We start from the raw sequence: 56,484 nt of genomic DNA, 5'->3' as shown, positions 1-56,484 counted from the left end.
GGCCGACGCCGCTGGGGAACGACGACTGGCCGCCGAGCAGCGCGGACTGGACGCCGTCGATCAGCGTGACCGGGGAGAACAGCCCGATCCACGGCACGGCGCCGCTGTTGTCCTGGGAGTCGGCGATGGCCTGGAGGGTGGAGACGGCGCCGTAGGAGATGGTCATGACGGCGATGACGGCGGCGATGCCGAAGCCGCGGCGCGGGGTGACGGCGGCGATGACCAGGCCGATCCCGGCGAAGAGCAGGGAGAGCAGGACCACCGCGACCACGCCCTCGCCGAACTTCGCGCTCTGGTGGGCCACGTCCATCTTGGCGAGCAGCGCGCCGACGAACAGCACGAGCAGCGGGCCTCCGGTCAGGACGAACAGGGCCGAGGCGAGCGCCGCGAACTTGGCGAGCACGTAGTCGGCGGTCTCGATGGGCCGCGAGAAGTACAGCGGGACCGTCTTGAAGCGGAGGTCGCGGGAGACGGACTGCGGGGCCTGGGAGGCGACGAACAGGCTGATCACGGCCTGCATGATGATCGCGTACCGGGTGTAGGGGACCGGCAGGTCGTGCGCCTTGGTGGTGACGGCGACCGCGACCATGATGGCGGCGGGCACGCACATCACCGCGAACAGCAGCATCGGCAGCACCTTGGACTTGGCCGACCGGCCGAGGCCGTAGGCGCCGCGCAGGGACTGCGAGTACAGCGAGCGGCGGGCGTAGGAGCGGCCGAGCCGGGGGCCGTCGTAGCCGCGGTAGCCGATGTCGTGGATGCGGGACTGGTCGCCCGAGGGCGCCGGTGCCGTGGGGACGGGCTGGTCAACCGCCATGGCCGACTGCCTCCTTCCGCTGCTCGTCGCGGGTGAACACCTCGGAGATGTGGTGCCGCCGCTGTTCCATCCGGACCAGGCCCAGGCCGAGTCCGGCGACGGTGTCGCGCACCAGGTCGTACGTCTCCTCGCCCTGGGCGGTGAGCAGCAGGATGTGCCCGGCGCCGGGCAGGCCGCCGCCGTCGTCGTGGGTGTCGATCCCTCGCGCGCGCAGTGCCTCGCGCAGGGCGCGGGTGCCGTCGGGGTGGGTGTCGCTGTCGGTGACCTCGACGGCGAGCGTCGTGGTGGACTGGGTGAAGTCGGTGGTGGAGCTGGACCGCAGCAGCTTGCCGCCGTCGACGACCACGACGTGGTCGCAGGTGCGCTCCAGCTCGCCCAGCAGGTGCGAGGTGACCAGGACCGAGATGCCGAAGTCGGTGTGGACGCGGCGGATCAGGCCGAGCATCTCGTCCCGGCCGACCGGGTCGAGGCCGTTGGTCGGCTCGTCCAGGAAGACCAGCCGGGGGTCGTGCACCAGCGCCTGGGCGAGCTTGACCCGCTGCTTCATGCCGGTCGAGTAGCCGCCGATGGGGCGGTAGCGCTCCTCGTACAGCCCGACGTGGCGCAGCGTGTCGGCGGTGCGTTCGCGGGCGGCGGTGGGCGGCAGGCCGGACATGCGCGCCATGTGCACGACGAACTCGGTGGCCGAGACGTCGGGCGGCAGGCAGTCGTGCTCCGGCATGTAGCCGACGCGCTCGCGGATCGCGGCGCCCTCGGTGGCCACGTCGAGGCCGAGCACGGAGGCGCGGCCCTCGGTGGCGGGGGACAGACCCAGCAGGATCTTGATCAGGGTGGACTTGCCGGCGCCGTTGGCACCGACGAGTCCCGTCACACCGGGTCCGATGTCCACGGACAGCCGGTCGAGCGCGGTCACCCGGGGGAACCGCTTGCTCAGGCTCTCGGTCACGATCACAGTCACGTACCCGACCGTAGTGACGCGGAGCACGCGGGTCGTCAGACCACAGAGCCGTCTTGGGGTCCGTCTCGGGTAGTACGGGGCCCTAGGGGTGATGGGCCCTGGGGGGGCAGGGCTCCGAGCCTTCCTATTGACGCCACCTCTAACAACTGCCACATTCGCTGGACGGATACGGGCGGATGCGGGCGGAGGACAAGTGACGCTGAAGGACGCGCGTGAGCGGCGGGTGCGCACCGGCGGGATCGAGCTGTGCGTGGCCGAACTGGGCGATCCGGAGCGCCCCACCGTGGTGCTGGTGCACGGCTATCCGGACAGCAAAGAGGTCTGGTCCGAGGTGGCCGCCCGGCTGGCCGACCGCTTCCACGTGGTGCTCTACGACGTGCGCGGCCACGGCGCCTCGACCGCGCCGAAACCGCTGCGCGGCGGCTTCACCCTGGCCAAGCTGACGGACGACTTCCTCGCGGTGGCCGACGCGGTGAGCCCGGACCGGCCGGTGCACCTGGTCGGGCACGACTGGGGGTCGGTGCAGTCCTGGGAGTTCGTGACGGTCGCCCGCACGCGCGGCCGCATCGCCTCCTTCACCTCCGTCTCGGGCCCCTCGCTGGACCACTTCGGCCACTGGATCGGGGCACGCGTGAAGCGCCCGACCCCGCGCCGGGTGGGCCAGCTCCTGGGCCAGGGCGCCAAGTCCTGGTACGTGTACCTGCTGCACACACCCGTACTCCCGGAACTGGTCTGGCGCGGGCCGCTGGGCAAGCGGTGGCCGAAGCTGCTGGAGCGGGCCGAGAAGATCCCGGCCGGCGACTACCCGACGGCCTCGCTCCCCTCGGACGCGGCCCACGGGGCGTGGCTCTACCGGGACAACGTCCGCCCCCGGCTGCGCCGTCCGCGCCCGGACGCCGTCGCGCACGTGCCGGTGCAGCTCATCACGCCGCAGGGCGACGCGTTCCTGTCCGAGCGGCTCTACGACGACCTGGAGCAGTGGGTACCGAGGCTGACCCGGCGCACGCTCGCGGCCAGGCACTGGGTGCCGCGCACCCGGCCGGACCACATGGCCCGCTGGGTCTCGGAGTTCGTCGGCTCGGTCGAGCGGGGAGAGCCGGAACCCACGGCCGAAGCGCGTCACGCGGGGCGCTTCGGCGGGCAGTTGGCCCTGGTGACGGGCGCGGGCAGCGGGATCGGCCGCGCGACGACGCTCGCTCTTGCCCAGGCAGGGGCCCGGGTGGTGGCCGTCGACCGGGATGCCGGGACCGCCGCCCGCACCGCCGAACTCGCCGTGGAGGCAGGCGCGTCGGACGCCTGGGCGGAGACGGTGGACGTCTCCGACGAGCAGGCCATGGAGAAGCTGGCCGAGCGCGTGCACCGCGAGTACGGGGTGCTGGACCTGCTGGTCAACAACGCGGGCATCGGCCTGTCCGGCTCCTTCCTCACCACGACCCCGGACGACTGGCGCAGGGTGCTGGACGTCAACTTGTGGGGGGTGATCCACGGTTGCCGCCTCTTCGGGGCCCGCATGGCCGAGCGCGGACAGGGCGGCCACATCGTCAACATCGCCTCGGCGGCGGCCTTTCAGCCCTCCCGCGCGCTACCCGCGTACGCCACGTCGAAGGCGGCGGTGCTGATGCTCTCGGAATGCCTGCGCGCCGAACTGGCCTCGCGGGACATCGGAGTCACGGCCGTCTGCCCCGGCATCGTCAACACCGGCATCACCTCGACGGCACGCTTCACGGGGGTGGACGAGACCGAGGCGCGGCGGCGCCGGGAGCGGTCGTCCCGGCTCTACGGGAAGCGCAACTACCCGCCGGAGAAGGTCGCTCGGGCGATCCTGGACGCGGTGGCGGAGAACCGGGCCGTGGCGCCGGTGACTCCCGAGGCACGCGGCGCGTATCTGCTGTCCCGGTTCCTGCCGGGTGCGGTACGCAGACTGGCGCGGATCGAGCCGAAGTTGTGAGGGCCGGCTCGGTGCGGTGAGCCTCATCCCCGCTGAATCGCACCGAAGTTGATCAACCCACGGGAAACGGGCGCCAGTTGTCCACAGAATCGTCAAAATGCCTGTGGATAAACCGCGTTGGCTGTGGATCAAACCTCCGGGAGGAAAATCGGATGCGTGATCCGGGTCTCTCCAGCAGGCTGACGGGGGGCGGAAAACGCGGAGCAGACGGAGAAGAAGGAGATACGAAAAGCATCACATGACAGAAATGGGTACATCAGAAATGATGGATGACAGACGCACCGTGAAGGTGTCCAAGTACCTCTCCAAGCACCTGCGGCACCAGCCCGAGCGCATCGGGCTCACCCTCGACCCGGCGGGCTGGGTCGGGATCGACACGCTGCTCGCCGCAGCTGCCGCCCACGGCTTCCCCGTCACCCGCGCCGAGCTGGACCACGTCGTGGCCGTGAACGACAAGCGGCGCTTCGCCGTCGAGGACGGCCGCATCCGCGCCAGCCAGGGCCACAGCGTCGAGGTCGCGCTCGGCCTGCCCCCGGCCACCCCGCCGCCGTACCTCTACCACGGCACCGTCGCCCCCAGCCTGGACGCGATCCGTGCCGAGGGGCTGCGCCCCATGAACCGGCACGACGTCCATCTCTCGGCCGACCGCGAGACCGCCACCCGGGTCGGCGCCCGCCGCGGCCGGCCCGTGGTCCTCGCCGTGGACGCCGGGGCGATGCACCGCGACGGCCACGTCTTCCACGTCAGCGCCAACGGCGTCTGGCTGACCGGCGCCGTCCCGCCTCGCTACCTGCGCTTGTCCGAACCGCGCTGAGCCCCGGCCCGCCCGGTCAGCCGAGCTGCGCGACGGCCTCGGTGGCGATCTTCTCGAAGACGGCCTGGTCGGCCGCGAAGTCCGAGTCCGGGATCGGCCAGTGGACGACCAGCTCGGTGACACCCAGCGCGGCGTACCGGCCCGCGAAGTCCACGAACGCGTCGACGGACCGCAGCGGACCGCTCCGGTCCGGGGTGAACCCGGTCAGCATGATCTTGTCCAGCTCGGTCACGTCCCGCCCGGTCTCCGCGCAGGCATCCGTGAGCCGGCCGAGCTGCCCCTCGACCGCCCGCACCGACTGCTCGGGCGTGCCGGTCTCGAACAGCTTCGGGTCGCCCGTGGTCACCCACGCCTGCCCGTACCGGGCGGCCAGCCGCAGCCCGCGCGGGCCGGTCGCCGCCACCGCGAACGGCAGCCGCGGCCGCTGCACACAGCCCGGGATGTTGCGCGCCTCGTGCGCCGAGTAGTTCTCGCCCGCGTACGACACCGCGTCCTCGGTCAGCAGCCGGTCCAGCAGCGTCACGAACTCCGCGAACCGGCCGGCCCGCTCACGCGGGGACCACGCCTCCTGCCCGAGCGCGGTCGCGTCGAACCCGGAGCCGCCCGCCCCGATGCCCAGCGTCACCCGGCCGCCGGAGATGTCGTCCAGGGAGATCAGTTCCTTGGCCAGCGTCACCGGGTGGCGGAAGTTCGGCGAGGTCACCAGCGTCCCCAGCCGCAGCCGCTCGGTCACCCCGGCGGCGGCCGTCAGCGTGGGCAGCGCCCCGAACCACGGCCCGTCCCGGAAGGAACGCCAGGACAGGTGGTCGTAGGTGTACGCCGCGTGGAACCCCAGTTCCTCGGCCCGCTGCCATTTCTCCCGTCCCCCCTCGCTCCAGCGGTCGACGGGAAGGATCACGGTACTGAGACGAAGGGCCATGCGGACGAGCCTACGACGCCCGCACAGGCGGCCGGGACACGGTCCGGGCCCGTCCGACGCCGGCCCCGCGCCCCTTCCCCGCCCCGTGGCAACCGGTCCCGCCCGCGGGTGCGCGAGAATGACCGGGTGACCTCAGCGACCAGACAGCCGGGGACCCCGGCCTCCGCCCAGCCGTCGGCCCGGTCCGCACAGGGAGGGGCCCCTCTCCCCGCGCCGCGCCTGATCGCCACCGACCTCGACGGCACCCTGCTGCGCGACGACAACACCGTCTCGCCGCGTACCGTCGCCGCGCTGGCCGCGGCCGAGGAGGCGGGTGTCGAGGTCTTCTTCGTCACCGGCCGGCCCGCCCGCTGGATGGACGTCGTCAGCGAGCACGTGCACGGCCACGGCCTGGCGATCTGCGGCAACGGTGCCGCCGTGGTCGACCTGCACGGCGGACCGGGCGCCCACCGCTTCGTCAAGGTGCGCGAGCTGGCCAGGGAGAACGCCCTGCGGTCCGTGCAGCTGCTGCGCGAGGCCGCCCCCGGCACCCTGTTCGCGGTCGAGCAGACCTACGGCTTCCACCAGGAGCCCGCCTATCCCAAGCTGCACATGGAGATCCCGGACACCCTCCGGCCCGCCGAGGAGCTCCTCGCGCCCGACGGCGTCGCGGCGGCCCAGCCGGTGCTGAAGATCCTCGCCCACCACCCCGAGCTCGACCCGGACGCCTTCCTCACCCTCGCCCGGATCGCGATCGGCGGCCACGCCAACGTCACCCGCTCCAGCCCCCGGGCCCTGCTGGAACTGAGCGGCCCCGGCGTCTCCAAGGCCAGCACCCTGGCCCTGTGCTGCGCCGAGCGCGGCATCTCGCGTCAGGAGGTCATCGCCTTCGGCGACATGCCCAACGACATCGAGATGCTGACCTGGGCAGGCCGCTCCTACGCCATGGGCAACGCCCACCCCGACACCCTGGCCGCGGCCACCGGCCGCACCGACGCCAACAACGAGGACGGCGTGGCCCGGGTGATCGAGGACCTCCTCGCCGGCCGGCTCTGACCGCCCCGCCGGCGGCCGCCGGCTACAGCACCACCAGGGACTCCGCCTCGGCCTCGCGGCGTGCCATCGCGGCCAGCGGGCCCTCCACGGCGACCAGCTCGGCGTAGGGGCCGCGCTGCACCACGCGGCCCGCGTCGAGCACCATCACCTCGTCGACGGCGGCGAGGCCGGCGAGCCGGTGCGTGATCAGCAGCGTGGTGCGGCCCTCGGTCGCGGCCAGCAGGTCCTCGGTGAGCGCGTCCGCCGTGGGCAGGTCCAGGTGCTCGGCGGGCTCGTCCAGGACCAGCACCGGGAAGTCCGCGAGCAGCGCGCGGGCCAGCGCGAGGCGCTGCCGCTGGCCCCCGGACAGCCGGGCCCCGTGCTCGCCGACATGCGTGTCCAGGCCCTCGGGGAGCCCGTCCACCCAGTCCAGCAGCCGGGCGCGCAGCAGCACGTCCCGCAGCTCGTCCTCGGTCGCGTCCTTCCGGGCCAGCAGGAGGTTCTCCCGCACGGAGCTGTCGAAGAGGTGCGCGTCCTGGGCACACAGCCCGACCAGTCGCCGTACCTCGTCGCCGTCCATCGCGCCGGCCGGCACCCCGGCCAGCGTGTAGGTGCCCGAGCCCGGGTCCAGGAAGCGGAGCAGCACCTGGGCGAGGGTGGTCTTGCCGGAGCCCGAGGGGCCGACCACCGCGATCCGGCGGCCCCGGTCCAGGGTGAGGTCCAGGCCGTCGAGCGCGTCGCGGTGCTGGCCCTCGTGGCGGGCGGTCAGGTCCTTCACGACGAGCGGGAAGGGCGACGCGGGCGCCTCGCGGGGGTGCTCGGGCTCGTGGACCGGCACCGGGGCGTCCAGGATCTCGTAGACCCGCTCCGCGCTGCGGGCGACCCGCTGCCGGTGGCGGACGGCCAGCGGGAGGCCGAGCACGGCCTCGAAGGCCGCCAGCGGGGTGAGGACGACCACGGCCACCACGACGCCGTGGATGCGGCCCCCGGCCGCCGCCTGGGCGCCCAGCAGCGCGGCGGCGGTGACGGTGAGTCCGGAGATCAGCGCGGTGAGGCCGTCGCCGAGCGCGGTCGCCCCGGCCGCGCGGGAGGCGATCCGGGTGAGGACGCCGTCGGCGTCGCGGGTGGCCGCCGTGCGCGAGGGCAGCGCCCCGGCGACGGTCAGCTCGGCGGTGCCGGTGAGCAGGTCGGTCACCCGGGTGGACAGCACGCCCCGGGCGGGCGCCAGTCGTCGTTCGGTGCGCCGGGCGACGGCCGCGGTGATCAGCGGGACGCCGACCCCGGCGAGCAGCAGACCCGCGGCGAGCACGAGCCCGGCCTCGGGGAGCAGCCAGGCCGTGAAGCCGACCGAGGCGGCCGAGACGACGACGGCCACCCCGGTGGGCAGCAGCCAGCGCAGCCAGTAGTCCTGGAAGGCGTCCACGTCGGCGACGAGCCGGGAGAGCAGGTCGCCGCGCCGGGTGCCCCGCAGTCCGGCCGGGGCCAGGCGCTCCAGCCGCTTGTAGACGGCGACGCGGGTGTCGGCGAGCATGCGCAGCACGGCGTCGTGCGACACCAGCCGCTCGCTGTAGCGGAAGACGGCCCGGCCGATGCCGAAGAACCGGGTGGCCGTCACGGCCACCAGCAGGTACAGCACCGGGGGCTGCTGCGAGGCCCGGGAGATCAGCCAGCCGGAGGTCGCCATCAGTCCGACGGCGCAGCCGAGGGCAAGGCTGCCGAGCAGCAGTGCGAAGAGCAGGCGGCCGCGCCGGGCGGCGGCCACGGAGCGGACGCGCGCCAGGACGCCCCGTGCGCGGGCCGTCTGGGGTGCGGGCGCGGACTCGCCCCGGTCGTCGTCGGCGTCCTCCGGCTCGGCGAAGAAGGGCTTGCCGGTGCCGCCGTCGGCGGGCTCGGTCAGGGGCGCGTCGAGCGCGGTGGCGGACGGCTCCGGCGCGAGCGCCTCGGCCTTGACGGGCTCGGGCGCCGGGGAGGACTCGGCCGGCTCCAGCCGCACCACCCGGTCGGCGACCTCCAGCAGCGCGGGCCGGTGCACGACGAGCAGTACGGTGCGGCCGACCGCGAGCCGGCGCACCGCCGCGACGACATCCGCCTCGGTCGCGCCGTCCAGTGCGGCGGTGGGCTCGTCCAGGAGCAGCACCGGCCGGTCGGCGAGGAAGGCGCGGGCCAGGGCGAGCCGCTGCCGCTGGCCCGCGGAGAGCCCGGCCCCGTCCTCGCCGAGCACGGTGCATGCGCCCTCGGGGAGCGCGTCAACGAACTCCAGCGCGCCCGCGTCGGCCAGCGCCCGGCGCACGGCGGCGTCGTCCGCGTCGGGACGGGCCAGCCGTACGTTCTCCTCGATGGTCCCCGCGTACAGGTGCGGCCGCTGCGGCACCCAGGCGATCCGGGAGCGCCACTGCTCCAGGTCGAGGTCGGCGAGGTCGGCGCCGCCGACGCGCAGCTGGCCCTCGGTGGGCCGTACGAAGCCGAGCAGCACGCTCAGCAGGGTCGACTTGCCCGCGCCGCTCGGCCCGATCAGCGCCACGGTCTCGCCGGGCTCCACGGAGAAGGACACGTCGGTCACGGCGTCCGCCGAGCGGCCCGGGTAGCGGACCGTCACGGAGTCGAAGGCCACGGAGCCGGAGGGGACCGGCGCGGTGCCGGTGGCCGGGACCGGCGTCTCCAGCACGGCGAAGATCTCCTCCGCGGCCGCGAGCCCCTCCGCCGCCGCGTGGTACTGCGCGCCCACCTGGCGCAGCGGGAGGTACGCCTCGGGGGCCAGGATCAGGATGACCAGGCCGATGTACAGGTCCATGCCGCCGTGCACCAGCCGCATGCCGATCGTGACGGCGACCAGGGCGACGGAGAGCGTGGCCAGCAGCTCCAGCGCGAAGGAGGAGAGGAAGGCGATCCGCAGGGTGCGCATGGTGGCGCGGCGGTACTCACCGGTGATCTTGCGGATGGAATCGGCCTGGGCCTTGGCCCGGCCGAACACCTTCAGCGTGGGCAGGCCGGCGACCACGTCGAGGAAGTGGCCCGACAGCCGGGACAGCAGCGACCACTGCCGGTCCATCCGGGACTGGGTGGCCCAGCCGATGAGCATCATGAAGATCGGGATGAGGGGCAGCGTCCCCACGATGATGGCCGCCGAGACCCAGTCCTCGGTGACGATCCGCGCCAGTACCGCCACCGGGACGACCAGGGCGAGGCCCATCTGCGGGAGGTACCGCGAGAAGTAGTCGTCCAGGGCGTCGACGCCACGGGTGGCCAGGGTCACCAGCGAGCCGGTGCGCTGTCCGCTCAGCCAGCCGGGACCGAGCACGGCGGCCCGCTCCACGAGCCGCTCCCGCAGCTCGGACTTCACGGCCGCGCTGGCCCGGTTCGCCGCCAGCTCGGTGAGCCAGGAGACCAGGGCGCGGCCACAGGCCACCGCGGCCAGCAGCGCCAGCGGAGTGACCAGGTCACCTGCGGACTTACCCTGCTGGAAGGCTCCGACCACCACCTCGGCGATCAGCATCGCCTGAGCGATGACCAGTCCGGCGCCGAGTCCGCCGAGGAGGACGACCGCCACGAGGAAGACGCGCGTGGCACGGGCGTAACGCAGGAGGCGGGGATCGATCGGTTTCACGTGAAACGTGTCCTTCAGTCCCGAGAGTGTGTTTCACGTGAAACATACCCTTGAGGCGCTCAGTGTGCGGCTTCGGCAATGTGCTGGGTACCGATGCGCTTGCGGAACACCCAGTAGGTCCAGCCCTGGTACAGCATGACGAGCGGGGTGGCGATCGCGGCGCACCAGGTCATGATCTTCAAGGTGTACGGGCTCGACGAGGCGTTGGTCACCGTCAGGCTCCACTCCGGGTCGAGCGTGGACGGCATCACGTTCGGGAAGAGCGACAGGAACAGCATCGCCACGGTGGCCGCGATGGTCACCCCGGACAGCGCGAACGCCCAGCCTTCCCGCCCCCGCCAGATGGCCCCCACGGCCCCGGCCAGGGCGGCGGCCGCCACCACGAGAGCGACCAGGCTCGCGTCGTCCCCGCCGTGCAGCTGTGTCCAGACCAGGAAGCCGAAGGCCAGGAGGACGGTCACCGGGGCGGTGCGCAGCGCCAGCCGGCGGGCCCGGGTCCGGATGTCGCCGACGGTCTTGAGCGCCGTGAACACCGTCCCGTGGAAGGTGAACAGGGTGAGGGTCACCGCGCCGCCGAGCAGGGCGTAGGGGTTGAAGAGGTCCCCCAGGCCGCCGACGTACTCGAAGTCCCGGTCGATCTTCACGCCGCGCGCGATGTTCCCGAAGGCCACGCCCCACAGGAACGCCGGGATCAGCGAGGTCCAGAAGATCGCCCACTCCCAGTTGCGCTGCCAGTTCTCCTCGGGCCGCTTGACCCGGTACTCGAAGGCCACGCCCCGGACGATCAGGCAGACCAGGATGACCAGCAGCGGCAGGTAGAAGCCGGAGAACAGGGTGGCGTACCACTCCGGGAAGGCGGCGAAGGTCGCCCCGCCCGCTGTGAGCAGCCACACCTCGTTGCCGTCCCACACCGGCCCGATGGTGTTGATCAGCACCCGCCGCTCGGGCCGGTCACGGGCGAGCAGCCGGGTGAGGACGCCGACCCCGAAGTCGAACCCCTCCAGGAAGAAGTAGCCGGTCCACAGCACGGCTATTAGTACGAACCAGACGTCATGCAGTTCCATGGCTGTTCCCCAGCGCTAGTACGAGAAGGCCATCGGCCGGTCGGCGTCGCGGTGGTCGCCGCCGATCTTCGTGGGCGGGTTGAGGTCGGCCTCGGTCAGCTCCGGCGGTCCGGCCGTGGCGTACTTGGCCAGCAGCCGGACCTCGACGACCGCGAGAACGGCGTACAGCGCGGTGAAGACGGCCATCGAGATGACCACCTCGGCCTGGGAGACGCCGGGGGAGACCGCGTGCCGGGTCTGCAGCACGCCGTAGACGGCCCATGGCTGGCGTCCCGTCTCGGTGAAGATCCAGCCCCAGGAGTTGGCGATCAGCGGGAAGGCCATCGTCCAGGTGGCCACGCGCCAGAACCAGGGGGTCAGCCCCGCGCCCAGCGCCCGCTTCCCGAACGGCACCAGACGCGGCACCTCGTCGTCGCCCGTGCGCAGATGCCGGGGGAGCAGGAACTTCTTCCGGGTCAGCCACAGCCCGACCGTCCCGAAGGTGAAGGAGGCCATGCCGAACCCGATCATCCAGCGGAAGCCCCAGTAGGCGACCGGGATGTTGGGCCGGTAGTCGCCGGGCCCGAACTTCTCCTGCTCGGCCTTGTTGACGTCGTTGATGCCCGGGACGTACGAGGAGAAGTCGTCGTTGGCCAGGAAGGACAGCAGTCCCGGCACCTCGATGGCCACGGTGTTGTGGCCCTTCTCCACGTCGCCGTAGGCGAAGACCGAGAAGGGGGCGGGTTTCTGACCGTCCCACAGGGCCTCGGCGGCGGCCATCTTCATCGGCTGCTGCTTGAACATCACCTTGCCGAGCACATCGCCGCTGACCGCGGTCAGCAGACCGGCGACGACCACCGTGACGAGGCCGAGCCGCAGCGAGGTCCGCATCACCCTGATGTGCCGGCGGCGGGCCAGGTGGTAGGCGGCTATGCCCACCATGAACGCGCCCCCGGTCAGGAAGGCCGCGGAGAGCGTGTGGAACGCCTGGCTGAGCGCGGTGTTCTGGGTCAGCACGGCAAGGAAGTCGGTCAGTTCGGCGCGCCCCCTCTCCTTGTCGATGCGGTAGCCGACGGGGTGCTGCATCCAGGAGTTGGCCGCGAGGATGAAGTACGCCGAGAGGATCGTGCCGAGCGAGACCATCCATATGCAGGCCAGGTGGACGCGCTTCGGCAGCTTGTCCCAGCCGAAGATCCACAGCCCGATGAAGGTCGACTCGAAGAAGAAGGCGATGAGCGCCTCGAACGCCAGCGGGGCGCCGAAGACGTCCCCGACGAAGCGTGAGTAGTCCGACCAGTTCATCCCGAACTGGAACTCCTGCACGATGCCGGTGACCACGCCCATCGCGATGTTGATCAGGAAGAGCTTGCCCCAGAACTTCGTGGCCCTGAGGTAGACCTCCTTCTCCGTGCGCACCCAGGCCGTCTCCAGCCCGGCCGTGAGCGCGGCCAGGGAGATCGTCAGGGGGACGAACAGAAAGTGATAGACGGTGGTGATGCCGAACTGCCAGCGCGCCAGGGTCTCCGGCGCCAGCGCCATTTCCACGTCGTCACCCCTCCTAACTCCGCCGTCCGGACGCGGCGTTCTGGCGGTCAGGCCTCACACGCAGGGAGCAGTCCGAACGGAGCTTGTGAAAGCGTTCACATTCACAAGCCATTATGGCGCACACGTTTTCGCCTGCGGAAGAGGGGGTCCCCCCGGCCCCCGCGGGACATGCCCGCAACGACGAAGGGCCCCGCCGGACGGCGGGACCCATGACGTCGGACGGCGCTCGCTCAGCCCTGCGCGGCCTCCCGGCGGAACGCCTCCGCGGCCTTCAGGAACAGGTCGTTCGCCTCGGTCTCCCCGACCGTCACCCGCACACCCTCACTGGGGAACGGCCGCACCATCACACCGTGGTCCTCGCACGCCGCCGCGAACTCGGCGGTCCGCTCCCCCAGCCGCAGCCACACGAAATTGGCCTGCGTCTCCGGGACCGTCCAGCCCTGCGCGCGCAGCGCGTCGACCACCCGGGCACGCTCGCACACCAGCGACCCCACCCGGCCCAGCAGTTCGTCCTCGGCCTGCAGCGAGGCGATCGCCGCCTCCTGCGCGACATGGCTGACGCCGAACGGCACCGCCGTCTTGCGCAGCGCGGCCGCCACCGGCTCGTGCGCGATGGCGAAACCGACCCGCAGCCCGGCCAGGCCGTACGCCTTGGAGAACGTGCGCAGCACGCAGACGTTCGGCCGGTCCCGGTACAGCTCGACGCCGTCGGGCACCTCGGGGTCGCGGATGAACTCCCGGTACGCCTCGTCCAGCACCACCAGCACGTCGCGCGGCACTCGGTCGAGGAACCGCTCCAGTTCGGCCCGCCGCACCACGGTGCCGGTCGGGTTGTTGGGGTTGCAGACGAAGATGAGCCGGGTCCGCTCGGTGATCGCGTCCGCCATCGCGTCCAGGTCGTGCACATCGCCCGGGGTGAGCGGCACCTGCACCGGCGTCGCGCCGCTGATCCGGGTGATGATCGGGTACGCCTCGAAGGAGCGCCAGGCGTAGATCACCTCGTCGCCCGGCCCGCTGGTCGCCTGCACCAGCTGCTGGGCCACGCCGACCGAGCCGGTGCCCGTGGCCAGGTGGGAGACCGGGACGCCGAAGCGCTCCGCCAGTTCGTCCATCAGACCGCCGCACGCCATGTCGGGGTAGCGGTTGAACTCGGTGACGGCCGCGGCGACCCGCTCCATGACACCGGCCAGCGGGGGATAGGGGTTCTCGTTGGAGGACAGCTTGTAGGCGACCGGCCCGTCGGCCGCGGCGGGCCTGCCCGGCTTGTAGGTGGGGATACCCTCCAGCTCGGCGCGCAGCTTGGGGCTCGTCTCGCTCACCGCAGTCCTCCTCGTGACCACCGGCGGACCGTCGACGCCGCCGGCATCCAATACTCCTCACCTTATGAGGATTCGGGGCGCTTGCGTACCGGCGCGACCCGACTCGCGGTCTCCGCCGTCCCTCGAGGCATCAGGAGCCTCACCGGGTGACCGGCCGACCGGTCCCGCAATAGGGGGCGCATCGCGCATTTGCCCATGCGCCGGTGGCTCGCGCCGTGGCGCGCATCCCTCGTGAAGGTGAGTTGAGACCTCTTCGAAACATCGGGCACTTGGCAGGCCCACACGCGCCGACAAGTCACGTACTGCCATCCAGTCAGCCAACTGACATGCATTCAAAGGCCGTTGAGGGCTTACGACCATGCAGAAACGTGCCTGTCAACGCATGCATATGCGTCCGCACTACCCCACCGAAGGAGCCCTACTATCGGCTCGCCATGACAGCAGCAGGGAAGCACCAGGTGAGCCGCACGGAAACCTCCCGGCGGGGCACCCGGCCGGGCCGGGCGGGCATCAGAGACGTGGCCGCCGCCGCCGGGGTCTCCATCACGACCGTCTCCGACGCCCTCAACGGCAAGGGGCGGCTCCCGGACGCCACCCGCCGCCATGTCCGCGAGGTCGCGGACCGACTGGGTTACCGGCCCTCGGCCGCCGCCCGCACCCTCCGTACCGGCAAGTCCGGCCTGATCGGCCTGACCGTCACCACGTACGGGGATGAACCTTTCACCTTCACCGAGTTCGCCTACTTCGCCGAGATGGCGCGGGCCGCCACCTCCGCCGCGCTCGCCCGCGGCTACGCCCTCGTCATCCTTCCGGCGACCTCCCGCCACGACGTGTGGTCCAACGTGGCGCTGGACGGGACCGTCGTCATCGACCCCTCCGACCAGGACCCGGTCGTCAGCGAGCTGGTCCGGCAGGGCTTACCGGTCGTCTCCGACGGCCGCCCCGCCGGCGCCCTCCCCGTCACCGCCTGGGTCGACAACGACCACGAGGCCGCCGTCCTCGGCATCCTCGACCATCTGGCCGCCGCCGGGGCGCGCCGGATCGGACTCCTCACCGGCACCACGACGGACACGTACACCCATCTGTCCACCACCGCCTACCTCCGCTGGTGCGAGCGGGTCGGCCAGGACCCCGTCTACGAGGCGTACCCCGCGCACGATCCGTGCGCGGGCGCCGTCGCCGCCGACCGGCTGCTCGCCCGCCCCGACCGCCCGGACGCCGTCTACGGCCTCTTCGACCCCAACGGCACCGACCTGCTCGCCGCCGCCCGGCGCTACGGGCTGCGCGTCCCCGACGACCTGCTGCTGGTGTGCTGCAGCGAGTCCACGGTCTACGCCACCACCGAGCCGCCCATCACCACGCTCTCGCTGAAGCCGCGCCGCATCGGCACCGCGGTCGTGCAGCTCCTCATCGACGCCATCGAAGGCGTCGATTCCGACCAGCCGGTCGAGCAGGTGATACCGACGGAGCTGATCGTGCGCACCTCGTCCCAGCGCCGGCCCCCGCGCACCACGGTCAGTCCGCCCCGGATGCCGGAGCGCGGCTGACGGAACCGGCCCGAGGGGGGCGCCCGGCGGAGGCGGACGGTCCGGCGCGGCGCGTCCGGGCCGGCCGTGGCTCGCCGAACCGGGGCGGGCGACCCTCCGGCGGGTGATCGATCACAGCCGTGCAACCGGTCGAAAACCCGCACAACCGGGAGGAAAGCCTCGGTGATCTGGAGCCTCGCTCCGATTCACCACCCCTGGGTCATCACATGGCGCGACGCGCATTCCTATGATGGGCCCACGACACCGCGGGCCGCTGCGACCAGGCAGTCCGAGGCGGTGCAGCTTCGGCGCGATGGTGGAGGGGTCTGATGACTCAGGGGGCCGGTCTGGGACCCGAGACGGAGCGGACGGCGACGTTGCGCGACTTCCGGGTGCCCGCTTACGTCCATGAGACCGGTCCGTACGCAGACGTGCACCCCGGTGACGTCGTCCCCGCGCACGAGGCGGAGCACCCCGAGGGGTACACCCCGACCGAGCGGGACCTGCCGGTCATCCGGCGCGGCGAGGCCCTCCAGCCGCCCGCCGACCCGGCCCCGGCCGCACCGGCGCCGCAGCCCGGCGACGGCCCCGGCCCGCTGTTCGTCGTGGGCGACGTCCACGGCTACATCGAGGAGCTGCTGACCGCCCTGCGGACCAAGGGCCTGATCGACGAGGCCGGCCAGTGGTGCGCGGGCACCGCCCGGCTCTGGTTCCTCGGCGACTTCACCGACCGGGGCCCCGACGGCATCGGCGTCATCGACCTCGTGATGCGGCTGTCCGCCGAGGCCGCCGCGGCCGGCGGTTACTGCAAGGCCCTCATGGGCAACCACGAGCTGCTGCTGCTGGGCGCCAAGCGCTTCGGCGACACCCCGGTCAACTCCGGCGCGGGCACCGCCACCTTCCAGGCCGCCTGGCTGCTCAACGGCGGCCAGAAGACCGACATGGACCGCCTCCAGGACCACCACCTGCAGTGGATGGCCCGGCTCGACGCGGTCGAGGAGGTCGACGGCTATCTGCTGCTCCACTCCGACACCACCGCCTACCTCGACTACGGCGACTCGATCGAGGCCGTCAACGACACCGTCCGCGAGGCGCTGACCCGCAACGACGCGGACGAGGTGTGGGACCTGTTCCGGAAGTTCACCAAGCGCTTCTCCTTCCGCGACGAGGGCGGCGCCGACGCCGTGCGCTCCCTCCTCGATACGTACGGCGGCGACCGTGTCGTTCACGGCCACAGCCCGATTCCCTATCTGCTGGGCCAGGTCGGCTCGGAGGAGGGCGAGGACAGCGGCGGCCCCAACGTCGAGGGACCGCACGTGTACGCGGACGGCCTCGCCATCGCCATGGACGGCGGCGTGACCATGGCCGGAAAGCTACTGGTCCAGCAACTGCCTCTGTAATCCTGACCGTTCTCCGCGCCGCCCGGCACCGGGCCGGACCGGTGCGGAGAAGGCACGGAGCCTCGTCGCAATTTCCCGCAACCCCCTGTCACCGTGCGGTGTGACAGCTCTACCATCGGCTTATCCGTAGCAGGCTCCCCTCCGTTTCTGCCCGACGGCTCGCCGCCATGCGAGCCCCAAGCCCTACGGAGCATCGGGGGATGCACATGAACAGCGTTCCGCAGCACCTGCTGAGCGAGGACCGCCGCGAATTCGAGCGGTTCCTCGATGAGGCGCTGCGCTCCGCACCCGACCACCCGGAACTGTCCGCCGTCGGACAGCGGCTCAACCCGGAACAGCTGCGCACGATGGCCCTCAACGCCACGGCCCTCATCACGGCGGCCGCCGCCACCGAGTACCAGCACTACGTCAAGACCCGCGAGGAACTGCGCCGGCCGGCGGCGGAGACCGAGGCGTCCGGTGACTCGTCCGGTACGGGGGAACCGGGGTCGGGCGCTCTGGGGCTCGCCGCCGCCCTGGGCGAGACCGCCGAGGGCGCCGGTGCGGGAGCCAGCGCGATGATCGCGGTGCTGGCCCCCGTCCTCGCGGGGACGGCCGCGGTGATCTTCCTGCTGGTGGGCTATCTCCTCAAGGTGACCGCTCCCGGCCTGGCGTTCGGCCGGACCATGATCACTGTCGGCTGGGTCTTCGGCGCCGTGACGGCGGTGGCCATCCTCGTCGCCGGTGTGGCGCTGCTGCTCACCGCGCTGCGCAACAGCTCCTCCGCCGAGGCCGCCGCCCAGGAGGAGGCGCGCGAGGCGGTGGCGAGGGCGCGCGAGGAGTGGCGGGAGGCCCTGCTCGAACGCGGCATCCTGCCCTTCCTGCGCGACGCCCTCTCCCAGCCCGGCGCCCCCGCCGCACAGCCCCTGCCGGCCCCCGGCCCGAGCCGGATGCCACGCCTGGGCTACGGCCGCCCCGGCTTCAGCAGCCCGGACGACGGAGCGGCCACCGACCGCCCCCGCTTCAGCAGCCCCGACTACACGAGCCCCGACTTCGGGGGGCCGGAACACCAGCCCGACTAGTTCCGCTCGTCCGCGAGCGGCAGATAGACGCGGTTGCCCGAGGCCGCGAACTCCTGGGACTTCCTGGCCATGCCCTCCTCGATCTCGGCCCGGTCCCCGCCGTGTTCACGCCGGATGTCCTGCGAGATCTTCATACTGCAGAACTTCGGACCGCACATGGAGCAGAAGTGGGCCGTCTTGGCGGGCTCGGCCGGCAGCGTCTCGTCGTGGAACTCCCGTGCCGTGTCCGGGTCCAGGGCGAGGTTGAACTGGTCCTCCCACCGGAACTCGAAGCGGGCGTCCGAGAGCGCGTCGTCCCACTCCTGGGCGCCGGGGTGGCCCTTGGCGAGGTCGGCCGCGTGGGCGGCGATCTTGTAGGTGATGACGCCGGTCTTGACGTCGTCCCGGTTCGGCAGGCCCAGGTGCTCCTTGGGCGTGACGTAACAGAGCATCGCCGTGCCCCACCAGGCGATCATCGCGGCGCCGATGCCCGAGGTGATGTGGTCGTACGCGGGCGCGACGTCGGTGGTCAGCGGGCCGAGCGTGTAGAACGGTGCCTCGTCGCAGATCTCCTGCTGGAGGTCGATGTTCTCCTTGATCTTGTGCATCGGGACGTGCCCGGGGCCCTCGATCATCGTCTGTACGTCGAAGCGCCTGGCGATCCGGTTGAGTTCCCCGAGCGTCCGCAACTCCGCGAACTGAGCCTCGTCGTTGGCGTCCGCGATCGAACCGGGCCGCAGGCCGTCACCGAGCGAGTAGGTGACGTCGTAGGCGGCGAGGATCTCGCAGAGTTCCTCGAAGTTCTCGTACAGGAACGACTCCTTGTGGTGCGCCAGGCACCAGGCGGCCATGATCGAGCCGCCGCGCGAGACGATGCCGGTCTTGCGGTTCGCCGTCAGCGGGACGTACGGCAGCCGCACACCCGCGTGCACCGTCATGTAGTCCACGCCCTGTTCGGCCTGCTCGATCACCGTGTCCTTGTAGATCTCCCAGGTCAGCTCCTCGGCCTTGCCGTCGACCTTCTCCAGCGCCTGGTAGAGCGGCACCGTACCGATGGGGACGGGGGAGTTGCGCAGCACCCACTCGCGGGTGGTGTGGATGTTGCGGCCGGTGGAGAGGTCCATGACCGTGTCGGCGCCCCAGCGGGTGGCCCAGGTCATCTTCTCCACCTCCTCCTCGATCGAGGAGGTGACGGCGGAGTTGCCGATGTTGGCGTTGACCTTCACCAGGAAACGCTTACCGATGATCATCGGCTCGATCTCCGGGTGGTTCACATTGGCGGGCAGCACCGCGCGGCCCGCCGCGATCTCCTCGCGGACCACCTCGGGAGAGACGTTCTCCCGCAGCGCCACGAACTCCATCTCGGGCGTGATCTCGCCCTGGCGGGCGTACGTGAGCTGGGTGACCGCCCGGCCCGCCCGCCCGCGCCGGGGCTGGCGGGGCCGTCCGGGGAAGACGGCGTCCAGGTTGCGCAGTCCACCGCGCGGCGAGGTGTGCTTGATCCCGTCGTCCTCGGGACGGACGGGGCGCCCCGCGTACTCCTCGGTGTCGCCGCGGGCGACGATCCAGTTCTCCCGCAGGGGGGACAGCCCCCTGCGGACATCGGTGCCGGCTTCCGGATCGGTGTACGGGCCGGAGGTGTCGTACAGCGTGACCGACCCTCCGTTGGTGAGATGCACCTGACGGACCGGCACCCGCAGGTCGGGGCGCGAGCCCTCGACATACGCCTTGTGCCAGCCGATGGACTTCCCGGCCTCCTCGCGCGGCGACGTGTCCGTCGCGTTCCGCGTGGAGGCAGGCGTGCGTGCGTCCTTGTCGGTCATGAGACCTACTCCCTACGCCGGCATTACCCGGTAACAGGTTCGGCGGTCGACGCAGCGATTCCCGTCCGCAGATGTTCCCGTCGAACCACGTTCCACGTGAAACATCGCAACGACGGAGGTCAGCGCCCTCTCAGCCCGGTGCTCCGAGCTCCCGCGTGTGCAAAGGTGCCTCCCACGCTAGCGCCCTGTGTGACGGGATGAACAGTGGGCCTCCCGTGTTCTTGCGATGATCGGGCGGTGACCACGACACAGCAGCCTCCCTACCCGCCTCCCGGCCCACCCCACCGGCCCGGCTCCGGACCGGGCCGCGGCGACGGGGGCGAGCACGGCTCCGGGGGCGGACACGGCCATGGGCACGGCCACTCGCACAGTCACAGCCACGGCCCCGCCGCGCCGGTCTCCAAGCATCTGCGCAAGGTGATCGCGGCGATCCTGATCCCGTTCAGCGTGGCCGTCGTCGTGGGCCTGGTGGCCCTCTGGCCCGGCGGGGCTCCGCCGCACCAGCGCACCGGGGTCGGCTTCGATCGCCAGACGCAGCAGGCCACGGTCACCCAGGTGACCTCGGTGAGCTGCAAGGCGGGCGGCGGCCAGGGAGCGCCGGCCGGTGACCCCTCGGGCGCGGGCGCGGCTCCCCAGGACGACAAGGGTCCCTGCAAGAAGGCGACGGTCCGGGTCGACACCGGCAAGGACCGGGGCCGCACCTTCACCGAGCTGGTGCAGCCGGACCAGACACGGCAGTTGGCCCAGGGCGACAAGGTCGTGGTCGCCTACGAGCCCACGGCGCCGAAGGACCTCCAGTACGCGGTCACCGACCTGGACCGGAAGTTCCCCATGGCGCTGCTCGCCGGGATCTTCGCGATCGCCGTCGTGGTGGTGGGCCGGCTGCGCGGGGTGATGGCGCTGGTGGCGTTGGCCGTCAGCTTCCTGGTGCTGACCCTGTTCATCCTGCCCGCGGTGCTGCAGGGCTCGAACCCGCTGCTCGTGGCGGTGGTCGGGTCGAGCGCGATCATGCTCATCGCGCTCTACATGTGCCATGGCCTCTCCGCACGGACCTCCGTCGCGGTGCTCGGCACACTGGTCTCACTGCTGCTGATCGGCGTCCTCGGCTCGCTGTTCATCGGCTGGGCGGCGCTGACCGGCAACACGGACGACAGCACCGGCCTGATCCACGGTCTCTACCCGTCGATCGACATGAGCGGCCTGCTGCTCGCGGGCGTCATCATCGGCTCGCTGGGTGTGCTGGACGACGTGACGGTCACCCAGACCTCGGCCGTGTGGGAGCTGCACGAGGCCAACCCCTCGATGGGCTGGCGCGCGCTGTACCGCGCGGGCATCCGCATCGGCCGCGACCACATCGCCTCCGTCGTCAACACCCTCGTCCTCGCCTACGCGGGCGCCGCGCTGCCCCTGCTGCTGCTGTTCTCCATCGCGCAGAGCGGCGTGGGCACGGTGGCCACCAGCGAGCTGGTGGCGGAGGAGATCGTGCGCACGCTGGTCGGCTCGATCGGTCTGGTCGCCGCGGTGCCGGTCACCACCGCGCTCGCCGCCCTGGTCGTCTCGGCCGACCGCCCCGCACCCGGTACGGCGGCTCCCGCGGGCGACCGGCCCGTCGCGGCCCCGGGCGGCAGGGGACGGCGCCGGAAGCGCTGAGAGGTGCCTTCGGGGTCCTCGGGCCCCGAAGGCTTGCAAGAAGGCTCGCAGCAGGCGTGCGGAAGGCTTGCAGAAGCGTTTCTTCAAAGGTCCGCGGAGCCCCGGTGGGCGCTCGGCGCCGTTTCGCCCCTGCCGGTTCAGCCCGCGCTCTGCTCCTCCGCCAGGATGCGGCCCAGCGCCTCGTCGAGGTGGGTGTCGAAGTCGGCCAGCGCACCCTCCTGCCCGAGCGGCACCAGCTTGTCGGTGCGGTCGAGGAAGGCCACGAGCGGCGGTGTGGAGGAGCGGAAGAGCGCCTGGTCGCCGCCGACCTGAAGCCGGATCAGGACCTCGCCCAGCACCTCGCAGTCGACGGGGGCGATGTGCACATCTCCCTCGCCGCACGGCCGGCCGACTCCGTCGATCATCAACTCCCGGCCGAATACCCAGGTCACCGGGGCGTCGCCGGGCAGATGGAAGGTGAGCCGGATCGCATAGGGATCACTCGTCTCGTAGCGCAACTCCACCGGAATACGGAAGGAAAGCTCCTCCGAGACGAGAAAGCTCATCATGACTTCTGCCTGTACGGACTCGCGCATCGCCTACCCCGTCGTATGACGTCGACTGGCCGGGTTTAATCCCCGACCGGGGTCAAATCTAGCTGAACGTGCATGGCAGATCACAAGGAGTGAGTTTTCAGATGCTGATAGAGAGCGCGAGCGCCCCCATGTGACGCCCCATCTCCAACTGCAACCTCCGTGTGGTGGAGGGAAGTTGATCGGCCTGATGAGCCGGGAGGGAGATCGCCATCGTCGCGGCGGTTGTACCCACAGTGATCGGAACGGCCGAACAGACCGCTCCGAGGGCGTACTCCTGCCGCTCCACCACCGGTTCCATGCGCCGGGTCCTGGCCAGCCGCCGCAACAGGGCGTCGTTGTCACGCACGGTGTACGGCGTGAGGGAGCGCACCGGGTAGCGCGAGAGGTGGTCGCGGCGGGCTTCCTCGTCCAGCTGGGAGAGCAGGCACTTCCCGATGGCGTGGGCGTGTCCCGTCTCGCGGAAGTCGGCCCACTCCGCGACGGCCGGGTTCTCCCGCGAGTCGGCCACGCACATGACCTCGATCTCGCCGTCCCGGTACATCGCGTAGTACACCGGGGCCCCGATCGCGTCGCGCCAGTGCGCGAGGGTGTCGGCCACCGTGCTGCGACGTTTCTGCTGCGCTCCGCTGCTGCTGAGCCGGTCCGCCGCGTCACCGAGGAAGAACCGCCCCTTGTCCCGGCGCAGATAGCCCTCGTGGACCAGGGTGCGCAGCAGGTGGTAGGCGGTGGGAAGCGCGAGGCCCGTCTCGCGGGCGAGTTGCTTGGCGGGAGCGCCGTACTCGTGCCCGGCGACCGTCTCCAGCAGGCGCATCGCGCGCTGGACGGACCCGATGAGGGTCGCGGAGTGCTTGTCGGACGCGGTGACGGCGGGCGGCCGCTGCATGGGAGGTGCGCAGGAACGCACCGGAGCCGGGGGTGCGTGGGTTCCTGCCGGGGCGGTGTCGACCGTGGCCAAGGAGTAACTCCCGAAGCGCGGAGGTGGGGGCGGCCCGTGCGGGGTGGACACGGGTGGGGTGCGTGCCGCCCGTGGGGTTCGGGGCCCCACGGGAGTTCCGGACTCTAACCGTCCACCACCGCGCGCGGACGGCCTGCCGGGGAAACTTCCCTCCCCCGAGGGAACCGGCGCCCCGTGTTACCGCTCCCCGGCTCCCGCGCGCGTCACCAGTCGCCGCGCGAGGAGGAGCCGGCGGTGAACTTCCGGACCACGTAGATGAGTCCGCCGACCAGGGCGACGAAGAGCAGGGCCTTGAAGAGCAGGCCGATCAGGAAGCCGACCACGGTCGCTATCAGACCGCCGAACACGACCAGGGCGATGACCGGCACCGCGACCCACTTCACCCACCACGGCATCCCCGCGAAGATCTCTCGCATCGCCTCGTCCTTTGCGCTAGCAGTTCTCGATGTCCCGCTTCGATGCTAGAGCCGACGATGGGATCTGTGGGGCCCCCGCACCCCTTGCCGGTCCCTGAACCGTCCCCTAGGGAACCCTGAGACGGGACCCTCACGCCTCGGGGGGAGAGAACACCACCAGGACCCGCAGATCCTCGCTGATGTGGTGGAACTTGTGGGCCGCGCCCGCGGGCACGTACACCACGCTGCCGCGCGCGACCTCCGTCGTCTCCAGCCCCACCGTGACCGACGCCCGGCCGCTGACCACGAAGTACACCTCGTCCTGGTCATGGGGCTTCTGCGGGTCGTGGGAACCGGCGTCGAGGGCGTACAGGCCGACCGACATGTTCCGCTCCCGCAGGAACTGGAGGTAGGCCCCCTCGTTGGCGGCGCGCTGCGCCTCCAGTTCGTCCAGCCGGAATGCCTTCATCGCCGTCGTCCGTCCTCGCCGCGCCGCCCGCTCAAGTTCTGGTCTGCAACGATCAGACACATGAAGAATCTCGTAGTCAAGACGATCGCCAACGCGGGCGCCCTCGCGGTCGCCGTGTGGCTCCTCGACAAGATCACCCTCACCGGGAGCAGCACCGGCGGGAAGGTCGGCACACTGATCGTGGTCGCGCTGATCTTCGGACTGGTGAACCTTCTGGTGAAGCCGGTCGTGAAACTGCTGACCTTCCCCCTGTTCATCCTGACCCTCGGCCTGATCACCCTGATCGTCAACGCGCTGATGCTGCTGCTGACGTCCTGGGTGTGCGGAAAGCTCGACCTGAGCTTCCATGTCGAGGGGTTCTGGACGGCCGTGCTCGGCGGTCTGATCATCGCCGTCGTCTCCTGGGCGCTGAACCTCGTCCTGCCCGACGAGGACTGACCAGCCATGGCTTACCGCGTCTGTTTCGTGTGCACCGGCAACATCTGCCGCTCCCCGATGGCCGAGTCGGTCTTCCGGGCACGTGTCGCCGAGGCCGGGCTCGACCACCTGGTGGAGACCGACAGCGCCGGCACCGGCGGCTGGCACGAGGGCGACGGCGCCGACCCGCGCGCCGCCTCGGTCCTCGACGAGCACGGCTACGGCACCGGACACACCGCGCGCCAGTTCCAGCAGTCCTGGTTCGGCCGCCTCGACCTCGTGATCGCCCTCGACACCGGCCACCTCAAGGCCCTGCGCCGCCTCGCCCCCACCGAGGAGGACGCGCGCAAGGTGCGCCTGCTGCGTTCCTACGACCCCGCGGCCGGCGCCGACCTCGATGTGCCGGACCCCTACTACGGGGCCCGCGACGGCTTCGAGGAGTGTCTTGAGATGGTGGAGGCGGCGAGCGCCGGACTGCTCGACTCCGTACGCGAACATCTGGAGGGACGGCCCGAATGAACGACACAGCCGAGCACCCGGACTTCCCCGGCGACGGCACGCGCGCCGTCCGGGCCGGTCTTCCCGAGCCGGTGAAACACGAGCCGACCCTGCCGGGGCCGGTCTTCGCCGCGCACTTCCACCTGCCGGGTGACGTGAGCGGACCGTACTCCTACGGCCGCGACGGCAACCCCACCTGGACGTTGCTGGAACGCGCCATCGGCGAACTGGAGGCGCCCGGCGACGACGGCACCGAGACGCTGGTGTTCGCCTCCGGCATGGCGGCGATCTCCGCGGTGCTGTTCTCCCAGCTGCGGTCCGGCGACACGGTGGTGCTGCCCTCCGACGGCTACCAGGTCCTCCCCCTGGTCCGGGCGCAGCTCGAGGCGTTCGGCATCGAGGTCCGTACCGCGCCCACCGGCGGCGACGCCCAGCTCGACGCGCTCGACGGCGCGCGGCTGCTGTGGATCGAGTCGCCGTCCAACCCCGGGCTGGACGTGTGCGACATCCGGCGGCTGGTGAAGGAGGCCCACGCGCGCGGGGCGCTGGTGGCCGTCGACAACACCCTCGCCACGCCGCTCGGCCAGCGTCCGCTGGAGCTTGGTGCCGACTTCGCGGTGGCCAGCGGCACCAAGCAGCTGACCGGACACGGCGATGTGCTGCTGGGCTACGTCGTCGGCCGCTCCGGCGAGGCGATGGACGCCGTGCGCCGCTGGCGGAAGATCGTCGGGGCCATCCCCGGCCCGATGGAGGCGTGGCTCGCCCACCGCTCGATCGCCACGCTCCCGCTCCGCGTCGACCGGCAGAACGCCACGGCCCTCACGGTGGCCGAGGCGCTGCGCGGACGCCCCGAGGTCTCCGGCCTGCGCTATCCGGGACTGCCCGACGACCCGTCGCACGAGGTCGCGGCGCGGCAGATGCGGCGCTTCGGCTGCGTGGTCTCCTTCACGCTGCCCACGCGCACGCGGGCCGAGCGGTTCCTCCAGGCGCTGCGCCTGGTCGAGGACGCGACGAGCTTCGGCGGGGTGCGCTCCACGGCCGAGCGGCGCGGCCGCTGGGGAGGGGACGCGGTGCCGGAGGGCTTCATCCGCATGTCGGTCGGGGCCGAGGACGCCGAGGACCTGGTGGCGGACGTGCTGCGGGCTCTTGACGAGTCCGCCGAGGCCGGGCGCTAGAAGGGTGCGGACGGTCCGAGCCTCCCCCCTCGTGGCTCGGACCGTCACCGGTTCCGCGCGCTGAGAACCGCGCGCACAAGGCTAGTTGACTCTGGGTCAGTGTCCAATCACGGTAACGACAGAGACCTATCGACTTATTTATAGTTGGGGCCTGCCCGGCGCCGGAGGAGGCAGGGAAAGGGGACCCCGCCATGGACCTGGCGCTGCTGCGGACCTTCGTCACCGTGCACCGGGCAGGCTCCTTCACACGCGCCGCCGCGTTACTGGGCCTGTCCCAGCCCGCCGTCACCTCCCAGATCCGCACGCTGGAGCGCCAGCTCGGCCGCCCCCTGTTCCTGCGGCAGCCCCGTGGGGTGACGCCCACGACCATGGGCGACGAACTGGCCCACAAGGCCGCACCGCATCTCGACGCTCTGGTGGAGATAGCCGAGAGCGACCTGGACGACGAGTCCGCACTGCGCACACTGCATCTGGCCGGCCCCCCGGAGTTCACCGCCGAGCGCGCCCTGCCCGCGCTGACGGAGCTGACCGGTGCCGACGGCCAGTCCCTCGCCCTCCGCACCTCCTTCGGCACGGCCGAGGAGGTCCTGGAGGGGCTGGCCGCGGGCCATCACGAACTGGCCATCAGCACGCTCCGGCCGCGCGGCGCCCTGCTGAGCGCGAGCCCGCTCTGCGACGAGGAGCATGTGCTGGTCGCCGCCCCGCGCTGGGCCGGGCGGATCGGACCGGGGACGGTGCGGCGGACGGGGGCGGCCGCGCTGAAGAGCCTGCCCTTGGTCGAGGTCCACGAGTCGCTGCCCTTTGTCTCGCGGTACTGGGCGTCCGTCTTCGACACCCGCCCGGGTGGCGCGGGCGCGGTCATCGTCCCCGACCTGCGCGCTGTGATGGCCTGTGCCGGGGCGGGCGCGGGGCTGGCGGTGCTGCCCCGGTATCTGTGCGCGTCCGCCCTCGACCGGGGTGAGCTCGTCCTGCTGCACGACCCGGCGGTGCCGCCCTTGCGGACCTACTTCCTGGTGGTTCGTACGGGCTCGCTGGCCCTGCCGCACGTCGCGCGGGCGTACGAGCGGCTCCAGCGGGCGGCCTCGCGGTGGTGCTGACCGGGCTTTCCTCCGGGAATGTCCCTCCCGTCTTCCGGTCGGGGCCGCGAGTCATGTTTCACGTGGAACCACCCGGGCCACATTTCTCCCATGACCGTCCGACCCGTGGTCAAGCGCACCGCACGCGCCGTTCTCCTGGACGGTGACGACCTGATCCTGATCAAGCGCACCAAACCGGGTGTCGACCCGTACTGGGTCACCCCCGGCGGCGGTGTCGAGCCCGAGGACCCGACCGTCGTGGACGCCCTGCACCGCGAGGTGTACGAGGAACTCGGCGCCAAGATCACCGATGTCGTTCCCTGCTTCGTGGACACGGTGGAGCACATCGGTGAGGACGGCGGCGCGACCGGCGTGAAGGTGCAGCACTTCTTCGTCTGCCGGCTGGAGTCCATGGACCCCTCGCTGCGTCACGGCCCCGAGGTGGAGGAGCCGGCCGGGGAGTACGAGATCGTCCGCATCCCATTCACCCGCGTCGGCATCGCGTCCGTCCACCTCGTCCCGCTGTCGCTGCGGCACTACCTGGACGGCAACATCGAGGGCGTCCGCGCCATGCACGCCCCCGACCTCGGCTAGGGCAAGCCCGCGCCGTCAGGAGCCGGTGACCACGAGGTCCTCCACCGGGTCGTGCCGTATGCGCGGCCCGGGCACGCCGAGCGCCCGCAGCGCGGAGACGCCGCTGCGGATCATGCCGGGCGGGCCGGAGAGATACGCGTCGTAGTCCCCCCACGGGCCGCCCGCCCGCACGGCGTCGTGGAGGTCGCGGTCCTCCGGGTCGATGACGGGCCGGACGGATATCCAGGGATGGCGCTGCCGCAGCCGGAGCAGGGTGTCGATGTCGTACAGGTCATGGGCGTCGCGGGCTCCGTAGAAGACCTCGACGGGGCGACGCGTGCCGTGCTCGGCGACCTCCTCCACCATGGCCTTGACCGGGGCTATGCCGGTGCCGCCGCCCAGACAGAGCAGGCCGCTGTCCGTGCCGTGGTCGACCCTCATCGACCCGACCGGCGGTCCGAGGCGCACCACGTCTCCCGGGCAGGCCCGGTGCACGAGGGAGTTGGAGACCCAGCCGGCCGGTACCGCCCGCACATGGAAGGTGAGCAGGCCGTCGGCACGGGGTGCGGAGGCGAAGGAGTAGTGCCGCCAGACCCGTGGCCACCAGGGTGTCTCGACGCTGGCGTACTGCCCGGCCCGGAAGGGATACGGCTGGCCGGGGCGCAGGGTGAGGACCGCGATGTCGGACGTCCTCAGGTCATGGGTGACGACCTCGGCGTGCCACCAGGCCGGGGCATCGCGCCCGTCCGCCTCGGCGGCGTCGGTCATCACCTGTGAGATGGTCGCGTAGACCCGGCCCCAGGCCGCCTCGGCCTGGGGGTTCCAGGTGTGGGTGGCGTAGGTGCTCAGGGCGCCGATCAGGCAGGCGCCCACGGCGGGGTAGTGCTCGGGCCGGGTGCCGTACTTGCGGTGTCCCCGGCCGAGGTTCCGCAGGTGGTCGACGAGCACGGGCGTGTTGTCGATGTGGTCCGCCGCCAGGAGCAGCGCCCGCAGCAGCCGGTCCCGCTGGGTGTCCATGGCGGGCGGGAACAGCGGCCGCAGCTCCGGGTGGCGCACGAAGAGCAGGGCGTAGAAGTAGGAGGTCACCTTGTCGGCCACGGGGGCGATCTCCGCCATGGTGCGGCGGATGAGCAGCGCGTCCCAGGACGGCTGAGCGCGGGGCGGCGTGGCGGGCTCCCTCCCGGTTCCCGGTGCGGGCCGCGGGGAGCCGTGGTCCGGCATACCGTCGTCTCCCGATGGGGTGGCCGGAGCTTCCATGTGTGCCCTCGCTCGCACTCCTGCGGCGGTCTGCGCTCTCCCTCTCGGAAGCGCGTGATCCCCGGCGGGCGGAGGACCGCAGCACTCGTCCGGCAGCGTGGCACCGAGGACCGGCGCCGCGTCCCGTTACCCGGAAACACGGCGCTCGGTGCGCTTCGTCCGATTACGCTGTCGCCGCGCAGATCCCCCACGCCCGGCGGGCGGATGTTCGAGGGCTGGTGTTTCACGTGAAACACCGTCGGCCGTCGGCGGTTCGCCAGGGATAACGTGACGCGAACCGGTAAGGGGTCCTGGAATCCGGTGGACGAGACAGGGGTACTTCGGACAGCCTGACCGGCGTGCCGATCTCTTCACTCGCCGCCCTGCCCGTTCGCCGTCTGACTCCGCGCGATCTCACCGCCTGCGCCGATCTGTCCGAGGACCGGGGGTGGGCCCGTGAGGAACACAAATGGGGACTGCTGCTGGCCGCGGGCAACGGCTTCGGCATCGACGACCCCGACGGGGGCTTGGTGGCGGCCTGCGTCGTCACCGAGTACGGCTCCGGGCATCGGCTGGAGCTGGGCGCCATCGGCATGGTCCTGGTCGCCGAACGCCATTCCCGCAAGGGTGTCGGGCGCCGTCTGATGCGGCACGTCGTGGCCGCCATGGACAGCACCCCGCTGACCCTGCATGCCACGCCCCTGGGCCGTCCGCTCTACGAGGAGATCGGCTTCAAGACGGTGGGCCGGGCGGAGATGCTCATGGGGCACTTCGTACCGGACGGGTCGGAGCAGCCGGTGCCGACGCGGGCCGCGACCGCGGACGACCTCCCGTCGATCCTCCGCCTCGACGCCGAGGTGTTCGGCGCCGACCGGACCCCGGTCCTCGTCCGGCTGCCCGCCTTCGCCGACCAGGTGCGCGTGGCGGAGGAGGACGGCCGCCTCATCGGCTACGCCGCGGCCTGGCCCAACATGAACACCCATGTCGTGGGCCCGCTGGTCGCTCGCGACACGGAGACGGCCAAGGCCCTCGTCGGCTCGCTGGCCGCCGGCACCGACCGCCCACTTCGCACCGATGTGGACGTGCGGCACGAGGAACTGCTGACCTGGGCGAAGGAACGCGGACTCGCGCCGGTGATGTCGAACTCCGTCATGGTGCTCGGCACGGCCGACCTTCCGGGGGACTGGACGCGCCGCTTCGCACCGCTGACGGTCGCCGCGGGCTGACCCCCGGTACGACGAAGGCCCCCGCTGCGAGGCGGGGGCCTTCGTGTCGTGCGGGGCCGCTCAGACGAGGGTGCGCACGGCCTCGGAGGCGAAGCCGTGGTCCTGCTCCGGGGCGCCGCCGCCGACGCCGATGGCGCCGATCAGCCGGCCGTCGCGGTGGACCGGGATACCGCCGGCGATGAAGAGCAGCGGGCGGTCGAGCGCGGTGGGCAGCGTGTGGAAGGGGCCGCCGGGCTGCACGGCGTCGACCAGGTCGGCGGTCGGGGCGTTGAGCTGCAGCGCGGTGTACGCCTTGCGGGTGCTGGTCTCGCCGGAGATCAGCACGGCCCGGTCGTCACGGCGGAAGGCGAGCAGGTGGCCACCGGCGTCCAGGACGGTGACGCTGACGGTCACACCGGCGTCCTCGGCCGCGCGGCGGGCGGTCGCGACGAGCAGCTCGGCGTCGTCGATCGTGAGCGGGGTGAAGGGGGTGGTGCTCATGGCGGGGTGTCTCCTCAAGGTGTTTCCGATGGGGGTCCGTCCGGGCCGGGAGGGTCCGTCACCGGCGCGGACGGGGGTCTGTGAAGGTGCGGCGTCAGCGTCCGGCGGGCTCGGGCCGCCCGGCGAGGGCGTCGGGAGCGGTCATCGGGCCGGTCTTGCCGTCGCGGCGCTCCAGGGCGGCCGACAGGATGGCCAGCAGCAGGGCGGCCGCCGCGAGGACGGCGCCGACCCAGTTGGGGGCCGTGTAGCCGAACCCGGCCGCGATGACCATGCCGCCGAGCCAGGCCGACAGGGCGTTGCCCAGGTTGAAGGCGCCGATGTTCACGGCCGAGGCTAGGGTCGGGGCGCCGTGCGCCTGGTCGAGGACCCGCTTCTGCAGGGGCGGCACGGTGGCGAAGCCGAGGGCACCGATCAGGGCGATGGTGACGGCGGCCGCGATCTTGTTGTGCGCGGTGATGGTGAACAGCGCCAGGACGACGGCCAGGGCGCCCAGCGAGACGTACAGCATGGGCATCAGGGCGCGGTCGGCGAACTTGCCGCCGATCAGGTTGCCGCCGACCATGCCGAGGCCGAACAGGACCAGCAGCCAGGTGACCGAGCCGTCGGCGAAGCCGGCGACATGGGTCATCATCGGCGCGATGTAGGTGATGGCGGCGAAGACTCCGCCGAAGCCGAGCACGGTCATCGCCATGGCGAGCAGGACCTGGGCGTTCTTGAACGCGGCCAGCTCGTGGCGCAGGTGCACCCCTTCGGGCTTGGGCACCTCGGGCACGAGCTTCGCGATGCCCAGGAGCCCGATCACGCCGAGTACGGCGACGATGGCGAAGGTCACCCGCCAGCCGATCTGCTGGCCGATGAGCGTGCCGAGCGGAACGCCGACGACGTTGGCGACGGTCAGACCGGTGAACATCATGGCGATGGCGCCGGCCTTCTTGTGCGGGGCCACCAGTTCGGCCGCCACGACCGAGCCGATGCCGAAGAAGGCGCCGTGGGCGAGGGAGGCGATCACTCGTCCGATGAGCATGACCGCGAAGACGGGCGCGACGGCGGAGAGCAGGTTGCCGGCGATGAACAGGCCCATCAGCACCATCAGCATCCGCTTGCGCGAGATCTTGGTGCCGAGCACGGTCATCAGCGGGGCGCCGATCACCACACCGAGGGCGTAGCCGGTGACGAGCAGGCCCGCGGTGGGGATGGAGACCCCGAAGTCCCCCGCGACCTGGGGCAGCAAGCCCATGATCACGAACTCGGTGGTGCCGATTCCGAAGGCCCCGATCGCCAGGGCCAGAAGCGCGAGAGGCATGAGGGGGTAGACCTTCCCAAACGATTGCAGGAGCGCTTTGCGTGCCTTCACAATAGTTGCAGGCGCGGGTTAAATGCAATCGCAGGATATTGCGGCCGTGCTCTACTCTGGAAGGCAGCCGCTCCGGGACGGAGGAACACCCCAATGACAGCGACGGACCCCGCGCTCACCGCCCTCTCGCAGGGCTGGTGCGCCCTGTCACTGCTGCACGGAAGGCTCGAGGCGCACATCGAGCGCGCCCTCCAGGCGCAGCACGAGCTGAGCGTGCGCGAGTACTCCCTGCTCGACGTGCTCAGCAGGCAGCACGACGGAGAGGGCGGCCATCTCCAGATGAAGCAGGTCGCCGATGCCGTGGTGCTCAGCCAGAGCGCCACCACCCGGCTGGTGACCCGCCTGGAGGACCGCGGCCTGCTGGAGCGCTATCTGTGCCCCACCGACCGCCGGGGCATCTACACCAACGTCACCGAGACCGGCCTGCGACTCCTGGAGGAGGCGCGCCCGACCAACGACACCGCGCTGCGTGAGGCGCTGGACACGGCGGCCCTGACGCCTGAACTCGCCCCGCTGGTCAAGGCCGTGGAGTCGCTGCACGTCCCCGCATAGGCTGCGGTCCATGACCGATCTCGCCATACGGAACGCGACCCCGGACGACATCCCGGCGATCGTCGCCATGCTCGCCGACGATCCGCTGGGCGCCCTGCGGGAGTCGCCCGACGACCTGGCACCGTACCTGGCGGCCTTCGACCGCCTGGAGAACGACCCGAACCAGCATCTGGTCGTGGCGGTCCGCGACGGCCGGGTGATCGGGACACTCCAGCTCACGATCATCCCCGGGCTCTCCCGCAAGGGAGCGACACGCTCCGTCATCGAGGCCGTGCGGGTCCACCGGGACGAACGCGGGAGCGGCTCGGGCGGCGAACTGATCGAGTGGGCCGTCGGGACCTCCCGCGATCTCGGCTGCCACCTGGTGCAACTGACCTCGGACAAGACACGCACCGACGCCCACCGCTTCTACGAGCGGCTGGGCTTCACCGCCTCGCACGAGGGCTTCAAGCTCAGCCTCTGACGAGACACGAGATGCATCGAAGGGTCCTGTTTCACGTGAAACAGGACCCTTCGTGGCATCGGTGGACCACCAGGGAAGACACCCCCTAGGGCTGGGCGATCCCCCGCCAGCCCTCCGCGTCCACTCCACCGGGCACGGGCGCGTCCGCGTCGTACGGCTGACGCGTGAACGCGAACGACCCGAGGTCGAGATGGCTCACCGTTCCGTCCTGGCGCCGTACGGCCTCCAGCGACTCACCGGCGTAGTACCCCTCCAGGCCGGTCCAGGTGCCGTCGCCGTCGGGCCGGAACCGGGCACGGCGGCCGCCTCCGGTCAGCGGCCCCAGCGTGAGCAGTCCGTCCGCCCCCACCCGCAGGGCGAAGGGGTGCGTGCCCCAGTACCAGGGCCCCGCCAACTCCAGCACCGCCGGATCGACTTCACGCAGCGGGCGCCAGGGCTCGGGGATGCGGGGTTCGGCCTCGGCGACGATGCGGACGAGGTCGGCGCCCACCGCCCCGAGCAGCGGGCCGCTGGTGCAGTTGGCCAGGACCACCGCCGCCACGTCGTCCGCCACGCTGAACGTGAGATTCGCCAGGAAGCCCGGCAGCGAACCGGAGTGCCCGGCCAGGAGCCGGCCGTCCCGGCTCTGGAGCTGCAGACCGAGACCGTACGTGGCCCCGTCGACCACATCGGCGGACTCGGCGGGCGCGGCGGGCGTGCGCATCTCCCGTACCGAATCGGCGCTCAGCACCCGGTCGTCCCCGGCGGCCAGGAACGCGGCGAACCGGGCCAGGTCGCCAGTGGTGGACCACAGTTGCCCGGCCGGGGCCATCCGGCCGAGATCCTCCAGCGGCTCGGGGAGCAGCGCGTCGGCCCAGGGATGCACCGCCCAGCCGCCCGCGTGCGGCGCCTCGGGCCGGACGGTGGTGCGCCGCAGACCGAGCGGCTCGAGCACCTCCTCGCGCAGCACCTTCTCCCAGGGCGCGCCCCGGAGTTCCTCCACCAGCGCGCCGAGCAGGGTGTAGCCGGGGTTGGAGTAGTGGTGGCGCCGCCCCACCGGGTGCAGCAGGGGTTTCTCGCCGAGTACGTCGCTCAGTTCGGGGCGCAGCGAGCCCGGCGTGCGCTCCCACCACGGCGCGGGCGACTCGGCGGCCAGCCCGGCGGTGTGCGCGAGGAGTTCGGCGACGGTCGCCTCCCCGGCGCCGGTGCCCGGCAGGTGCTTCTCCAGCGGGTCACCGAGGTCGAGCACCCCCTCGTCCCGAAGCCGCAGCACCAGGACGGCGGTGAACGTCTTGGTGATGGAGCCGATCCGGTACTGCACGTCCTCGTCCGGCCCGTGCCCGTCCACCGAGGTCCGCGCGCCGTGCCAGACCGCCCGTCCCCCGCGCACGACCGCGGCCACGAGCGAGGGCGCCCGCCCTTCGGCCTGCGCGACGGCGATGCGATGGGTCAACGCCCTGCGGGTCGCGGGGAGCAGCTCTTCTTCCGATGTCGTCATGCCCCCAGTCCACCGGCTGGAAGGGATCACGTCGAGCGCATTCCGCCGAGGGCGTCGGTCAGGTCTGGGCCATGTCCACGAAACGGGAGTAGTGGCCCTGGAAGGCCACCGTGATCGTGGCCGTGGGACCGTTTCGGTGCTTGGCGACGATCAGGTCGGCCTCGCCCGCGCGCGGGGACTCCTTCTCGTAGGCGTCCTCGCGGTGCAGCAGGATGACCATGTCCGCGTCCTGCTCGATGGAGCCGGACTCACGCAGGTCGGACACCATGGGCTTCTTGTCGGTGCGCTGCTCGGGGCCACGGTTCAGCTGGGAGAGCGCGATGACCGGGATCTCCAGCTCCTTGGCGAGCAGCTTGAGGTTACGGGACATGTCCGAGACCTCCTGCTGACGGCTCTCGGCCCGCTTGGAGCCACCGGACTGCATGAGCTGGAGGTAGTCGATGACGACCAGCTTCAGGTCGTTGCGCTGCTTCAGCCGGCGGCATTTCGCGCGGATCTCCATCATCGACAGGTTCGGGGAGTCGTCGATGTAGAGCGGCGCGGCCGACACGTCCGGCATCCGGCGGGCCAGACGCGTCCAGTCCTCGTCGGTCATCGTGCCGGAGCGCATGTGGTGCAGGGCGACACGGGCTTCGGCGGACAGCAGACGCATCGCGATCTCGTTGCGGCCCATCTCGAGCGAGAAGACCACGCTCGGCAGGTTGTGCTTGATCGAGGCGGCTCGCGCGAAGTCGAGCGCGAGCGTCGACTTACCCATGGCGGGACGCGCCGCGATGACGATCATCTGGCCGGGGTGCAGGCCGTTGGTCAGGGAGTCGAAGTCGGTGAACCCGGTGGGCACACCGGTCATCTCGCCGCTGCGGGAGCCGATCGCCTCGATCTCGTCGAGGGCGCCCTCCATGATGTCGCCGAGCGGGAGGTAGTCCTCGCTGGTGCGCTGCTCGGTGACCGCGTAGATCTCGGCCTGGGCGCTGTTGACGATCTCGTCCACATCACCGTCGGCCGCGTATCCCATCTGCGTGATGCGGGTGCCGGCCTCCACCAGGCGGCGCAGGACGGCCCGCTCGTGGACGATCTCCGCGTAGTACTCGGCGTTGGCCGCCGTGGGCACCGTCTGGACGAGGGTGTGCAGATAGGCGGCGCCGCCCACCTTGTTGATCTCGCCGCGCTTGGTGAGTTCGGCCGCGATGGTGATGGGGTCGGCCGGCTCGCCCTTGGCGTAGATGTCGAGGATCGCCGTGTAGATCGTCTCGTGGGCCGGCTTGTAGAAGTCGTGTCCCTTGAGGATCTCGACCACGTCGGCGATGGCGTCCTTGGACAGCAGCATGCCGCCCAGCACGGACTGCTCGGCGTCGAGGTCCTGCGGGGGCACCCGCTCGAAGGTGGAGCCCTGGCCATCCCATTCGCCGTTCTCGCGGCCCCGCTCGTGCTGTTCGTCGCGGCCGCGGCCCGCGTCACCGCGGCGCCGGGAGGCGGGGAGACGATCGCTGGGACCGCTGTCGGCCCACGGATCGTCCAAGGGCTCGGAAATGCTCACCGAGCCACCTCCTCCCGTCCGCCGGGGCGGACCTCGCCGTGGCCTCTTTTCTACGGCACGGCACTGACAGAACCAGGGGCCCGACTCCGGTTCCGGCGCGTCGGATATGTACGGTTCCCCGGTCGGGGGAGGGAGGCGGGCGCCGGACCACGGTAGGCCCCTCGGCACCGTCAGCCAATCTGGTTATCCACAGGCCATGTGGACGACGTGCCAGATGCTGTGGAGAACTCCCCGAAACCTGTGCACGACCCGGTGGACAGCCCTGTGAACAAGACCTCGCCTCGTCCCCCCGGACCCAACTGACCTGCACTTTTACCGTCCACCGGCTGTGCAGAAGAAAAACTTTCCCAGTCGGACCAAGATCACCTCGAACGCCATGCGAAACCACGCGCCCGGGAAACGGAAGTAAGGGTCACATGATAGTTGCATCTCTTACCTGTGGACGATTAGATTGGTGCGCATGACCCAGGCTCCCGCGATCCCCAAGGCCACCAGGCGGCGCCACGACCGGGAGATCGTGGCGCTCGCCCTCCCGGCCTTCGGCGCGCTCGTCGCCGAGCCTCTCTTCGTGATGGCCGACAGCGCGATCGTCGGCCATCTGGGCACCGCGCAGCTCGCCGGACTCGGGGTGGCCTCGGCGCTCCTCACCACCGCCGTGAGCATCTTCGTCTTCCTCGCCTACGCGACCACGGCCGCGGTCGCCCGCAGGGTGGGGGCGGGCGACCTGCGGGCCGCGATCCGCCAGGGCATGGACGGAATCTGGCTCGCCCTGCTGATCGGCGCCCTCGTCATCGCCGTGGTCGTACCGCTCGCACCCGGCATCGTCGATCTCTTCGGCGCCTCCACCACTGCGGCTCCGTACGCCATCACCTACCTGCGGATCTCCGCCCTCGGCATCCCGGCCATGCTGGCCGTGCTCGCCGCCACCGGTGTGCTGCGCGGACTGCAGAACACCAGGACCCCGCTGTACGTCGCCGTGGGCGGCTTCATCGCCAACGCCGCTCTGAACGCCGTACTCGTCTACGGCGCCGGACTCGGCATCGCGGGCTCCGCCTGGGGCACCGTGATCGCCCAGTGCGGCATGGCCGCCGTCTATCTCTGGGTGGTCGTCCGGGGCGCTCGCCGGCACGAGGCGTCCCTGCGTCCGGACCTGGCAGGTATCCGGGCCTCCGCGCAGGCCGGCGTACCGCTGCTCGTCCGCACCCTGTCCCTGCGGGCGATCCTCATGATCGCCACCGCGATGGCGGCCCGGCTCGGCGACGCGGATATCGCCGCCCACCAGATCGTGCTGTCCCTGTGGAGCCTGCTGGCGTTCGCCCTGGACGCGATCGCCATCGCCGGACAGGCGATCATCGGCCGCTACCTCGGCGCCGAAGACGCACCCGGCGCCCGCGCGGCCTGCCGTCGCATGGTCCAGTGGGGCATCGCCACCGGTGTCGTCCTCGGGCTCCTCGTGGTGGCCGCGCGGCCGCTGTTCCTGCCGCTGTTCACCAGTGACCCCGGGGTCACGGACGTGGCGCTGCCGGCGCTGCTGGTGGTCGCGCTCTCCCAGCCCGTCTGCGGCATCGTCTTCGTGCTCGACGGCGTGCTGATGGGAGCCGGTGACGGGCCCTATCTCGCCTGGGCCATGGTGGTCACCCTGGCGGTCTTCGCCCCGGTCGCGCTGCTCGTACCCACGCTGGGCGGTGGCCTCACCGCGATCTGGGCGGCCATGGCGCTGATGATGACGGTCCGCATGGTGACCCTCTGGCTGCGTACCCGCTCGGGCCGCTGGATCGTGACGGGCGCGACCCGCTGACCGTTTCACGTGAAACGTGCGGCCCTCCGCAGCCCTCGCTGGACACCCAGCGCATGAGAAAGGGGCCGCATCCTCGGAAGGATGCGGCCCCTCACCAGCTCACACGAGCCGGGCGGTCACGGCGATCAGGCCGCGACGACCTCGAGGGTCACCGTGGCGGCAACCTCGGGGTGCAGACGCACCGACGTCTCGTGGGCGCCGAGGGTCTTGATCGGAGCGGTCAGCTCGATGCGGCGCTTGTCGACCTCGGGGCCACCGGAAGCCTTGATCGCGGAAGCGATGTCAGCCGGGGTGACGGAACCGAAGAGACGACCGGCGTCGCCGGAGCGAACGGCCAGACGGACCTTGACACCCTCGAGCTGGCCCTTGATCTGGTTGGCCTGCTCGATGGTCTGGATCTCGTGGATCTTGCGGGCGCGGCGGATCTGCGCCACGTCCTGCTCGCCACCCTTGGTCCAGCGGATAGCGAACTTCCGCGGGATCAGGTAGTTGCGGGCGTACCCGTCCTTGACGTCGACGACGTCGCCGGCGGCACCGAGGCCGGAGACCTCGTGGGTGAGGATGATCTTCATGTGTAAGTCACCCTTCCTTAGCGCGCGGTGGACGTGTAGGGCAGCAGCGCCATCTCACGGCTGTTCTTGACGGCCGTGGCGACGTCACGCTGGTGCTGCGTGCAGTTGCCGGTCACGCGGCGGGCACGGATCTTGCCGCGGTCGGAAATGAACTTCCGCAGCATGTTCGTGTCCTTGTAGTCCACGTACGTGACCTTGTCCTTGCAGAAAGCGCAGACCTTCTTCTTAGGCTTGCGCACAGGCGGCTTCGCCATGGTGTTTCTCCTGTGTGATCAAGAAGTGGGAATCGAGCCCTTAGAAGGGGGGCTCGTCCGAGTAGCCGCCACCGCCACCGCTGCCGGAGCCGCCGCCCCAGCCGCCGCCACCCTGGTTGCCACCGGCGGGAGCGCCGGAAGCCCACGGGTCGTCGGCCTGGGAGCCGCCCTGGTTGCCGCCGCCGGAGCCACCGCCCCAGCCGCCACCACCCTGGCCGCCCTGGTTGCCACCGCCGCCGTAACCGCCCTGGCCGCCGCGTGCGCCGCCGGAGGTCTTGGTGACCTTCGCCGTCGCGTTGCGCAGGCTGGGGCCGACTTCCTCGACGTCCAGCTCGTAGACCGTGCGCTTGACGCCCTCGCGGTCCTCGTACGACCGCTGCTTCAGCCGGCCCTGCACGATGACGCGCATGCCTCGCTGGAGCGACTCCGCGACGTTCTCCGCCGCCTGACGCCAGACCGAGCAGGTCAGGAACAGGCTCTCGCCGTCCTTCCACTCATTGGTCTGACGGTCGAAGGTGCGGGGAGTGGACGCGACGCGGAACTTTGCGACCGCCGCACCGGAAGGGGTGAAGCGCAGCTCGGGGTCGTCGACAAGATTGCCGATGACCGTGATGACGGTCTCGCCTGCCATGGGGGAACCTCTCGGCGGGATTGCTCTGGCTGCTTGGTTGCTGCTACTCGAATCCCGAGATCAGCTGAGCGGGAGAGCTCAGTGCATCTCGGGGCGGAGGACCTTGGTCCGGAGGACCGACTCGTTCAGGTTCATCTGGCGGTCGAGCTCCTTGACGACCGCAGGCTCGGCCTGCAGGTCGATGACCGAGTAGATGCCCTCAGGCTTCTTCTTGATCTCGTACGAGAGACGACGACGGCCCCAGGTGTCGACCTTTTCCACCTTGCCGCCGCCATCGCGGACGACAGAGAGGAAGTTCTCGATCAGCGGGGAGACAGAACGCTCCTCGAGATCGGGGTCGAGGATGACCATCACCTCGTAGTGACGCATGTGGAACCCACCTCCTTTGGACTCAGCGGCCACGGTCGTTCCGTGGCAGGAGGGTCGTGATGCGTACGCAACGGTATCGGCCACCACTGACAGTCGGAGGTCCGCGGAGGAACCGTCCACAGTGGGCCCGCTCGGGCCAGGGCAGACACCGGTGCAGACGTTACAGACTACCCGGTCACCCGCTTGCGGTTGAAATCCGGCCCTGGAAGCCCGCAATCTGTACACATCGGGTGTGTAGGGCGCTACAGTGCGCCGCGATCCGCAGGAGGTGCCTCATGACACAGGCAGTGCGACCGACCACCGCCGGCTCCCTCTTCGCCAGTGACGGCAAGCCTCATCCGCTCCAGGACGGCCTGACGGTGGCGGCTCTCGTCCTGGGCCTGCTGTCCTTCGTCACGTGCTTCTTCGGCGGGCTCCACCTCGTCGCCTCGTGGGCCGGTCTGATCGGCATGATCGCCGGCGCCTACGGGCAGTGGATCTCGATCACCACCCGGGAGCGCTTCGGCCTGGTCGTGGGCATGGGCGCCTCCGGGATCGGCTTCCTGATCGGCATGGCCAACGGAGGTCTCTTCGGCGGACTCATCGGCAGCTGACCCACCCGCCCCGCCGTCCCTGACGGCCTCCCGGGCACCGACGAGCGTTCCGGCCCTTCCCGGGGCCGGAACGCCGGTGCCGTACGCCCCATTCGAGGCGCTCGCAGGGCGCAGTAGGCTTCGGCGCGAGAGCCGGAGCCCCTGATCCCATGGGGACACACCAGCCCGAGGAGCGCCCCGACATGAGTCTGACCCTGAGGACCATCAGCCGCGAGCAGCATCTGGCGTACATCCAGAGCCTGCCGTCGGCTAGCCACATGCAGGTCCCGGCATGGGCCGACGTGAAGGCGGAGTGGCGTTCGGAGAGCCTCGGCTGGTTCGACGAGCGCACCGGCGACATGGTCGGTGCCGGGCTGGTCCTCTACCGCCAGCTGCCCAAGATCAAGCGCTACCTCGCCTACCTGCCCGAGGGCCCGGTCCTCAACTGGTTCTCCCCGAACCTGGAGGAGTGGCTCCAGCCGATGCTGGCCCACCTCAAGCACCAGGGCGCGTTCTCGGTCAAGATGGGCCCGCCGGTGATCATCCGCCGCTGGAACGCGGAGACCATCAAGAAGGGCATCCAGAGCCCGGACGTGAAGCGCCTGCGCGACATGGAGGCCGACTTCATCGAGCCGCGCGCCTTCGAGGTGGCGGACAAGCTGCGCCGCATGGGCTGGCAGCAGGGCGAGGACGGCGGCGCCGGCTTCGGCGACGTGCAGCCGCGCTACATCTTCCAGGTGCCGCTGGCCAACCGCTCGCTGGAAGAGGTGCACAAGCAGTTCAACCAGCTGTGGCGCCGCAACATCAAGAAGGCCGAGAAGGCCGGCGTCGAGGTCGTCCAGGGCGGTTACCAGGACCTGGAGGAGTGGCAGCGGCTGTACGAGATCACCGCGGTGCGCGACCACTTCCGCCCGCGCCCCCTGTCGTACTTCCAGCGCATGTGGACGGCCCTCAACACCGAGGACCCCAACCGGATGCGGCTGTACTTCGCCCGCCACAACGGCGTGAACCTGTCCGCGGCCACCATGCTGATCGTCGGCGGCCACGTCTGGTACTCCTACGGCGCCTCCGACAACATCGGCCGTGAGGTCCGGCCCTCCAACGCCATGCAGTGGCGGATGCTGCGCGACGCCTACGCGCTCGGCGCCACCGTCTACGACCTGCGCGGCATCTCCGACTCGCTGGACGAGACGGATCACCTGTTCGGCCTCATCCAGTTCAAGGTCGGCACGGGCGGACAGGCGGCCGAGTACCTCGGCGAATGGGACTTCCCGCTCAACAAGCTGCTCCACAAGGCGCTCGACATCTACATGTCGCGGCGCTGAGCGGCGGTCGTCCGCTTCCTCCGCCTTCTGGTTCCATAGCCCTCGCAGGGGTTCACTGTTACCCGTCCCCCAGAGTCCCCGCTGATCACGGCGGGGACCACCGCAGCCACGAGAAAGGTTCCGGGTCCGGCCATGGCGCTCACGCTCTACGTCGACACCGCGCGCTGGCGTGCGCACCACAAGCACGTGCAGGAGCAGTTTCCGGGGCTCGTCCCGGTCTGCAAGGGCAACGGCTACGGCTTCGGCCACGAACGGCTCGCGGAGGAGGCCACCCGGCTGGGCTCCGACATGCTCGCCGTCGGCACCACCTACGAGGCCGCGCGCATCAAGGACTGGTTCAGCGGTGACCTGCTGGTGCTGACGCCGTACCGGCGCGGCGAGGAGCCGGTGCCGCTGCCGGACCGGGTGGTCCGCTCGGTGTCGTCGGTCGACGGCGTGTACGGCCTGGTGGGTGCCCGTGTCGTCATCGAGGTGATGTCCTCGATGAAGCGGCACGGCATCAGCGAGCAGGACCTGCCGCAGCTTCACCAGGCCATCGAGAACGTCCGCCTGGAGGGCTTCGCCATCCATCTCCCGCTGGACCGCACCGACGGCTCGGACGCCGTCGAGGAGGTCATCGCGTGGATGGACCGGCTGCGCGCGGCCCGGCTGCCGCTGCACACGATGTTCGTCAGCCACCTCAAGGCGGACGAGCTGATCCGGCTCCAGCAGCAGTTCCCGCAGACCCGCTTCCGCGCCCGGATCGGCACCCGGCTGTGGCTGGGCGACCACGACGCCACCGAGTACCGGGGAGCCGTCCTGGACGTCACCAAGGTGACCAAGGGCGACCGCTTCGGCTACCGGCAGCAGAAGGCGGCCTCCGACGGCTTCCTGGTCGTCGTGGCGGGCGGTACGTCGCACGGGGTGGGCCTGGAGGCGCCGAAGGCCCTGCATGGCGTCATGCCGCGCGCCAAGGGCGTGGCGCGGGCCGGCCTCGCCACGGTGAACCGGAACCTCGCGCCGTTCGTCTGGGGCGGCAAGCAGCGCTGGTTCGCGGAGCCGCCGCACATGCAGGTGTCGATCCTGTTCGTCCCCTCCGACGCTCCCGAGCCGAAGGTCGGGGACGAACTGGTGGCCCATCTGCGGCACACCACCACAACGTTCGACCGGATCCTGGACCGCTAGGGCACCGGGTCCGCACCGGACAGACGAGAAGGCCGTGCACGAGATCTCGTGCACGGCCTTTCTCATGCTCGCGGCCTCCGGGGCGGAGCCGCTTCGCTCAGAGCGAACGGCCCTCGTGGGGCGCCGGTTCCGGGCCGCCCCAGTCCGTCCGGGGCGTCTCCTCGGGCAACCCGTGATCCGGATGCCGCAGACCCCGCAGGACGAAACGGTCGGCCGCGCCGTCGAGCACACCGCCCGAGGGGTCGTCGTCCCCGGCGAGGCGCACCACGTCACGTTCCGGCCGCAGGATGTCGCGCACGACGACGGCACACAGGTACAGGGTGCCCAGCAGGTGCAGGGCGATCGCCCAGTGGTAGCCCTCGGTGGGCAGGCCCTTGTGGGCGTCCCCGCTGGTCGTGTACGCGAGGTACAGCCAGATGCCGAGGAAGTACGCCACCTCGCATGCCTGCCAGACGAGGAAGTCCCGCCACTTGGGCCGGGCCAGGACCACGAGCGGCACCAGCCACAGCACGTACTGGGGGGAGTAGACCTTGTTGGTCAGGATGAAGGCCGCCACCATCAGGAAGGCCAGCTGGGCGAAGCGCGGTCGGCGCGGTGCGGTGAAGGTCAGCGCCGCGATGCCGAGGAAGGACAGCACCACCAGGGCGCTGGCGGTGGTGTTCACGAAGTCGATGCTCGGCGGGTTGCTGGAGTTCTGGGACCAGATCAGCCAGAAGGAGCCGAAGTCGACGCCTCGGTCATGGCTGAACGTGTAGAACTTCGACCAGCCCTGGAAGGCGAACAGCATCACCGGCACGTTCACCACGAGCCACGCCCCGAGCGCGCCCCCGACGGCCTGGAAGAACTCCCGCCACTTGCCCGCGCGCCAGCACAGCACCAGCAGGGGGCCGAGCAGGACCAGGGGATAGAGCTTGGCGGCCGTGGCCAGCCCCAGGAGCACCCCGAAGGCGACGGGGCGGCCGCGGGACCACATCAGCATCGCGGCGGCCGTCAGGGCCACCGCCAGGAGGTCCCAGTTGATGGTGGCGGTCAGCGCGAAGGCCGGCGCCAGAGCGAGCAGCAGGCCGTCCCAGGGGCGGCGGCGGTGGGTCCGGCTGACGCAGACGGCGATGACGGCCGCGCAGACCATCAGCATCCCGGCGTTGACGAACCAGTACCACTGCTCCTGCCGCTGGATGCCGCCGCTGCCCGGCGTGAGCCAGGAGGCGACCTCCATGAACACCCCGGTCAGCACCGGGTACTCGAGGTAGTCCATGTCGCCGGGCAGCTTGTCGAAGTACGGCACGAGCCCGTCGGCGAAGCCGCGCCCCTGATAGAGGTGGGGGATGTCCGAGTAGCAGGCGTGCGTGTACTGCGAGCTGGCCCCGAAGAACCAGGCACCGTCGTAGCAGGGCGCCTTCTGGACGAGCCCGAGGGCGAACATGCCGATCGCCACGAGCACGACCACCCGGACCGGCGTCCACCAGGACGTCCCGGTCAGGGCACGTCGCCCGAGGGGGCCGCCGATCAGCTCGCTGCCGGCCGCCGCGATCTCGTCCTCCCGCGTCGGCCGTACCGTCTCCGGTTCACGCACGCGCGCGGGCGTCGTCTCTGCACTGGGCATGGGGCACATCCTGCCGTACTCGCCAGGTGGAACGCGGAGGGCCGCCGCACCTGGTCGGTGCGACGGCCCTTGTTTCACGTGAAACACCCGTGCCGGGCGAAATGACCGCCAATGGGGCGGGCGGTCCGGCTATCCGTTGGGGCCTCCGAAGAAGCCTCCACCGTCGTTGCCGCCGTTGGCTCCGGCGTTGCTGTTGCCCCTGACATTGCCGGTTCCGGGTGTCGTCGACTCGGTCGGCGTGGAACTGGCTCCGCCGTCCGCGCCGCCGGGGCCGGTGCCGCCGTTGTCGTTGCAGAAGAACCGGCAGGTCTCGCTCTCGCTCGGCGACGGCGAAGACGACGGCAGGGTCGGCGACGGGCTCGTCGACTCGGTCGGCTTCTCGCTCGGCGTCGGGCTCGGCTTCGGCTTCGGCGTGGGAGCGCCGACCTCGTTCTGGATCTTGGGGATCTTCACGGCGTCCGGGAAGCCGGGGTCGTTCTTGCCCTTCAGCGCGGCCAGCATGTACTCCGTCCAGACCGAGGTCGGGATGTCACCACCGTGGATGGAGTCCTTGCCTGCCGTGCCGTTCATGGAGAGCAGCCTGTGGTCCTTGGGGTTCTCACGGAACATCGCGACCGAGGTGGAGAGCTGCTGAGTGTAGCCGACGAACCAGGCCGACTTGTTCTCGTCGGTGGTACCGGTCTTGCCCGCGGCGGTGCGGCCCAGCAGCTTGGCGTTCTGACCGGTGCCGTTCTGGATCACGTTCTGCAGGACGTCGGTCACGTTGTTGGCGATGTTCGCGTCCATCGCCTGCTTGGACTCCGGCTTCTTGAAGCCGGGCAGTTCCGCACCGTCGAACTTGACCGAGGTGACCGAGTACGGGTCCGTCTGCTTGCCGGCCGCGGCGAACGTCGCGTAGGAGTCCGCCATACGGATCGCGCTCGGGGTGGAGGTACCGATGGCGAAGGAGGGGTTGAGGTCCTTCGCCATGCTGCCCTCGAGGATGCCGGTGGACTTGGCCATGTCCCGGACCTTCGACATGCCGACGTCGATACCGAGCTGCACGAAGGGGGTGTTGACCGACTGCTCCATCGCCTTGCGCAGGCTGATGAAGCCCCAGGGGTGGTCGCTCTCGTTCGCCTGGAAGAAGAACGAGTTGTCCTTGTTGAGGTAGTACGACCCGTCGGGCCGGCGGACCTTGAGATGGTCGTTGCCGTTGTACTTGCTCAGCGGGGAGATGCCCTCACCGTCGGAGTTGTACGTGCCGTCCTGCATGGCCGCGGCCAGCACGTAGGGCTTCCACGTCGAACCCACCGGGACGCCGGAGGTGTCGGCGTTGTTGGTGAAGTGACCGTTCTCGTAGCCGTCACCGCCGTACAGGGCGACGATGGCACCGTCGTTGGGCACCACCGAGGCGGCGCCGAACTGGACGTACTTGTCCTTCTCCACGGTGTCGGGCTTCAGCCGAGACTTCTGGATCTTCTTCACGGCCGCGGTCAGGGCCTCGACCCTGTTCTTCTGGAAGGTCGTCCGGATCTGGTAGCCGCCCTTGTCGAACTTCGCCTCCGTGATGTTGGAGTGGTTCAGGACGTACTTCTTCGCGGTGTCGACCATGTAGCTGATCTGGCCGGTCATGCCCTTGGTCGCCTTGCGGCCCTGCGGCTCGGGGTAGTGGCTGATCGCCTTCTGGTAATCGGCGTCGCTGAGGCGCTCGTCCTTGTGCATCTCACCGAGAATCCAGCGCCAACGACCCTGCGAGCGCGCCAGGTTGGCTTCCCGCGTTGCGCTCTTGTCGAGATCCTCGTTGCCCGCGGGGTCGTAGTACGTGGCCCCCTTCAGCAGAGCCGCGAGAACCGCGCATTCGCTGGGAGTCAGATCCTCGGCGTTCTTGCCGTAGTACGTCTGCGCGGCCGCCTGGATGCCGTAGGCACCGCGACCGTAGTACGAGGTGTTGAGGTAACCCCGCATGATCTCGTTCTTGTCGAGCTTCGTGCCCACCTTCAGGGAGATGAACATCTCCGTGAACTTACGGGTGAGCGTCTGGTCCTGGCTCAGGTAGGTGTTCTTGACGAACTGCTGGGTGATCGTGGAACCACCCTGGGTCTGTCCGCCACGCGCCATGTTGGCCAGGGCCCGGGCGATGCCCATGGGGTCCACGCCCGAGTCCTCGTAGAAGCTCTTGTTCTCCGCGGAGATCACCGCGTACTGCATGGCCTTGGGGATCTTGTCGATCTTGAGGTTCTGCCGGTTCACACCGGTGCCCGTGGCCACCATCTGGGTTCCGTCGGCCCAGTAGTAGACGTTGTTCTGCGACTCGGCCGCCGCGTTCTCGTCAGGGATGTTGACCAGCGCGTACCCCACACCCGCCATGACGACCACGCTGCCCGCGAAGCCGATCCCCAGGCCCGTGACCAGTCGCCAGGAGGGCATCCAGCGGCGCCAGCCGTACTTGCCCTCGCGGGGGTAGTCGATGAACCGGGGCTTGCCGGGTGGCCCCTGTTCGCGGCCCCGGCCGCGGCCCGCGGGCGCGTTCTCCGCGCCCCGGCGGCGGCTGCCGCCTCTCTGGGCGGCCCTGCGCGCCTCGGCCCGGCTGCCGTACTCACGCTCTTCACCCCCAGACCCGTACGCGTCAGGTCCCTGGGAACGCGCCCCATAGGAGTGGTCAGAGGCCCCGTTGGCGCCTCGCGGCGCGCCGGAACGGCCGGAGGACGGGCCGGGCTGGCCGCGTCGGGCCGCGGCACGTCCGCCTCCCTGCGGCTGCGGCGGTTTGCGACGGTGCTCGCTCATCGAACGATTACTCCTCGGGCAGGCGCATCCGTGCGCGCCTGGAAACAGCGGCTGGTTTCCGGTCCCCCCGAAGTACGGATGTGGTCGTTGCTGTATTCACCCGTACTGCACCGAGGATCACGACGCTCCCCAAGCGCCCCTTGGTTCCCGGTGATGTGCATGCCGCACAGACTACGCACCGCCAAAACCCTCCGAGCCCCGAAGTTCACCCCAAATCAGGCAACTTGCCTCGTACGAATCGGTGATGTGATCCCGTTCACCGTTTCCCCTCTTGTCGCACACCGAAGGCCGTTCTATCGTCGTGATGTATCGAGTCGATACATCAGAGCGAGATAAGCGCGTCGCGTGCCAAGAGGAGGCGATCATGAGCCGTCGTTCCGGCATCCTCGAGTTCGCCGTGCTCGGGCTGCTGCGCGAGTCGCCGATGCACGGCTACGAGCTGCGCAAACGACTCAACACGTCCCTGGGTGTGTTCCGGGCGTTCAGCTACGGGACGCTCTACCCCTGCCTCAAGACGCTGGTCGCGAACGGCTGGTTGATCGAGGAACCGGGGAACACCCATGAAGACGCTCTGGCCGCCCCCCTCACCGGACGCCGCGCGAAGATCGTCTACCGGCTGACGGCCGAAGGTAAGGAACACTTCGAGGAACTCCTGTCGCAGACCGGCCCCGACGCATACGAGGACGAGCACTTCGCCGCCCGGTTCGCCTTCTTCGGGCAGACCTCGCGCGACGTGCGTATGCGGGTGCTGGAAGGCCGGCGCAGCCGCCTGGAGGAGCGTCTGGAGAAGATGCGCGCCTCCCTGGCACGCACGCGGGAGCGCCTCGACGACTACACGCTCGAGCTCCAGCGCCACGGAATGGAGTCCGTGGAGCGCGAAGTGCGCTGGCTGAACGAGCTGATCGAGAGCGAGCGGGCGGGGCGGGACCTGAAGGGTCCCGCGTCCGGCGAGTCCGCTCAGCAGGACACCACATCTGGATCGACGGGCGGCCTGCCCCGTCCCAGGGATCTTCCGGGGACGGATACGCCCGACGACACCGCCACGTGACGGTCCACCAGGGCCTCACTCGTACACACAGGGAGCAACCGGAATGGGTTCGGTTCGCGTAGCCATCGTCGGTGTCGGCAACTGCGCCGCGTCGCTGGTACAGGGAGTCGAGTACTACAAGGACGCCGACCCGGCGGCCAAGGTCCCCGGCCTGATGCACGTGCAGTTCGGTGACTACCACGTGCGGGACATCGAGTTCGTCGCCGCGTTCGACGTGGACGCCAAGAAGGTCGGCCTCGACCTCGCGGACGCCATCGGCGCTTCCGAGAACAACACCATCAAGATCTGCGACGTGCCCTCCAGCGGTGTCACCGTCCAGCGCGGCCACACCCGCGACGGTCTCGGCAAGTACTACCGCGAGACCATCGAGGAGTCGGACGCCGAGCCGGTCGACATCGTCCAGACCCTGAAGGACAAGCAGGTCGACGTCCTGGTCTGCTACCTGCCCGTGGGCTCCGAGGACGCGGCGAAGTACTACGCCCAGTGCGCCATCGACGCCAAGGTCGCCTTCGTCAACGCCCTCCCGGTCTTCATCGCCGGCACCAAGGAGTGGGCGGACAAGTTCACCGAGGCCGGCGTGCCGATCGTCGGTGACGACATCAAGTCCCAGGTGGGCGCCACCATCACGCACCGCGTCATGGCGAAGCTGTTCGAGGACCGCGGTGTGATCCTGGACCGCACGATGCAGCTCAACGTCGGCGGCAACATGGACTTCAAGAACATGCTCGAGCGCGAGCGCCTGGAGTCCAAGAAGATCTCCAAGACGCAGGCCGTCACCTCCCAGATCCCCGACCGGGACCTCGGCGAGAAGAACGTGCACATCGGCCCGTCCGACTACGTGGCCTGGCTGGACGACCGCAAGTGGGCCTACGTCCGCCTGGAGGGCCGTGCGTTCGGCGACGTCCCGCTGAACCTCGAGTACAAGCTGGAGGTCTGGGACTCCCCGAACTCCGCCGGTGTCATCATCGACGCCCTGCGTGCCGCGAAGATCGCCAAGGACCGGGGCGTGGGTGGCCCGATCCTCTCGGCGTCCTCGTACTTCATGAAGTCCCCGCCGGTCCAGTACTTCGACGACGAGGCCCGAGAGAACGTCGAGAAGTTCATCCGCGGCGACGTCGAGCGCTAGACACCGCTCGCACGAGAACGCTCCTGCCAGGGCTGTGAGGGTCCCCGGGGTCTGCCGACCCCGGGGACCCTCCGCATGTGTGAGGCTGTGCCCATGCCCGTCGTCCGTGATCTGCGCCTGCTGCTGCGCGTACGGGACTTCCGGCGCCTGCTGTATGTCCGTCTGCTCTCTCAGGGTTCGGACGGGGTCTATCAGATCGCACTCGCCTCGTACGTCGTCTTCTCGCCCGAGAAGCAGACCTCGGCCCCGGCGATCGCCTCCGCGATGGCGGTCCTCCTGCTGCCCTACTCGCTGGTCGGTCCTTTCGCCGGTGTCCTGCTGGACCGCTGGCGCCGTCGCCAGGTCTTCGTCCACGGCAACCTGCTCCGCGCGCTGCTGGCGGCCGCCACCGCCGTGCTGATGGCCGTCCACGCGCCGGAGTGGCTGTTCTACGCGTCCGCGCTGTGCGTCACGGCCGTCAACCGGTTCGTGCTCGCCGGGCTCTCGGCGGCGCTGCCGCGTGTGGTCGACACCGACCGCCTGGTGGTGGCCAACTCCCTGTGCCCGACGGCCGGCACCCTGGCCGCGACGCTCGGCGCCGCCCTCGCCTTCGGCGTCCGGTCCGTCGCGTCGGACTCGGACGCGGTGGTGGTCCTGTTCGGTGCCCTGCTGTACCTGTGCGCGGGCCTCACCGCCCTGACCATGGCGCCCGGGCTGCTCGGCCCCGACCGTCCGCCGGTGCTGCCACGTCTGCGGACCGTCCTCGCCGCGACGGCCCGCGACCTCCTTGCGGCCGTGCGGTATCTGGCCGAGCCCCGGCGCAGGGAGTCCGTCCGGGCGCTCACGGCCATGAGCTGCATGCGCTTCTGCTACGGAGCACTGCTGGTCCTGCTGCTCATGCTCTGCCGGTACGGCCTCTCCAGCACCCCGCAGGCCGGGCTGCGCCTGCTGGGGCTGGCGCTGGCCGTCTCCGGCGCGGGATTCTTCGCGGCCGCCGTGGTGACGCCCTGGAGCGCGGGACGTCTCGGTGCCGGGCGCTGGATCGCGGTCTGCTCGGGCGCGGCCACCGTCCTGGTACCGGGGCTCGGCCTTCCCTTCGCCACGGTTCCCCTGCTGATCGCGGCGTTCCTGCTGGGGCTCGTCACCCAGGGCGCGAAGATCGCCACGGACACGATCGTCCAGGCTTCGGTCGAGGACAGATTCCGGGGCCGGGTCTTCTCCGTCTACGACGTCCTCTTCAACGTCGCCTTCGTCGGCGCCGCCGGAGTGGCCGCCCTGATGCTTCCGCCGGACGGCCGGTCCGCGGTCCTGATCATCCTCGTGGCTCTGCTCTACGCAGCCGTCACCGTGATGATGACCCGCTTCGAGCGGACCCGGAACAGCGAGAAGGGCGGTGTTTCACGTGAAACACCGCCCCGTCGCTGAGTCATGTTTCACGTGAAACACGATCCCCGCGGCACGCTCAGTCCTGCTGGGCCCACCACTCCTTGAGGGCCGTGATCGCGGCGTCGCGGTCCATCGGGCCGTGCTCCAGGCGCAGCTCCAGCATGTGCTTGTACGCCTTACCGATCACGGGGCCGGGGCCGACGCCGAGGATCGTCATGATGTCGTTGCCGTCGAGGTCGGGGCGGATGGAGTCCAGCTCCTCCTGCTCCTGCAGCTCGGCGATGCGCGTCTCCAGCCCGTCGTAGGCGCGGGACAGCGTGGCCGCCTTGCGCTTGTTCCGGGTGGTGCAGTCGGAGCGGGTCAGCTTGTGCAGGCGCTCCAGCAGCGGCCCGGCGTCGCGGACATAGCGTCGGACCGCGGAGTCCGTCCACTCTCCGGTGCCGTAGCCGTGGAAGCGCAGGTGGAGCTCGACCAGGTGCGAGACGTCCCTCACCAGATCATTGGGGTACTTCAGGGCGGTCATGCGCTTCTTGGTCATCTTGGCGCCGACCACCTCGTGGTGGTGGAAGGAGACCCGGCCGTCCTCCTCGAAGCGGCGCGTCCGGGGCTTGCCGATGTCGTGCAGCAGCGCGGCCAGCCGGAGCGTGAGGTCCGGGCCGTTCTCCTCCAGGTCGATCGCCTGCTCCAGCACGATGAGCGAGTGGTCGTAGACGTCCTTGTGGCGGTGGTGCTCGTCACGCTCCAGCCGCAGCGCCGGAAGCTCGGGCAGGACGTGCGCCGCGAGCCCGGTGTCGACCAGCAGGGTGAGGCCCTTGCGGGGGTGCGCGGAGAGCAGCAGCTTGTTCAGCTCGTCCCGGACCCGCTCGGCCGACACGATCTCGATCCGCTCGGCCATCTCGGTCATCGCCGTGACGACCGCCGGGTCCACCTCGAAGTCCAGCTGGGCGGCGAACCGGGCGGCCCGCATCATCCGCAGCGGATCGTCGGAGAACGACTCCTCCGGCGTGCCGGGCGTACGCAGCACCCGGGCCGCGAGGTCCTCCAGGCCGCCGTGCGGGTCGATGAACTCCTTCTCCGGCAGGGCGACGGCCATCGCGTTGACCGTGAAGTCACGCCGGACCAGGTCCTCCTCGATGGAGTCCCCGTACGAGACCTCGGGCTTGCGGGAGGTGCGGTCGTACGCCTCCGACCGGTAGGTGGTGACCTCGATCTGGTAGCCGTCCTTCTGGGCGCCCACCGTGCCGAAGGCGATCCCGACCTCCCAGACGGCGTCCGCCCATGGCCGGACGATCCGCAGCACGTCCTCGGGGCGCGCGTCGGTGGTGAAGTCCAGGTCGTTCCCGAGCCGGCCGAGCAGCGCGTCCCGGACCGAGCCGCCGACCAGGGCGAGCGAGAACCCGGCCTCCTGGAAACGGCGGGCGAGATCGTCGGCGACGGGAGCCACCCGCAGCAGCTCGCTCACCGCGCGCTGCTGCACCTGGCTGAGGGCAGCGGGATTGTCATCGTTGGGGTTCGGCACAACAGAAGAGGGTACGTGGCCGGGCCGCCCCGGGGCGCACCCGTTTGACCGGCGCGGAGCCCCCTGCCATACCCCTACAAGGGCTGCTCTTGCGGCGGACACCGGCTCTCCGCTCGTTACCGGATATAGAGGACAGGCGGACGCTCCGGGGTGATCTTGTGGATCGGTCCGTGGCACTTCACCTCCGCCGTCATCGTTACCATGCGGGGACGCACATTCCGACGACCACTGATGACGACGACGAGGGACGGGCTAGCGCGTGGCCGACGCGGCTGAATTCCAGGGGCACAGTGCCTCTCCTGCCCGCCGCCGACTGCGGCGGGCGGGAGCGCTGCTGGCGGGCGCACCGCTGCTCGCCGGGCTGCTCCAGCTGACCGCTGCCGAGCCCGCCGAGGCGGCGCAGACGGACCCGGTGTCCGTGGCGTTGGACTCACTGACGCCGAACGCGCCCACCGAGGACGACACGCTGACCGTGACCGGCACGGTGATCAACAACGGCAAGCAGACCGTGACCGGAGCCCACGTCGGGCTGCGGGTGGGACCCCTGCTGAACACCCGCTCGGCCGTCGACGCCATCGCCCAGCACCCGAACGACGTCCGGGGCGGCACCGGCGAGGAGCTCGGCGGGAAGTACACCCAGAAGTTCGCCAAGCTGGTCCCGGGCGTCGCCGAGCACTTCAGCATCTCCGTCCCGGTGGACGAGCTGGACCTCGGCAAGAACGGGGTCTACTCGTTCGGCGCCTCGGTGTCCGGCAAGACGTCGGCGCAGCCCTGGGACCAGATGCTCGGCATCCAGCGGACCTTCCTGCCCTGGCAGCCATCCGAGGCCGACAGCACGAGCAGGACGACGGTCCTGTGGCCGCTGCTCTCCTCCGTCCACATGACGGCCCGGACGGGTGCCGGGGAACGGCAGACACCCGTCTTCCAGGACGACGAACTGGCCAAGGAGATCGCCCCCGGCGGCCGCCTGGCGCAGATGATGGAGCTGGGCAAGGATCTCGACGTCACCTGGGTGATCGATCCGGACCTGCTGGCCGCGGTGGACGCGATGGCGAACAGCTATCGGGTCCAGCGGCCCGACGGCGGCACCGACGCGGGCTCGCGCGAGAACCAGGCGGTGGCCAAGCAGTGGCTGGCCGGCCTGCAGAAGGCGGTGGCGGACAAGGAGGTCGTCGCGCTGCCGTTCGCCGACCCGGACCTGGCCTCGCTGGCCCACACCGGCACCAGCGTCACCGGCTCGCTGAGCCATCTCAAGGACGCCACCGACGTCGCGGCTCTCACGGTGAAGACCGTGCTCCACGTCACGCCGAGCACCGACTTCGCGTGGCCCGTGGAGGGCGCGGTCGACCCGTCGATCATCAAGGTGGCCACCTCCGCGGGCGCCGACCAGGTCATCACCCGCAGCGACAGCCTCCGGGAGACCGCGGGGCTGTCCTACACGCCGTCCGCCGCCCGCCCCATCGGCGGCGGCACCACGGCGGTCGTCGCCGACGCGCGGATGTCCACGGCCTTCGAGGGCGACCTCACCAAGGCGGACAGCTCCACGCTCGCGGTGCAGCAGTTCCTCGCGCAGAGCCTGGAGATCAACGCGCAGAAGGACGAGCAGCGCAGCGTCGTCTTCGCGCCGCAGCGCACGCCGACCGCGAGCCAGGCGCAGGCGATGGCCGCGGCCGTGAAGGCGCTCCAGGACGGCAACTGGTCGCAGCCCGAGAACCTGACCGACGCCGCCAGGGCCAAGCCCGACCCGGACGCCACCACGCGCATCCCCTCCACGTCGGCCTATCCCTCGTCGCTGCGCCGGCAGGAGCTGCCGAGGAGCGCCTTCGAGCAGATCGCCGACACGCAGGACAAGCTCGACAACTTCCAGGTGATCCTCGACGACCAGTCCCGCGTGGTGACGCCGTTCGGCAGGGCCATAAACCGCGGGATGTCCACGTCATGGCGGGGCCAGGCCACCAAGGCGGACGACTTCCGCGCGGGCGTGGAGAGCTGGCTCGACAGCCTCGGCGAGCAGGTCAAGCTGATCGACAAGTCGGAGACCAAGCTCTCCGGGCGCAGCGCCACCATCCCGGTGACGGTGCAGAACAACCTCGTCCAGCCCGTCGGCCATCTGTACCTGCGGCTCAGCTCGACCCAGCCGACGCGCCTGAAGATCGGCGGCAAGGCGTACGACGAGCAGCCCGTTGAGGTCTCCGGCGGGCACAGCCAGTCGGTGAAGTTCACCACCTCGGCCAACGCCAACGGCCGGGCCACGGTCCTCGCCCAGCTCTACACCGAGGACGGCCAGGAGTACGGCGACCCCGTCACCTTCGACGTGAAGGTCACCGAGGTCACCCCGACGGTCATGCTGGTCATCGGCGGCGGCGTGCTGCTGCTGGTCCTGGCCGGTTTCCGGATGTACACCCAGCGCAAGCGCGCGGCTGCCCGCCAGGCCGAGGAGGAGGGCCCGGGCGAGGCGGAGACGGAGTCCGGTGAGGACGCCGGGAACCCCGAGGCTTCCGGGGACCGTCTTCCCGAGGAGCAGGGTTCCGCCGCCGGGACAGCGGGGCCGGAGCAGGCGGGTGACCCTGCGCCGGACACCGCACCGGAAAGCGCCGACCCGTCCGGCACGGGTGAGAGAGTGGACCGTTGAGCGACGCCGCGGCCCGTGTGGCCAGGGACGATGAGGTGGGGTAACCATGAACGCGCCGTACGACGGTGACCGCGGCCGGGACGCCGCCGACTCGGGCCGGCCCGAGACCCCGCCCGAGCCCGGCCACGAGCCGCCGCAGCCCGCTGCGGACATGTACCTCCAGGACGCCTACGACCAGGACCCCTACCGGGCGCGGGATCTCTCCGCCCAGGACCCGGTCGCCGAGGCGCTCTACGACCGCGCCGCGCACCCGCCGCCGCCTCCGGGCAGCTTCGAGCCGCGTCAGCCGCTCTACGCGCCGCCGTCGCAGTCCTCGTACTCCCCCGACCCGCGCGTGTGGGCCAAGACACCGGCGCCCGAGCCGGAGGGTGACGCCACCCAGCACCTGCCGTACGGCGACCACCCGCGCACGACCCAGTTCGTCGGCGTGGACGACCTGGTCTCGCACTCCGGCGAGGAATACCACGAGCCGGACGCCTTCGCGCACCTCCTGCGGGACCAGCAGTCCGGCGGGGCGGCCGGCGCGGCGGCGTCGGCCCGCGCGGGCCAGGGCGCGGGCGGCTCGTACCCGCCGCCCCACGCCCAGAGCGCCGCGCCGTACGGCGGTGGCGGAACCCCGTACCAGGCAGGCCCCGGCAGCCCCGTGCAGCCGCCCGTACCCGCCCCGGCGGGCCCCTCCGGCCCTGCCGAGACCTCCGCGCCTCCGGCGCCCGCCCCGGCGAAGGGGCGCGCCTCCGGGCTGCTCAGCTCCAGCGCCGTCATGGCCGCGGGCACGATGGTGTCGCGGCTCACCGGTTTCGTCCGGTCGGCGATGATCGTCGCGGCGCTGGGACTCGGCGTCCTCGGCGACTCCTTCCAGGTCGCCTACCAGCTCCCCACGATGATCTACATCCTGACCGTCGGCGGCGGCCTCAACTCCGTCTTCGTCCCCCAGCTGGTGCGGGCGATGAAGGAGGACGACGACGGGGGCGAGTCCTTCGCCAACCGGCTGCTGACGCTCGTGATGGTGGCTCTGGCGGCGCTGACCGCCCTGACGATGCTCGGCGCGCCGTACCTGGTGCGCGTGCTGTCGGACCCGATCGCCTCCGACCCGGCGGCGAACGAGGTAGCGGTCACCTTCACCCGCTACTTCCTGCCCTCGATCTTCTTCATGGGCATCCACGTGGTCATGGGTCAGATCCTGAACGCCCGTGGCAAGTTCGGCGCGATGATGTGGACCCCGGTCCTGAACAACATCGTCATCATCGTGACCCTCGGCATGTTCCTGTGGGTCTACGGCTCCGCGGCCGACTCCCACATGACCGTCAGCAACATCCCGCCGGAGGGCCAGCGCCTGCTCGGCATCGGCATCCTGCTCGGCCTCGTCGTGCAGGCCCTGGCGATGATCCCGTACCTGCGCGAGACCGGCTTCCGCATCCGGCCCCGGTTCGACTGGAAGGGCCACGGCCTGGGCAAGGCCGCGATGCTCGCCAAGTGGACGGTGCTGTTCGTGCTCGCCAACCAGGCGGGCGCCATGGTCGTCACCCAGCTCTCGACCGCCGCCGGCAAGGACTCCGGGGTCAAGGGCACCGGCTTCTCCGCCTACGCCAACGCCCAGCTCATCTGGGGTCTGCCGCAGGCCATCATCACCGTGTCGCTCATGGCCGCGCTGCTGCCCCGGCTGTCGCGCTCGGCCGCCGAGGGCGACGGCGGTGCCGTCCGCGACGACATCTCGCAGGGTCTGCGCACCACGGCGGTGGCCATCGTGCCCATCTCCTTCGGCTTCGTCTCGCTCGGCATCCCGATGTGCACGCTGATCTTCGGCTCCTCCGGCATCGGCTCGGCGACCAACATGGGCTTCATGCTGATGGCCTTCGGCCTGG

General features: G+C 70.7%; 48 protein-coding genes and 1 riboswitch (2 of these 49 running past the window's edge). Of the genes, 24 read left to right on the top strand and 24 right to left on the bottom strand.

The features are described 5' to 3' along the window. Together ABZ898_RS13015 and ABZ898_RS13010 are read right to left on the bottom strand one after the other, a co-directional pair. A protein-coding gene (locus ABZ898_RS13015) for an ABC transporter permease subunit (protein ID WP_361656688.1) crosses the window boundary here: on the bottom strand, positions 1-817 show its 5' portion. The gene continues 101 nt to the left of window position 1, outside the view; 817 of the gene's 918 nt are visible here — the first part of the coding sequence; its start codon is at positions 815-817; its stop codon lies off the left edge, out of view. Further along, a complete protein-coding gene (locus ABZ898_RS13010) occupies positions 807-1,769 on the bottom strand; it encodes an ABC transporter ATP-binding protein (protein ID WP_361657058.1) in 963 nt (320 codons plus the stop codon). Before ABZ898_RS13010 ends, ABZ898_RS13015 begins: the two co-directional genes overlap by 11 nt. Positions 1,770-1,968: 199 nt before the next feature. On the opposite strand from ABZ898_RS13010, the gene ABZ898_RS13005 reads away from it, so the two are divergent. After that, positions 1,969-3,723, top strand: coding sequence for an SDR family oxidoreductase (locus ABZ898_RS13005; protein ID WP_361656685.1), 1,755 nt, complete (start codon positions 1,969-1,971; stop codon positions 3,721-3,723). Positions 3,724-3,988: 265 nt separating this feature from the next. Next, positions 3,989-4,537: an RNA 2'-phosphotransferase gene (locus ABZ898_RS13000; protein ID WP_361657056.1), complete on the top strand. Its 549-nt coding sequence runs from the start codon at positions 3,989-3,991 to the stop codon at positions 4,535-4,537. 16 nt (positions 4,538-4,553) lie between these two features. Here the strand turns inward: ABZ898_RS13000 and ABZ898_RS12995 are convergent, their stop codons facing one another. Further along, positions 4,554-5,456 (bottom strand): LLM class flavin-dependent oxidoreductase, encoded by a 903-nt coding sequence (locus tag ABZ898_RS12995; RefSeq protein WP_361656683.1) that lies wholly within the window; start codon positions 5,454-5,456, stop codon positions 4,554-4,556. A 108-nt stretch (positions 5,457-5,564) separates the two neighbouring features. On the opposite strand from ABZ898_RS12995, the gene ABZ898_RS12990 reads away from it, so the two are divergent. Next, a complete protein-coding gene (locus tag ABZ898_RS12990; RefSeq protein WP_361656680.1) occupies positions 5,565-6,491 on the top strand; it encodes a Cof-type HAD-IIB family hydrolase in 927 nt (308 codons plus the stop codon). Positions 6,492-6,513: 22 nt separating this feature from the next. On the opposite strand, the gene cydD is transcribed toward ABZ898_RS12990, so the two are convergent. The 4 genes from cydD to hisC all read right to left on the bottom strand — a co-directional run bounded on the left by cydD (position 6,514) and on the right by hisC (position 13,981). Then, entirely contained in the window at positions 6,514-10,074 is a 3,561-nt protein-coding gene (gene cydD, locus ABZ898_RS12985; protein ID WP_361656677.1) for a thiol reductant ABC exporter subunit CydD, read from the bottom strand. Positions 10,075-10,133: 59 nt separating this feature from the next. After that, a complete protein-coding gene (cydB, locus tag ABZ898_RS12980; protein ID WP_361656674.1) occupies positions 10,134-11,138 on the bottom strand; it encodes a cytochrome d ubiquinol oxidase subunit II in 1,005 nt (334 codons plus the stop codon). A 15-nt stretch (positions 11,139-11,153) separates the two neighbouring features. Beyond that, positions 11,154-12,662, bottom strand: a complete 1,509-nt coding sequence (locus ABZ898_RS12975) for a cytochrome ubiquinol oxidase subunit I (RefSeq protein ID WP_361656671.1) — start codon at positions 12,660-12,662, stop codon at positions 11,154-11,156. Between the two features lie 230 nt (positions 12,663-12,892). After that, positions 12,893-13,981 carry a histidinol-phosphate transaminase gene (gene hisC, locus ABZ898_RS12970; protein ID WP_361656668.1) on the bottom strand — a complete coding sequence of 363 codons (1,089 nt, stop codon included), beginning with the start codon at positions 13,979-13,981 and terminating at the stop codon, positions 12,893-12,895. A gap of 434 nt (positions 13,982-14,415) precedes the next feature. Between hisC and ABZ898_RS12965 the strand changes: the two genes are divergently transcribed. The 3 genes from ABZ898_RS12965 (at position 14,416) to ABZ898_RS12955 (ending at position 17,968) form a co-directional block, all read left to right on the top strand. Continuing rightward, positions 14,416-15,528: a LacI family DNA-binding transcriptional regulator gene (locus ABZ898_RS12965; RefSeq protein ID WP_361656666.1), complete on the top strand. Its 1,113-nt coding sequence runs from the start codon at positions 14,416-14,418 to the stop codon at positions 15,526-15,528. A 308-nt stretch (positions 15,529-15,836) separates the two neighbouring features. After that, the gene (locus ABZ898_RS12960; protein WP_361656663.1) at positions 15,837-16,907 is read left to right on the top strand and encodes a metallophosphoesterase; all 1,071 of its coding nucleotides are present in this window, start codon (positions 15,837-15,839) and stop codon (positions 16,905-16,907) included. A 200-nt stretch (positions 16,908-17,107) separates the two neighbouring features. Further along, positions 17,108-17,968, top strand: a complete 861-nt coding sequence (locus ABZ898_RS12955; protein ID WP_361656660.1) for a hypothetical protein — start codon at positions 17,108-17,110, stop codon at positions 17,966-17,968. On the opposite strand, the gene thiC is transcribed toward ABZ898_RS12955, so the two are convergent. After that, complete coding sequence (gene thiC, locus ABZ898_RS12950) at positions 17,965-19,770, bottom strand: phosphomethylpyrimidine synthase ThiC (protein ID WP_361656658.1); 1,806 nt, start codon at positions 19,768-19,770, stop codon at positions 17,965-17,967. The two genes, ABZ898_RS12955 and thiC, sit on opposite strands and share 4 nt — an antisense overlap. Beyond that, positions 19,763-19,935: riboswitch (TPP riboswitch) on the bottom strand. (Overlaps the previous gene by 8 nt.) 72 nt (positions 19,936-20,007) lie before the next feature. Here thiC and ABZ898_RS12945 point away from each other — a divergent pair. Beyond that, the gene (locus ABZ898_RS12945; protein ID WP_361656655.1) at positions 20,008-21,420 is read left to right on the top strand and encodes a YibE/F family protein; all 1,413 of its coding nucleotides are present in this window, start codon (positions 20,008-20,010) and stop codon (positions 21,418-21,420) included. A gap of 137 nt (positions 21,421-21,557) precedes the next feature. Here the strand turns inward: ABZ898_RS12945 and ABZ898_RS12940 are convergent, their stop codons facing one another. The 4 genes from ABZ898_RS12940 to ABZ898_RS12925 form a co-directional block, all read right to left on the bottom strand. Beyond that, the gene (locus ABZ898_RS12940; protein ID WP_361656653.1) at positions 21,558-21,995 is read right to left on the bottom strand and encodes an SsgA family sporulation/cell division regulator; all 438 of its coding nucleotides are present in this window, start codon (positions 21,993-21,995) and stop codon (positions 21,558-21,560) included. A gap of 97 nt (positions 21,996-22,092) precedes the next feature. Next, on the bottom strand, positions 22,093-22,878 hold the full coding sequence (locus tag ABZ898_RS12935) for an IclR family transcriptional regulator C-terminal domain-containing protein (RefSeq protein ID WP_361656651.1): 786 nt from the start codon (positions 22,876-22,878) through the stop codon (positions 22,093-22,095). 275 nt (positions 22,879-23,153) lie between these two features. Continuing rightward, entirely contained in the window at positions 23,154-23,366 is a 213-nt protein-coding gene (locus tag ABZ898_RS12930; protein WP_361656648.1) for a DUF5326 family protein, read from the bottom strand. Between the two features lie 130 nt (positions 23,367-23,496). Then, complete coding sequence (locus ABZ898_RS12925) at positions 23,497-23,814, bottom strand: cupin domain-containing protein (RefSeq protein WP_361656645.1); 318 nt, start codon at positions 23,812-23,814, stop codon at positions 23,497-23,499. A 60-nt stretch (positions 23,815-23,874) separates the two neighbouring features. Between ABZ898_RS12925 and ABZ898_RS12920 the strand changes: the two genes are divergently transcribed. The 5 genes from ABZ898_RS12920 to ABZ898_RS12900 all read left to right on the top strand — a co-directional run bounded on the left by ABZ898_RS12920 (position 23,875) and on the right by ABZ898_RS12900 (position 27,574). After that, positions 23,875-24,252: a phage holin family protein gene (locus ABZ898_RS12920; RefSeq protein WP_361656642.1), complete on the top strand. Its 378-nt coding sequence runs from the start codon at positions 23,875-23,877 to the stop codon at positions 24,250-24,252. A 6-nt stretch (positions 24,253-24,258) separates the two neighbouring features. Next, on the top strand, positions 24,259-24,750 hold the full coding sequence (locus ABZ898_RS12915; RefSeq protein ID WP_361656639.1) for a low molecular weight protein-tyrosine-phosphatase: 492 nt from the start codon (positions 24,259-24,261) through the stop codon (positions 24,748-24,750). Continuing rightward, positions 24,747-25,904 (top strand): cystathionine gamma-lyase, encoded by a 1,158-nt coding sequence (locus ABZ898_RS12910; RefSeq protein WP_361656637.1) that lies wholly within the window; start codon positions 24,747-24,749, stop codon positions 25,902-25,904. The genes ABZ898_RS12915 and ABZ898_RS12910 overlap by 4 nt, the downstream gene beginning before the upstream one ends. Positions 25,905-26,095: 191 nt before the next feature. Beyond that, positions 26,096-27,001, top strand: coding sequence for a LysR family transcriptional regulator (locus tag ABZ898_RS12905; protein WP_361656634.1), 906 nt, complete (start codon positions 26,096-26,098; stop codon positions 26,999-27,001). Between the two features lie 90 nt (positions 27,002-27,091). Further along, positions 27,092-27,574: an NUDIX hydrolase gene (locus tag ABZ898_RS12900; RefSeq protein WP_361656631.1), complete on the top strand. Its 483-nt coding sequence runs from the start codon at positions 27,092-27,094 to the stop codon at positions 27,572-27,574. 15 nt (positions 27,575-27,589) lie between these two features. Here the strand turns inward: ABZ898_RS12900 and ABZ898_RS12895 are convergent, their stop codons facing one another. Further along, on the bottom strand, positions 27,590-28,774 hold the full coding sequence (locus tag ABZ898_RS12895; protein ID WP_361656628.1) for a globin domain-containing protein: 1,185 nt from the start codon (positions 28,772-28,774) through the stop codon (positions 27,590-27,592). Between the two features lie 374 nt (positions 28,775-29,148). Between ABZ898_RS12895 and ABZ898_RS12890 the strand changes: the two genes are divergently transcribed. After that, on the top strand, positions 29,149-30,015 hold the full coding sequence (locus tag ABZ898_RS12890) for a GNAT family N-acetyltransferase (protein WP_361656626.1): 867 nt from the start codon (positions 29,149-29,151) through the stop codon (positions 30,013-30,015). Positions 30,016-30,075: 60 nt separating this feature from the next. On the opposite strand, the gene ABZ898_RS12885 is transcribed toward ABZ898_RS12890, so the two are convergent. Both ABZ898_RS12885 and ABZ898_RS12880 read right to left on the bottom strand, forming a co-directional pair. Continuing rightward, the gene (locus tag ABZ898_RS12885) at positions 30,076-30,495 is read right to left on the bottom strand and encodes a heme-binding protein (RefSeq protein ID WP_361656623.1); all 420 of its coding nucleotides are present in this window, start codon (positions 30,493-30,495) and stop codon (positions 30,076-30,078) included. A gap of 94 nt (positions 30,496-30,589) precedes the next feature. Further along, a complete protein-coding gene (locus ABZ898_RS12880; protein ID WP_361656621.1) occupies positions 30,590-31,798 on the bottom strand; it encodes an MFS transporter in 1,209 nt (402 codons plus the stop codon). Between the two features lie 144 nt (positions 31,799-31,942). Here ABZ898_RS12880 and ABZ898_RS12875 point away from each other — a divergent pair, with 144 nt between their 5' ends. Together ABZ898_RS12875 and ABZ898_RS12870 are read left to right on the top strand one after the other, a co-directional pair. Further along, a complete protein-coding gene (locus ABZ898_RS12875) occupies positions 31,943-32,401 on the top strand; it encodes a MarR family transcriptional regulator (RefSeq protein WP_361656619.1) in 459 nt (152 codons plus the stop codon). A 10-nt stretch (positions 32,402-32,411) separates the two neighbouring features. Then, a complete protein-coding gene (locus ABZ898_RS12870) occupies positions 32,412-32,864 on the top strand; it encodes a GNAT family N-acetyltransferase (protein ID WP_361656616.1) in 453 nt (150 codons plus the stop codon). A gap of 85 nt (positions 32,865-32,949) precedes the next feature. Here the strand turns inward: ABZ898_RS12870 and ABZ898_RS12865 are convergent, their stop codons facing one another. After that, positions 32,950-34,341, bottom strand: coding sequence for a serine hydrolase domain-containing protein (locus ABZ898_RS12865; protein WP_361656613.1), 1,392 nt, complete (start codon positions 34,339-34,341; stop codon positions 32,950-32,952). A gap of 58 nt (positions 34,342-34,399) precedes the next feature. After that, a complete protein-coding gene (gene dnaB, locus ABZ898_RS12860; protein WP_361656610.1) occupies positions 34,400-35,878 on the bottom strand; it encodes a replicative DNA helicase in 1,479 nt (492 codons plus the stop codon). A gap of 460 nt (positions 35,879-36,338) precedes the next feature. Here dnaB and ABZ898_RS12855 point away from each other — a divergent pair, with 460 nt between their 5' ends. Then, positions 36,339-37,676 (top strand): MATE family efflux transporter, encoded by a 1,338-nt coding sequence (locus ABZ898_RS12855; RefSeq protein WP_361656607.1) that lies wholly within the window; start codon positions 36,339-36,341, stop codon positions 37,674-37,676. Positions 37,677-37,801: 125 nt separating this feature from the next. Here ABZ898_RS12855 and rplI read toward each other — a convergent pair whose 3' ends face one another. The 4 genes from rplI to rpsF all read right to left on the bottom strand — a co-directional run bounded on the left by rplI (position 37,802) and on the right by rpsF (position 39,502). Further along, positions 37,802-38,248: a 50S ribosomal protein L9 gene (gene rplI, locus ABZ898_RS12850; RefSeq protein WP_361656604.1), complete on the bottom strand. Its 447-nt coding sequence runs from the start codon at positions 38,246-38,248 to the stop codon at positions 37,802-37,804. 17 nt (positions 38,249-38,265) lie between these two features. After that, positions 38,266-38,502 carry a 30S ribosomal protein S18 gene (rpsR, locus tag ABZ898_RS12845; protein ID WP_003949403.1) on the bottom strand — a complete coding sequence of 79 codons (237 nt, stop codon included), beginning with the start codon at positions 38,500-38,502 and terminating at the stop codon, positions 38,266-38,268. Positions 38,503-38,542: 40 nt separating this feature from the next. After that, positions 38,543-39,133, bottom strand: a complete 591-nt coding sequence (locus ABZ898_RS12840; RefSeq protein WP_361656601.1) for a single-stranded DNA-binding protein — start codon at positions 39,131-39,133, stop codon at positions 38,543-38,545. Between the two features lie 78 nt (positions 39,134-39,211). Continuing rightward, complete coding sequence (gene rpsF / locus ABZ898_RS12835) at positions 39,212-39,502, bottom strand: 30S ribosomal protein S6 (RefSeq protein ID WP_003975025.1); 291 nt, start codon at positions 39,500-39,502, stop codon at positions 39,212-39,214. Between the two features lie 275 nt (positions 39,503-39,777). Between rpsF and ABZ898_RS12830 the strand changes: the two genes are divergently transcribed. The 3 genes from ABZ898_RS12830 (at position 39,778) to ABZ898_RS12820 (ending at position 42,563) form a co-directional block, all read left to right on the top strand. Continuing rightward, entirely contained in the window at positions 39,778-40,095 is a 318-nt protein-coding gene (locus ABZ898_RS12830; RefSeq protein ID WP_361656598.1) for a hypothetical protein, read from the top strand. Between the two features lie 182 nt (positions 40,096-40,277). Then, a complete protein-coding gene (locus tag ABZ898_RS12825; protein WP_361656595.1) occupies positions 40,278-41,399 on the top strand; it encodes a peptidoglycan bridge formation glycyltransferase FemA/FemB family protein in 1,122 nt (373 codons plus the stop codon). A gap of 132 nt (positions 41,400-41,531) precedes the next feature. Further along, positions 41,532-42,563, top strand: a complete 1,032-nt coding sequence (locus ABZ898_RS12820) for an alanine racemase (RefSeq protein WP_361656593.1) — start codon at positions 41,532-41,534, stop codon at positions 42,561-42,563. A gap of 97 nt (positions 42,564-42,660) precedes the next feature. Here the strand turns inward: ABZ898_RS12820 and ABZ898_RS12815 are convergent, their stop codons facing one another. Then, a complete protein-coding gene (locus ABZ898_RS12815; protein WP_361656590.1) occupies positions 42,661-44,166 on the bottom strand; it encodes a glycosyltransferase 87 family protein in 1,506 nt (501 codons plus the stop codon). 129 nt (positions 44,167-44,295) lie between these two features. Further along, positions 44,296-46,575, bottom strand: a complete 2,280-nt coding sequence (locus ABZ898_RS12810; protein ID WP_361657053.1) for a transglycosylase domain-containing protein — start codon at positions 46,573-46,575, stop codon at positions 44,296-44,298. Between the two features lie 721 nt (positions 46,576-47,296). On the opposite strand from ABZ898_RS12810, the gene ABZ898_RS12805 reads away from it, so the two are divergent. The 3 genes from ABZ898_RS12805 to ABZ898_RS12795 all read left to right on the top strand — a co-directional run bounded on the left by ABZ898_RS12805 (position 47,297) and on the right by ABZ898_RS12795 (position 50,510). Then, positions 47,297-47,980 (top strand): helix-turn-helix transcriptional regulator, encoded by a 684-nt coding sequence (locus ABZ898_RS12805; RefSeq protein WP_361656587.1) that lies wholly within the window; start codon positions 47,297-47,299, stop codon positions 47,978-47,980. 43 nt (positions 47,981-48,023) lie between these two features. Next, positions 48,024-49,106, top strand: a complete 1,083-nt coding sequence (locus tag ABZ898_RS12800) for an inositol-3-phosphate synthase (RefSeq protein WP_361656584.1) — start codon at positions 48,024-48,026, stop codon at positions 49,104-49,106. 93 nt (positions 49,107-49,199) lie between these two features. Beyond that, positions 49,200-50,510 carry an MFS transporter gene (locus ABZ898_RS12795; RefSeq protein WP_361656581.1) on the top strand — a complete coding sequence of 437 codons (1,311 nt, stop codon included), beginning with the start codon at positions 49,200-49,202 and terminating at the stop codon, positions 50,508-50,510. A 37-nt stretch (positions 50,511-50,547) separates the two neighbouring features. On the opposite strand, the gene ABZ898_RS12790 is transcribed toward ABZ898_RS12795, so the two are convergent. Then, positions 50,548-51,990, bottom strand: a complete 1,443-nt coding sequence (locus ABZ898_RS12790) for a CCA tRNA nucleotidyltransferase (protein ID WP_361656578.1) — start codon at positions 51,988-51,990, stop codon at positions 50,548-50,550. A 259-nt stretch (positions 51,991-52,249) separates the two neighbouring features. On the opposite strand from ABZ898_RS12790, the gene ABZ898_RS12785 reads away from it, so the two are divergent. Further along, positions 52,250-54,622, top strand: a complete 2,373-nt coding sequence (locus tag ABZ898_RS12785; RefSeq protein ID WP_361656575.1) for a DUF6049 family protein — start codon at positions 52,250-52,252, stop codon at positions 54,620-54,622. A gap of 46 nt (positions 54,623-54,668) precedes the next feature. Beyond that, positions 54,669-56,484: the 5' portion of a murein biosynthesis integral membrane protein MurJ gene (gene murJ / locus ABZ898_RS12780; protein ID WP_361656573.1), read on the top strand. Its footprint extends 491 nt past the window's final position; 1,816 of the gene's 2,307 nt are visible here — the first part of the coding sequence; the start codon lies at positions 54,669-54,671; its stop codon lies beyond the right edge, outside the window.

This window comes from Streptomyces sp. NPDC046860, from assembly GCF_040645115.1.
Taxonomy (GTDB): domain Bacteria; phylum Actinomycetota; class Actinomycetes; order Streptomycetales; family Streptomycetaceae; genus Streptomyces.
The sequence above is the reverse complement of the archived record's forward strand: the minus strand, read 5'-3'. Positions and strand labels throughout refer to the sequence as shown.

What these genes read in the sequence shown, in the direction of transcription:
- ABZ898_RS13000 (WP_361657056.1), top strand. Translation starts at nt 3,989, where the DNA reads ATGGATGACAGACGCACCGTGAAGGTGTCCAAGTACCTCTCCAAGCAC.
- ABZ898_RS12995 (WP_361656683.1), bottom strand. Translation starts at nt 5,456, where the DNA reads ATGGCCCTTCGTCTCAGTACCGTGATCCTTCCCGTCGACCGCTGGAGC.
- cydB (WP_361656674.1), bottom strand. Translation starts at nt 11,138, where the DNA reads ATGGAACTGCATGACGTCTGGTTCGTACTAATAGCCGTGCTGTGGACC.
- ABZ898_RS12965 (WP_361656666.1), top strand. Translation starts at nt 14,416, where the DNA reads ATGACAGCAGCAGGGAAGCACCAGGTGAGCCGCACGGAAACCTCCCGG.
- ABZ898_RS12960 (WP_361656663.1), top strand. Translation starts at nt 15,837, where the DNA reads ATGACTCAGGGGGCCGGTCTGGGACCCGAGACGGAGCGGACGGCGACG.
- ABZ898_RS12955 (WP_361656660.1), top strand. Translation starts at nt 17,108, where the DNA reads ATGCACATGAACAGCGTTCCGCAGCACCTGCTGAGCGAGGACCGCCGC.
- thiC (WP_361656658.1), bottom strand. Translation starts at nt 19,770, where the DNA reads ATGACCGACAAGGACGCACGCACGCCTGCCTCCACGCGGAACGCGACG.
- ABZ898_RS12940 (WP_361656653.1), bottom strand. Translation starts at nt 21,995, where the DNA reads ATGCGCGAGTCCGTACAGGCAGAAGTCATGATGAGCTTTCTCGTCTCG.
- ABZ898_RS12935 (WP_361656651.1), bottom strand. Translation starts at nt 22,878, where the DNA reads ATGCAGCGGCCGCCCGCCGTCACCGCGTCCGACAAGCACTCCGCGACC.
- ABZ898_RS12930 (WP_361656648.1), bottom strand. Translation starts at nt 23,366, where the DNA reads ATGCGAGAGATCTTCGCGGGGATGCCGTGGTGGGTGAAGTGGGTCGCG.
- ABZ898_RS12925 (WP_361656645.1), bottom strand. Translation starts at nt 23,814, where the DNA reads ATGAAGGCATTCCGGCTGGACGAACTGGAGGCGCAGCGCGCCGCCAAC.
- ABZ898_RS12920 (WP_361656642.1), top strand. Translation starts at nt 23,875, where the DNA reads ATGAAGAATCTCGTAGTCAAGACGATCGCCAACGCGGGCGCCCTCGCG.
- ABZ898_RS12915 (WP_361656639.1), top strand. Translation starts at nt 24,259, where the DNA reads ATGGCTTACCGCGTCTGTTTCGTGTGCACCGGCAACATCTGCCGCTCC.
- ABZ898_RS12910 (WP_361656637.1), top strand. Translation starts at nt 24,747, where the DNA reads ATGAACGACACAGCCGAGCACCCGGACTTCCCCGGCGACGGCACGCGC.
- ABZ898_RS12905 (WP_361656634.1), top strand. Translation starts at nt 26,096, where the DNA reads ATGGACCTGGCGCTGCTGCGGACCTTCGTCACCGTGCACCGGGCAGGC.
- ABZ898_RS12900 (WP_361656631.1), top strand. Translation starts at nt 27,092, where the DNA reads ATGACCGTCCGACCCGTGGTCAAGCGCACCGCACGCGCCGTTCTCCTG.
- ABZ898_RS12895 (WP_361656628.1), bottom strand. Translation starts at nt 28,774, where the DNA reads ATGCCGGACCACGGCTCCCCGCGGCCCGCACCGGGAACCGGGAGGGAG.
- ABZ898_RS12885 (WP_361656623.1), bottom strand. Translation starts at nt 30,495, where the DNA reads ATGAGCACCACCCCCTTCACCCCGCTCACGATCGACGACGCCGAGCTG.
- ABZ898_RS12880 (WP_361656621.1), bottom strand. Translation starts at nt 31,798, where the DNA reads ATGCCTCTCGCGCTTCTGGCCCTGGCGATCGGGGCCTTCGGAATCGGC.
- ABZ898_RS12875 (WP_361656619.1), top strand. Translation starts at nt 31,943, where the DNA reads ATGACAGCGACGGACCCCGCGCTCACCGCCCTCTCGCAGGGCTGGTGC.
- ABZ898_RS12870 (WP_361656616.1), top strand. Translation starts at nt 32,412, where the DNA reads ATGACCGATCTCGCCATACGGAACGCGACCCCGGACGACATCCCGGCG.
- ABZ898_RS12865 (WP_361656613.1), bottom strand. Translation starts at nt 34,341, where the DNA reads ATGACGACATCGGAAGAAGAGCTGCTCCCCGCGACCCGCAGGGCGTTG.
- ABZ898_RS12855 (WP_361656607.1), top strand. Translation starts at nt 36,339, where the DNA reads ATGACCCAGGCTCCCGCGATCCCCAAGGCCACCAGGCGGCGCCACGAC.
- rplI (WP_361656604.1), bottom strand. Translation starts at nt 38,248, where the DNA reads ATGAAGATCATCCTCACCCACGAGGTCTCCGGCCTCGGTGCCGCCGGC.
- rpsR (WP_003949403.1), bottom strand. Translation starts at nt 38,502, where the DNA reads ATGGCGAAGCCGCCTGTGCGCAAGCCTAAGAAGAAGGTCTGCGCTTTC.
- ABZ898_RS12840 (WP_361656601.1), bottom strand. Translation starts at nt 39,133, where the DNA reads ATGGCAGGCGAGACCGTCATCACGGTCATCGGCAATCTTGTCGACGAC.
- rpsF (WP_003975025.1), bottom strand. Translation starts at nt 39,502, where the DNA reads ATGCGTCACTACGAGGTGATGGTCATCCTCGACCCCGATCTCGAGGAG.
- ABZ898_RS12830 (WP_361656598.1), top strand. Translation starts at nt 39,778, where the DNA reads ATGACACAGGCAGTGCGACCGACCACCGCCGGCTCCCTCTTCGCCAGT.
- ABZ898_RS12825 (WP_361656595.1), top strand. Translation starts at nt 40,278, where the DNA reads ATGAGTCTGACCCTGAGGACCATCAGCCGCGAGCAGCATCTGGCGTAC.
- ABZ898_RS12820 (WP_361656593.1), top strand. Translation starts at nt 41,532, where the DNA reads ATGGCGCTCACGCTCTACGTCGACACCGCGCGCTGGCGTGCGCACCAC.
- ABZ898_RS12815 (WP_361656590.1), bottom strand. Translation starts at nt 44,166, where the DNA reads ATGCCCAGTGCAGAGACGACGCCCGCGCGCGTGCGTGAACCGGAGACG.
- ABZ898_RS12810 (WP_361657053.1), bottom strand. Translation starts at nt 46,575, where the DNA reads ATGCCCTCCTGGCGACTGGTCACGGGCCTGGGGATCGGCTTCGCGGGC.
- ABZ898_RS12805 (WP_361656587.1), top strand. Translation starts at nt 47,297, where the DNA reads ATGAGCCGTCGTTCCGGCATCCTCGAGTTCGCCGTGCTCGGGCTGCTG.
- ABZ898_RS12800 (WP_361656584.1), top strand. Translation starts at nt 48,024, where the DNA reads ATGGGTTCGGTTCGCGTAGCCATCGTCGGTGTCGGCAACTGCGCCGCG.
- ABZ898_RS12795 (WP_361656581.1), top strand. Translation starts at nt 49,200, where the DNA reads ATGCCCGTCGTCCGTGATCTGCGCCTGCTGCTGCGCGTACGGGACTTC.